Source organism: Microbacterium sp. Bi98, from assembly GCF_918698045.1.
GTDB lineage: Bacteria > Actinomycetota > Actinomycetes > Actinomycetales > Microbacteriaceae > Microbacterium.
This window is the reverse complement of sequence record NZ_CAKKLK010000016.1, coordinates 1-56,803: the sequence shown is the minus strand read 5'-3', so window position 1 is coordinate 56,803 and position 56,803 is coordinate 1. Positions and strand designations below refer to the sequence as shown.

52 protein-coding genes (1 of these 52 cut by a window edge) are annotated in these 56,803 nt (G+C 67.7%); 25 read left to right on the top strand and 27 right to left on the bottom strand.

Going from position 1 to position 56,803, the window contains the following annotated elements:
- The 11 genes from LQZ85_RS16915 to LQZ85_RS16865 all read right to left on the bottom strand — a co-directional run.
- Positions 1–1,844, bottom strand: the 5' portion of a protein-coding gene (locus LQZ85_RS16915; RefSeq protein WP_157538062.1) for an AAA family ATPase. It extends 301 nt beyond the left edge of the window; only the first 1,844 of its 2,145 coding nucleotides appear in the window; it begins with the start codon at positions 1,842–1,844; its stop codon lies off the left edge, out of view.
- Between the two features lie 59 nt (positions 1,845–1,903).
- On the bottom strand, positions 1,904–3,034 hold the full coding sequence (locus LQZ85_RS16910) for a DUF697 domain-containing protein (protein WP_056276135.1): 1,131 nt from the start codon (positions 3,032–3,034) through the stop codon (positions 1,904–1,906).
- Between the two features lie 86 nt (positions 3,035–3,120).
- On the bottom strand, positions 3,121–5,115 hold the full coding sequence (locus tag LQZ85_RS16905; protein WP_082586472.1) for an SIR2 family protein: 1,995 nt from the start codon (positions 5,113–5,115) through the stop codon (positions 3,121–3,123).
- A gap of 94 nt (positions 5,116–5,209) precedes the next feature.
- A complete protein-coding gene (locus LQZ85_RS16900; protein WP_056276141.1) occupies positions 5,210–6,115 on the bottom strand; it encodes a DUF4231 domain-containing protein in 906 nt (301 codons plus the stop codon).
- A gap of 299 nt (positions 6,116–6,414) precedes the next feature.
- Positions 6,415–7,326 carry a metallophosphoesterase gene (locus tag LQZ85_RS16895; protein ID WP_230101237.1) on the bottom strand — a complete coding sequence of 304 codons (912 nt, stop codon included), beginning with the start codon at positions 7,324–7,326 and terminating at the stop codon, positions 6,415–6,417.
- A gap of 40 nt (positions 7,327–7,366) precedes the next feature.
- On the bottom strand, positions 7,367–8,404 hold the full coding sequence (locus LQZ85_RS16890; protein WP_056276147.1) for a LacI family DNA-binding transcriptional regulator: 1,038 nt from the start codon (positions 8,402–8,404) through the stop codon (positions 7,367–7,369).
- Entirely contained in the window at positions 8,401–10,194 is a 1,794-nt protein-coding gene (locus tag LQZ85_RS16885; RefSeq protein ID WP_321163930.1) for an iron ABC transporter permease, read from the bottom strand. Before LQZ85_RS16885 ends, LQZ85_RS16890 begins: the two co-directional genes overlap by 4 nt.
- A 79-nt stretch (positions 10,195–10,273) precedes the next feature.
- Positions 10,274–11,290 (bottom strand): ABC transporter ATP-binding protein, encoded by a 1,017-nt coding sequence (locus tag LQZ85_RS16880; protein WP_056276150.1) that lies wholly within the window; start codon positions 11,288–11,290, stop codon positions 10,274–10,276.
- A gap of 46 nt (positions 11,291–11,336) precedes the next feature.
- Positions 11,337–12,413: an extracellular solute-binding protein gene (locus LQZ85_RS16875; protein WP_056276152.1), complete on the bottom strand. Its 1,077-nt coding sequence runs from the start codon at positions 12,411–12,413 to the stop codon at positions 11,337–11,339.
- A 275-nt stretch (positions 12,414–12,688) separates the two neighbouring features.
- Positions 12,689–14,395 (bottom strand): ABC transporter ATP-binding protein, encoded by a 1,707-nt coding sequence (locus LQZ85_RS16870; RefSeq protein ID WP_157538064.1) that lies wholly within the window; start codon positions 14,393–14,395, stop codon positions 12,689–12,691.
- A 124-nt stretch (positions 14,396–14,519) separates the two neighbouring features.
- Positions 14,520–15,428: a LysR family transcriptional regulator gene (locus LQZ85_RS16865; protein WP_053098431.1), complete on the bottom strand. Its 909-nt coding sequence runs from the start codon at positions 15,426–15,428 to the stop codon at positions 14,520–14,522.
- 132 nt (positions 15,429–15,560) lie between these two features.
- Here LQZ85_RS16865 and LQZ85_RS16860 point away from each other — a divergent pair, with 132 nt between their 5' ends.
- Together LQZ85_RS16860 and LQZ85_RS16855 are read left to right on the top strand one after the other, a co-directional pair.
- Positions 15,561–16,874, top strand: coding sequence for a glucarate dehydratase family protein (locus tag LQZ85_RS16860; protein WP_230101236.1), 1,314 nt, complete (start codon positions 15,561–15,563; stop codon positions 16,872–16,874).
- Positions 16,871–17,851, top strand: a complete 981-nt coding sequence (locus tag LQZ85_RS16855) for a 2-hydroxyacid dehydrogenase (protein WP_230101235.1) — start codon at positions 16,871–16,873, stop codon at positions 17,849–17,851. The genes LQZ85_RS16860 and LQZ85_RS16855 overlap by 4 nt, the downstream gene beginning before the upstream one ends.
- Positions 17,852–17,887: 36 nt before the next feature.
- Here LQZ85_RS16855 and LQZ85_RS16850 read toward each other — a convergent pair whose 3' ends face one another.
- From LQZ85_RS16850 to LQZ85_RS16835, 4 genes are read right to left on the bottom strand one after another with little or no spacing between them, the layout of a single operon-like run.
- Positions 17,888–18,613: a sulfite exporter TauE/SafE family protein gene (locus LQZ85_RS16850; RefSeq protein ID WP_056276155.1), complete on the bottom strand. Its 726-nt coding sequence runs from the start codon at positions 18,611–18,613 to the stop codon at positions 17,888–17,890.
- A 7-nt stretch (positions 18,614–18,620) separates the two neighbouring features.
- Positions 18,621–19,586 (bottom strand): ABC transporter permease, encoded by a 966-nt coding sequence (locus LQZ85_RS16845; RefSeq protein WP_053098433.1) that lies wholly within the window; start codon positions 19,584–19,586, stop codon positions 18,621–18,623.
- Entirely contained in the window at positions 19,579–20,568 is a 990-nt protein-coding gene (locus tag LQZ85_RS16840) for an ABC transporter permease (RefSeq protein WP_053098434.1), read from the bottom strand. The genes LQZ85_RS16845 and LQZ85_RS16840 overlap by 8 nt, the downstream gene beginning before the upstream one ends.
- A 29-nt stretch (positions 20,569–20,597) precedes the next feature.
- A complete protein-coding gene (locus LQZ85_RS16835) occupies positions 20,598–22,166 on the bottom strand; it encodes an ABC transporter substrate-binding protein (protein ID WP_053098435.1) in 1,569 nt (522 codons plus the stop codon).
- A gap of 259 nt (positions 22,167–22,425) precedes the next feature.
- Here LQZ85_RS16835 and LQZ85_RS16830 point away from each other — a divergent pair, with 259 nt between their 5' ends.
- From LQZ85_RS16830 to LQZ85_RS16815, 4 genes are all read left to right on the top strand, one after another.
- Positions 22,426–23,403 carry a 2-hydroxyacid dehydrogenase gene (locus tag LQZ85_RS16830; protein ID WP_056276158.1) on the top strand — a complete coding sequence of 326 codons (978 nt, stop codon included), beginning with the start codon at positions 22,426–22,428 and terminating at the stop codon, positions 23,401–23,403.
- A gap of 116 nt (positions 23,404–23,519) precedes the next feature.
- Positions 23,520–24,455 (top strand): 5-dehydro-4-deoxyglucarate dehydratase, encoded by a 936-nt coding sequence (locus LQZ85_RS16825; RefSeq protein WP_053098437.1) that lies wholly within the window; start codon positions 23,520–23,522, stop codon positions 24,453–24,455.
- A 37-nt stretch (positions 24,456–24,492) separates the two neighbouring features.
- Positions 24,493–26,079 carry an aldehyde dehydrogenase (NADP(+)) gene (locus LQZ85_RS16820; protein ID WP_056276161.1) on the top strand — a complete coding sequence of 529 codons (1,587 nt, stop codon included), beginning with the start codon at positions 24,493–24,495 and terminating at the stop codon, positions 26,077–26,079.
- Positions 26,076–27,398: an enolase C-terminal domain-like protein gene (locus LQZ85_RS16815; protein ID WP_056277646.1), complete on the top strand. Its 1,323-nt coding sequence runs from the start codon at positions 26,076–26,078 to the stop codon at positions 27,396–27,398. Before LQZ85_RS16820 ends, LQZ85_RS16815 begins: the two co-directional genes overlap by 4 nt.
- Before the next feature lie 19 nt (positions 27,399–27,417).
- Here the strand turns inward: LQZ85_RS16815 and LQZ85_RS16810 are convergent, their stop codons facing one another.
- Positions 27,418–28,926, bottom strand: coding sequence for a SulP family inorganic anion transporter (locus tag LQZ85_RS16810; RefSeq protein ID WP_056276164.1), 1,509 nt, complete (start codon positions 28,924–28,926; stop codon positions 27,418–27,420).
- Between the two features lie 324 nt (positions 28,927–29,250).
- Between LQZ85_RS16810 and LQZ85_RS16805 the strand changes: the two genes are divergently transcribed.
- The 3 genes from LQZ85_RS16805 to panB are packed head-to-tail and all read left to right on the top strand — an operon-like array spanning position 29,251 to position 31,705.
- Positions 29,251–29,976 carry a Rossmann-like and DUF2520 domain-containing protein gene (locus LQZ85_RS16805; protein ID WP_056276167.1) on the top strand — a complete coding sequence of 242 codons (726 nt, stop codon included), beginning with the start codon at positions 29,251–29,253 and terminating at the stop codon, positions 29,974–29,976.
- A complete protein-coding gene (panC, locus tag LQZ85_RS16800; RefSeq protein ID WP_056276171.1) occupies positions 29,973–30,839 on the top strand; it encodes a pantoate--beta-alanine ligase in 867 nt (288 codons plus the stop codon). The genes LQZ85_RS16805 and panC overlap by 4 nt, the downstream gene beginning before the upstream one ends.
- Entirely contained in the window at positions 30,836–31,705 is an 870-nt protein-coding gene (gene panB / locus LQZ85_RS16795) for a 3-methyl-2-oxobutanoate hydroxymethyltransferase (RefSeq protein WP_230101234.1), read from the top strand. The genes panC and panB overlap by 4 nt, the downstream gene beginning before the upstream one ends.
- Before the next feature lie 313 nt (positions 31,706–32,018).
- On the opposite strand, the gene LQZ85_RS16790 is transcribed toward panB, so the two are convergent.
- The 3 genes from LQZ85_RS16790 to LQZ85_RS16780 form a co-directional block, all read right to left on the bottom strand.
- Complete coding sequence (locus LQZ85_RS16790; protein WP_042540715.1) at positions 32,019–32,222, bottom strand: helix-turn-helix transcriptional regulator; 204 nt, start codon at positions 32,220–32,222, stop codon at positions 32,019–32,021.
- Positions 32,222–32,710: a DUF2975 domain-containing protein gene (locus LQZ85_RS16785; protein ID WP_053098445.1), complete on the bottom strand. Its 489-nt coding sequence runs from the start codon at positions 32,708–32,710 to the stop codon at positions 32,222–32,224. The genes LQZ85_RS16790 and LQZ85_RS16785 overlap by 1 nt, the downstream gene beginning before the upstream one ends.
- An 834-nt stretch (positions 32,711–33,544) precedes the next feature.
- On the bottom strand, positions 33,545–34,759 hold the full coding sequence (locus LQZ85_RS16780) for an MFS transporter (protein WP_230101233.1): 1,215 nt from the start codon (positions 34,757–34,759) through the stop codon (positions 33,545–33,547).
- Positions 34,760–34,844: 85 nt separating this feature from the next.
- On the opposite strand from LQZ85_RS16780, the gene LQZ85_RS16775 reads away from it, so the two are divergent.
- Positions 34,845–35,150: a helix-turn-helix transcriptional regulator gene (locus LQZ85_RS16775; protein ID WP_053098447.1), complete on the top strand. Its 306-nt coding sequence runs from the start codon at positions 34,845–34,847 to the stop codon at positions 35,148–35,150.
- A gap of 31 nt (positions 35,151–35,181) precedes the next feature.
- On the opposite strand, the gene LQZ85_RS16770 is transcribed toward LQZ85_RS16775, so the two are convergent.
- Together LQZ85_RS16770 and LQZ85_RS16765 are read right to left on the bottom strand one after the other, a co-directional pair.
- Positions 35,182–35,940, bottom strand: a complete 759-nt coding sequence (locus LQZ85_RS16770) for an SDR family oxidoreductase (protein WP_230101232.1) — start codon at positions 35,938–35,940, stop codon at positions 35,182–35,184.
- Position 35,941: 1 nt separating this feature from the next.
- Positions 35,942–36,220: a helix-turn-helix transcriptional regulator gene (locus tag LQZ85_RS16765; protein ID WP_056277652.1), complete on the bottom strand. Its 279-nt coding sequence runs from the start codon at positions 36,218–36,220 to the stop codon at positions 35,942–35,944.
- A gap of 78 nt (positions 36,221–36,298) precedes the next feature.
- Between LQZ85_RS16765 and map the strand changes: the two genes are divergently transcribed.
- Positions 36,299–37,069 (top strand): type I methionyl aminopeptidase, encoded by a 771-nt coding sequence (gene map / locus LQZ85_RS16760; protein ID WP_230101231.1) that lies wholly within the window; start codon positions 36,299–36,301, stop codon positions 37,067–37,069.
- Positions 37,070–37,075: 6 nt separating this feature from the next.
- Here the strand turns inward: map and LQZ85_RS16755 are convergent, their stop codons facing one another.
- The 3 genes from LQZ85_RS16755 to LQZ85_RS16745 all read right to left on the bottom strand — a co-directional run bounded on the left by LQZ85_RS16755 (position 37,076) and on the right by LQZ85_RS16745 (position 40,307).
- Positions 37,076–38,605, bottom strand: a complete 1,530-nt coding sequence (locus tag LQZ85_RS16755) for a glycosyltransferase family A protein (protein WP_053098449.1) — start codon at positions 38,603–38,605, stop codon at positions 37,076–37,078.
- A gap of 140 nt (positions 38,606–38,745) precedes the next feature.
- Complete coding sequence (locus LQZ85_RS16750) at positions 38,746–39,933, bottom strand: DUF6596 domain-containing protein (protein WP_230101230.1); 1,188 nt, start codon at positions 39,931–39,933, stop codon at positions 38,746–38,748.
- Complete coding sequence (locus LQZ85_RS16745; protein WP_053098451.1) at positions 39,930–40,307, bottom strand: YciI family protein; 378 nt, start codon at positions 40,305–40,307, stop codon at positions 39,930–39,932. The genes LQZ85_RS16750 and LQZ85_RS16745 overlap by 4 nt, the downstream gene beginning before the upstream one ends.
- Positions 40,308–40,472: 165 nt before the next feature.
- On the opposite strand from LQZ85_RS16745, the gene LQZ85_RS16740 reads away from it, so the two are divergent.
- The 3 genes from LQZ85_RS16740 (at position 40,473) to LQZ85_RS16730 (ending at position 45,004) form a co-directional block, all read left to right on the top strand.
- Positions 40,473–41,060, top strand: coding sequence for a PadR family transcriptional regulator (locus LQZ85_RS16740; RefSeq protein ID WP_053098452.1), 588 nt, complete (start codon positions 40,473–40,475; stop codon positions 41,058–41,060).
- Between the two features lie 24 nt (positions 41,061–41,084).
- Entirely contained in the window at positions 41,085–42,773 is a 1,689-nt protein-coding gene (locus LQZ85_RS16735) for an AarF/ABC1/UbiB kinase family protein (protein WP_053098453.1), read from the top strand.
- A 155-nt stretch (positions 42,774–42,928) separates the two neighbouring features.
- A complete protein-coding gene (locus LQZ85_RS16730) occupies positions 42,929–45,004 on the top strand; it encodes a BCCT family transporter (protein ID WP_230101229.1) in 2,076 nt (691 codons plus the stop codon).
- Between the two features lie 330 nt (positions 45,005–45,334).
- Here the strand turns inward: LQZ85_RS16730 and LQZ85_RS16725 are convergent, their stop codons facing one another.
- The gene (locus LQZ85_RS16725) at positions 45,335–47,014 is read right to left on the bottom strand and encodes an SDR family oxidoreductase (protein ID WP_082586476.1); all 1,680 of its coding nucleotides are present in this window, start codon (positions 47,012–47,014) and stop codon (positions 45,335–45,337) included.
- 91 nt (positions 47,015–47,105) lie between these two features.
- Here LQZ85_RS16725 and LQZ85_RS16720 point away from each other — a divergent pair, with 91 nt between their 5' ends.
- The 3 genes from LQZ85_RS16720 (at position 47,106) to LQZ85_RS16710 (ending at position 49,260) form a co-directional block, all read left to right on the top strand.
- Positions 47,106–47,354, top strand: a complete 249-nt coding sequence (locus LQZ85_RS16720) for a hypothetical protein (protein WP_056276194.1) — start codon at positions 47,106–47,108, stop codon at positions 47,352–47,354.
- Between the two features lie 56 nt (positions 47,355–47,410).
- Positions 47,411–47,584 carry a CsbD family protein gene (locus tag LQZ85_RS16715; RefSeq protein WP_072590528.1) on the top strand — a complete coding sequence of 58 codons (174 nt, stop codon included), beginning with the start codon at positions 47,411–47,413 and terminating at the stop codon, positions 47,582–47,584.
- 98 nt (positions 47,585–47,682) lie between these two features.
- Positions 47,683–49,260: an MFS transporter gene (locus LQZ85_RS16710; protein ID WP_082586477.1), complete on the top strand. Its 1,578-nt coding sequence runs from the start codon at positions 47,683–47,685 to the stop codon at positions 49,258–49,260.
- Between the two features lie 15 nt (positions 49,261–49,275).
- Here LQZ85_RS16710 and LQZ85_RS16705 read toward each other — a convergent pair whose 3' ends face one another.
- Complete coding sequence (locus LQZ85_RS16705; protein WP_053098456.1) at positions 49,276–49,833, bottom strand: MarR family transcriptional regulator; 558 nt, start codon at positions 49,831–49,833, stop codon at positions 49,276–49,278.
- Positions 49,833–50,084, bottom strand: coding sequence for a hypothetical protein (locus tag LQZ85_RS16700; RefSeq protein ID WP_053098457.1), 252 nt, complete (start codon positions 50,082–50,084; stop codon positions 49,833–49,835). Before LQZ85_RS16700 ends, LQZ85_RS16705 begins: the two co-directional genes overlap by 1 nt.
- Positions 50,085–50,207: 123 nt before the next feature.
- On the opposite strand from LQZ85_RS16700, the gene LQZ85_RS16695 reads away from it, so the two are divergent.
- The 8 genes from LQZ85_RS16695 (at position 50,208) to LQZ85_RS16660 (ending at position 56,673) form a co-directional block, all read left to right on the top strand.
- Complete coding sequence (locus LQZ85_RS16695; protein WP_056276197.1) at positions 50,208–50,657, top strand: MarR family transcriptional regulator; 450 nt, start codon at positions 50,208–50,210, stop codon at positions 50,655–50,657.
- Between the two features lie 72 nt (positions 50,658–50,729).
- A complete protein-coding gene (locus LQZ85_RS16690) occupies positions 50,730–51,059 on the top strand; it encodes a hypothetical protein (RefSeq protein ID WP_056276200.1) in 330 nt (109 codons plus the stop codon).
- A gap of 3 nt (positions 51,060–51,062) precedes the next feature.
- A complete protein-coding gene (locus LQZ85_RS16685; protein ID WP_056276204.1) occupies positions 51,063–51,353 on the top strand; it encodes a hypothetical protein in 291 nt (96 codons plus the stop codon).
- A gap of 85 nt (positions 51,354–51,438) precedes the next feature.
- The gene (locus LQZ85_RS16680; RefSeq protein ID WP_056276206.1) at positions 51,439–52,662 is read left to right on the top strand and encodes an MFS transporter; all 1,224 of its coding nucleotides are present in this window, start codon (positions 51,439–51,441) and stop codon (positions 52,660–52,662) included.
- Between the two features lie 153 nt (positions 52,663–52,815).
- On the top strand, positions 52,816–54,123 hold the full coding sequence (locus tag LQZ85_RS16675; RefSeq protein WP_056276209.1) for an extracellular solute-binding protein: 1,308 nt from the start codon (positions 52,816–52,818) through the stop codon (positions 54,121–54,123).
- 72 nt (positions 54,124–54,195) lie between these two features.
- Positions 54,196–55,068: a sugar ABC transporter permease gene (locus LQZ85_RS16670; protein WP_056276212.1), complete on the top strand. Its 873-nt coding sequence runs from the start codon at positions 54,196–54,198 to the stop codon at positions 55,066–55,068.
- Positions 55,065–55,958, top strand: coding sequence for a carbohydrate ABC transporter permease (locus LQZ85_RS16665; RefSeq protein WP_056276215.1), 894 nt, complete (start codon positions 55,065–55,067; stop codon positions 55,956–55,958). The genes LQZ85_RS16670 and LQZ85_RS16665 overlap by 4 nt, the downstream gene beginning before the upstream one ends.
- A gap of 1 nt (position 55,959) precedes the next feature.
- Positions 55,960–56,673 carry an alpha/beta hydrolase gene (locus LQZ85_RS16660; RefSeq protein ID WP_056276218.1) on the top strand — a complete coding sequence of 238 codons (714 nt, stop codon included), beginning with the start codon at positions 55,960–55,962 and terminating at the stop codon, positions 56,671–56,673.
- Positions 56,674–56,803 lie beyond the last annotated feature (130 nt).

Here is a 56,803-nt window from a genome sequence, read left to right as displayed (position 1 = left end):
ACCGGAGCGACATCGGGGTGCAGCTCGAAGAACGAGAAGCGGCGGCGCATGGCCGAGTCGAGAAGCGCGATCGAGCGGTCCGCGGTGTTCATCGTGCCGATAATGAGCACGTTCGTCGGGAGGGTGAACGACTTGCCCCCGTCATCACCCGAGCCTGCATACAGCACGTCGATGGCGTCATCGCGGTATTCGAGCAGGTAGTACAGCTCACCGAAGACCTTACTGATGTTCGCGCGATTGATCTCGTCGATCATCAGCACATGTGGCACGTCGGGGTTCTTGCGGGCTTCGTCGGCGATTTCGCGAAGCGGACCCCTAGTGAGCGAGAACGACAGCTGGCCCGCGGCATCCGTCACAGGCCGATATCCGGCGAAGAAGTCCTCGTAGGTATATGACGGATGGAACTGGATGCGCTTCACGACGCTGCCCGGTTTACCGAGGCGGTCGGCGAGGGCCCGGGCGACATACGTCTTGCCGGTTCCGGGCGGGCCATAAAGGATTACCTGTCCGCGGCGGTGGAGAGCGTTCGTCACCTTGCCGAGCCATGCTTCGTGCAGGTGTGTGGCGTCGGCAAGTTCCGCGAGGCTTATCTCTGAGGGCAAGAACCCGCGCGGATGGGGGATGTCCGGGGAGGGGTCCGGCTGTGGAAAGGGCCCGGGCTCTGGTTCAGGCTCCAGGTCGTCGCTCTTCTTCCACCTACCTTCAAGACCACCGTAAAGGTTGATCGGTTTGCCCTCCTTCACTTGTAGAGCAATCACGATCTTCTGGAGGTCAGCATCCGGGTCATCGGAGAAGTCGCCACCAATCTCCCCGATGAACGCGTCGCGGATCCGCGCACGATGATCGAGCGAGATCACCGGCCCGAAGAACCCGGGATGCACAAGGTAGAGCAGCGAGTATCGCTGGGTAGGGAATCCGTCGTCCTTGCCGAGGACGAGCTCGCGCCATCGTTGGGGGTCGTCGAGAGCAAGCTGCTGCTCCTCATCACTAAGTTTGCTCCAATCGAGGAGAACATCCAGCACGACGGTAATTGCACGGTTGACATGACCCTGCATCCCGCGACCGGGGTTAAAGGCGCCGCCGGTAAATGCGGCGTCGAAGACTCGTGGAATCTCCACAGGGTGGCGCATGGTCATGAGAACCGACTCCACCCGTTCTCGCTTCTTTGCGTGACCCATGACCTTGGCGATTGGGAGCAGCTGAAACGCCAGCACCTCGGCCATGAGGAGTTTCACATCGTCCGTCGCGGAAGCGAACTGGTGCTCGAGGTTCGCGTTGAAGCCTTTACCTTCGACCTTTTCCACTGCCGCCCACAACTCGTGTAGTTCGCGAATGTTCGCTGGGGTCCAGACCTCGCGAGACGGTGCGAAAGCTGAAAGCCCTTTGCGGAGTCCTTCCTCGACAACCACCTCGGCCGCGGCAAGCAATGTTCGCTGGCTCGAATCCTCGCTCACCCAACGCTCCGGGAGTGCGCGCTCGATCTCGTTGCGCTCGTTGTCGCGCTTGATCGCTTTGAGCCTTTGGGCTTCGGTGAAGAGCTCGTTGCCCGCATACTCATCGAGTGCCGCGAGTCCGCTCGCAGTGATAGCCCACTCCCCAGCGAGAGACGGGTTCTTTCGTAACCAGCCCGCCGGGACGAACTCGGAGCTGGCGAAGCGCCAGTTTGTTTCGCCTCTAGGCTTGTTCGCCGTGTTGATCTCCGACTCATACGGGGTGAGGGGAACCCGGGCCAGCGATTCCGCCCAGATGTCGCCGACGGGAACATACGAACCATCGGGTGCTCGCTCACCGAGGACCTCGAGCGCGATCCGCACTCGCTCGGCAGTCTTGAGTTCTTTCTCCATGGTGCTCCTCGGATCAACGTGTTGCGAGTCTAGGAGAGTGGAATCCGTCGGGAGGATGCTCAGGCCCGCCCACCGCCCACCTTCTTGAACCACACGGCGACCTGCGACTGGAATAGTTCACGGATCAGATCGTTGTCGAGCGCGCCATCCACTCCACGCAGGCGACCCTGCGTGAGCTCTCCGCACACGACAGCCCATGCGTAACCGATTGCAAGGGTGAATGAGCTGGCGACTGCTCCCGAGATCACACCGCCGACAAGCGTTCCCGCTCCCGGAATGAGCTTGAGCAGTCCCGCGACAGCGCTTCGCCCAGCAGCGGAGACGGCCACGGTCGCCGCGGTCGCCGCGATCGTGGCGGTCTCGACTCTGACGCCATAGATTGCCGCTACTCTCGCCATCATCCCGAGCTGTATTGGAATGAGCACTCCCGCGTCCGCTACAGGGATGGGGATGGCACCAACCGTCAGTGCAGCCGTGGCAGCCGCGCGGACAGCTGTTTGAGCCTGCTTGCGCTTTCTTGACAGATCGATCTTCTGGGCCGCAGCGAACGCAGCTTCAACACCGTCGGGAGCTGCGCGAAACGTCGCATCGACGAGCTCGTTGAGCCCATGCTGGACTTGCCCAGTGAAGTCATCTGCGGCCGACATCACGAGGATCGGGCGACCGCCCACGATTGGCAGCTCGAGTGCGGCGATGTGATCCGCGAGAGCCAGTGCATCGGAGTGATGCTCGCCAGCTCGCGACTGCACCTGCGTCAGCACGGCGACGACCGGCAAGCCAAGAGTGTGCAGCCGCCGGATGAACTCCGCCTCGGTGTCCTCGAACCGGCGGTCGGTCGATCGGACGCAGTACCAGGCGACATGGATCTGCTCAGGGAGCGGCCGCTGACGCATGCGCTTGAGGTAGTCGCTCAGCTCCTTGATCAGCTCATCGGTGTCCTTGCCGATCTCGAGCCCGCGGGTGTCGAGCAGGCCTAGGAAGCCGGAGCGGTGGATATAGAGATGCTCGTCCATGGTCACGGGGTCGCCGACTCCCGTGGGGGCGACTTCCTCGCCGAAGATCGCATTGATCAGGGTGGACTTCCCGACGCCGGTTTTGCCGAAGATCGCGAGGTTGAAACGGCCTATCTCTTTCGCCTGCTCCTTCCATTCACTGCGAAAGTCATCTTCAGAGAAGGTTTCACCCGTCATCGCACACTCTCTCTCTGAGGCCGGGGCCCCTGACTCGCGAGGAGCGCTCCCCTCGCGAGGATCAGCGTATCGGCAGTGGCGAATTCCTACTGATGATTGAATCGCGGGCGCATCTGGGAGAGTAGATCTTCTTTCATGCGTGAGGCATCGGCGCGCCGTTCCGTGACCTTCCATCCGACTTCGCACTGTTTCAACCATGCGACCACTTCATCAGCCTGTTTGTGAGTGATCGCGCTCGGGCGTTGGCGAGTTTTCTCGCGAGTGAGCCCAAGTATCTCGACCGCGACCCATGAACGAAGCGTGCTTCGACTGAAGTCCGGTCTCGATGAGATGTGGTCGTTGATCCGATCCCGTATGTGGCCGGAGATGCCAATATAGATGCACTCGCCTTCTCGGAACCATGCAATCAGACCGGGAGTATCCGGTAACTGCAGGCGTGAAATCTCGGCAGCAGAGACGGTGATGTCGAGGTCGGCAGGTGTAAGCGCGTTCTCGTTAGGGGGGCTTCCGAGCTCCCGCAACTGGGTCTCGATGATCGGCCATGCGCTGCTCTTCTTCGCGAGAGCCGGAACTGAGGCTGCGAACTTGGTTAGGGAATCGCGTAGCGCGCGATCCTCGGACTGCAGGATGTCGGTATAGCCGCTCGCGAGCAGGTACGAATGGGTCGACGCCGCATGAGCGAGTATGGCATCGAGGAAGATATCGTGGAGTCGCTCGCTCGGCAGCACGATGAACTCGAGCTCGTTCTCCCACAGCCGCCTTGTAGTCGGACTGTCATCGAGAGTCAGTACTGTTCCAAACGGCCCATCACGATCAGGCAGGGCCCGTCGAACATCATGGATGATCTCGTGGAAATGCGGATCCCGGACTCCGAAACCAGCGAACAGCAGGCGTCGCGTCATCAATGTCGCTTTGACGAGCGAACTCAGCGCAGCGCGATCGGCGTTGAAGTTCAAGTAGTCGTCGCGTGTAAGAACGATGGAAGACGGTTCGGTCACCGTGCCATGCAGTTTGAGTAGCCACCTCTCCGGCTCAGTCGCACCGCCTGGAATGACTCGTCTGGGGCGGTCGCCATCGTGCGCCGCGAGCTCGAAAAGACAGTCGTAGTTGAGCGTGACCGCTTGTTCTGCTTCAAGCGCGGCGAGGAGCGGAGGGGCAAGGCCATAACGAGAGACAGCTACCGCCTCAACAACGCTCTCGGCGAAGGCTTGGTCCGCGTCTGGAAAGTGCCGTTCAAACTCGCGGTGAAGATAAGCGGCCTGGTCGAGCACGTCGTGATGCTCAGCCAGAGTCTCGGCGGTGGAGATATCCACCTCGGCCTTCTCTGCAAGCTTCTGGATGAGCTGGTCCCATGTGGGAGCGCCTGCTGAGACGCTGACGCCCGATCCCATGAACGGGACTAGGCGACTATCGCGAGCTTCATGACCGAGCCTTGCCGCAGCGGTCAGCTGATCTCGCGAAAGTGCAGCCCAGGACTTATCACTCGAACGTCGAATCGACTGTGCGAGATCGTAATCACGGGCGTCTCTCAGCACAATCGCGACGTCGACTCCGTATGTTGAGGCCGCCGCGATGCTCTCCTCGTACAGCACTTTAAATACCTCTCCGCGGAACGCTCCAGCACCACCACCTCCGACGCCGAACAGCGGGACTGCGAGAAGAGGAATCGAGTCCTTTCGTTGGAGGCCTTTGTGCTGTCCTGCCGCCTGAGAAGCGACCTCGAAGAATTCTTGGATTCTGGGCGCAATGTCAGAGGCGCGCTTTACTCCGGAGTACGGTACAGCAGTGAGGATCAGCTGCGGCTCGAACCGAGACGTCGAGAGCAGTCGCACGGGTAGCGTGAATCGCCGCTCTTCCTGATAGGCGGCGCGCAGCTCGGGGTCGAGCCGACGCTCTACGTCGACACCGGCAGCTGTCCACCCGCCTCCGGGACGAAGGTCCTTGTCCGCCGCCCACATGTACACGTCGCACGCGAAGTTCCGCATGTCTCCCCTGATCACGAAGACGTGCCCGGGCGGTTCAGGAATCGCTGTCATGCCTTGATCATCGCAGGTGGGTGACTCATCCGCGCCGCCGGACATCCCGGTCTTTCTAGCCAAGTGCTCTCGGTTCAAGAACGGCCGTGGGCTCTCTCAACGAGGGGACTAACCCCGGCTGGGCGAACTAGAGTGCGTATCACCTGCCGCCTTGAATGCCTTTCCAATCCCGCACGTCCTGGGCGAGGACCCTTTTGAGTTGCGTGCTCAGATTCGTCGCGAGGCGTCTGCGAGCACGCCGTGACTTCGCTTCCCTCGAAGCGCGCTCATACTCGATGCGAATGGTCTGTAGCTCGTGCAGGACTTGAGACCGCTGAATCCACAGGTCTTTATGGTGAAAATGCTCGTTCCAAGCCAGGAGGACTGCGATGGTTGCTGAAGCGGCGGTGGTGCAGATCGCGATCAGATCTTGCAAAAGATTGTTCGAGGCCGAAGCGCTGATCGCACCGAAGACGGCGATCATCCCGGTGAGGACGGTAGTCCAGATAATGACCTTGGCTGCCCGCCGCTTGACCACCTTGCGGGTTCGATTGAACTCTCCCTCCCACCACTCCAGGTAGTAGAACATGGCGTCTAACGACTTGAGCATCGGATCAGGACGGGATGGCGGTCGCAGGCCATCCGAATTGTCCTTTGGTGAGGACTTTGAACCTCGAATCCCAGCGGCGACCGCCAATAACATCCCGACCGCAAGCAACGTCGCGGTTATCACCGCCCCATTGGATTGAATGAAGGGTTGGGTCTGCGTCCGTTTCACCATCTCTGTCGATTGCACGAAGACGGTAGCGGCACCCGCTGCGATGAGGAACGCGATCGCGTTCACTATTCTGGCAGCCGAGTCAACGGAGGCGAAGAATCCAATGAGGGAGGCCGCGATGACACATGCCAACACGGCAATCGCTGCGGCCCCTACGGAGTTATCGGGCACACGAATAATCAGTGGGGGACCCAGAAGCGCAATCGCGATAACCGCGATGGATGCCAGCCATCCGCGACGGTTCGCAGAGAACCCTGCGAAGAGCGCGGATCGGTCCTTAGTGCTCATCTCGATCTCCTTCGAATCGGGTGCAGAGCGAAAGCACCGCGGCCCACGCGATCGTACTACTTGAGCTCGCCGATCAGTCGCTTTCGTATCGGTCGGCTGCTCACGCTTATCCCGACGACCCGCGCCACGTGTCCTTCGACTAACGCCGTCGATGCAAACCACGCACTGGGTTCGCGAGCCGCGAACGCGGCCGACGAATGCGCGCGTCCAGCGTCGGTCGGACTCGGCGTGAGCCCAGCGCTGAGCAGAATAGCGGGACGTTTCGCCTCGCTTCGCCCTAGACGACCGCGGGTGGTGCCCTACACCCGCTCCCGCCAGCTAATCCCCCGCCCAGCAATCCGCCTCCCAGCCTCTTCCGCCGCGACCGGCTCCCCGACGTCTGCCCCGACCTCGAGCCCCACGACCGAGTGCACGATCGTCCCCTCATACACGTGCACGAGGTTGTACCCCTGCGCCGCATCCTGCCCCCGGGTCGCCCCGACCGGCTGAGCCAGATCCTGCCCGTAGGCACTCGACGACGCGGCCGCCACCGGAATCCCGGCGAAGGTACCGAACGACGGGTGATGCACGTGCCCCGACAGGATCCCCCGCACATCCGACCCCGCCAGCACTGCAGCCAACGCCGCCTGCTCGCGCAGCTCGACAGTCACCGCGAGGTCGAGCACCGTCGGCAGCGGCGGGTGATGGATCAGCAGCAGCGAACCCTCCGGCGCCGGTGTGGCCAACTCCGCCGCAAGCCACGACAGTTGCGCCCGATCGACCCGCCCCCAGTGTTCCCCGGGAACGGTCGAATCCAGCACGATCACCCGCATCCCGCCGAACCACCGCACCTCGACCACAGCATCCGAACCGGCACCTGCGGTACCGGAAACCGGCGTTTCAAGAGCAAGCCCCAACTCCGCCCGCATCGCCCCACGCTCGTCGTGGTTGCCCATGGCCCACACGACCTCACAACCCAGCGCCTCCACCGCCGGCGCCACCAGCTCCCTCAACCGCCGATACGACGACGCGTCTCCCCGATCCGCGAGATCCCCCGTGAACAGCAACGCGTCAGGGCGAAGCCCCGAAGACACCAGCCGCGACAACACAGAAGACAGGTTTGCATCGGCATCCGCCCCACTGCCATACAGCGGCGCGCGTTCACCGGGAAGGTGCGTATCGGAGATGTGCACGAAGGTGTGCGATGGGCGAGAGTGCTCGGTGAGGATCATTTCTCTTCCAGTGAGACGACGAACAAGTACAGGACAGAAGTCAGACGGGAGCGGCGGTAGACCCGGGCACGAGAGTTCCGACGAACGGCTGCCGCACGGTCTCCGCAGAATCCGACTCAGCATCCGATCCCGAAAGCAACCGCTGCATCGTCTCCACAGCCGCGGCCGCGACGGCCTCGACCGGAATCCGCAGTGTCGTCAGACCCAAGAGGTCAGCCCCGGGCAGGATGCCATCGCACCCCGTCACGCTCACGTCGCCGGGCACAGCCAACCCCGCAGTACGCAGAGCGCGCATGACCGCGAGCTGCCGATAGTCCGACGCGCACATCGCAGCTGTGGCCCCATCGCGCACGGCATCCAGCGCCTCATCCACTCCATCGGTCGGCGCCGCTCCCGCAGACACCCGAGTCACCGATGCCCCGCCTGCGACCAACGTCGACTCCATCGCCGATGCCCGCAGATGCTCAGCGAACGAGACATCCTCCGCGCCAGAGAGCACCACAACCCGACGGTGCCCCAGCGACAAGACATGCGAGGCCAGCATCCGCCCGTGCTCCGGATCGTCATAGTGCGCGGTATGAATCCCCTCGGCCGTCTCGACCCGCCCCGCGCGCACGATCGGCACCTGGTCGGCGAACGGCTCGAGCTGCGCGGCCGTGATGCCACCGGTCGCGACGATGAGTCCGGCGACGCGCATCCCGAGCAGCCGGTGCAGCGCATTGACCTGCTCGGCACCCTGCACGTCGGCGCCGATCGTCACGGTCACGAGGTCGAGGCCACGCCTGTGCGCTTCATCCTGCAGCCGCGAGAACAGCAGACCGTAGGCCGGGTTGCTCGCGTCGCGCAGCATCAGTCCGACGGTTCCGGTGCGCCCGGCGGCGAGCTCGGCGGCCATCGTGTTGCGCACGTATCCGAGGCGCTCGGCCTCGGCGAGGATCCGCTCCTGGGTCTCGGGCGCGAAGCGCCCCTCGCCCTTCAGCGCCCTCGTCGCGGTCGCCCGCGACACTCCGGCGGCCGCGGCCACATCGCTGACCGTGACGCGCAGCCCCGGAGCATCCGAAGGCGATGCACCACTCACGCGCGGGCCTTCTTGGCCTTGCGGGGCGCTCCGGCGCGCGAACCTCGTCCATACACGAGATACATGGTGACACCCATGATGATCATCAGCAGCACTGTGTAGACGAACGTGATCGGCATCGCATCGAGATTGTTTTCGCCGCGCGTGCTCTCCTGAATCGCCACACCCAGCGGCTTGAACAGCGGGTGGTAGAGGAAGATCGCCGCGTCATAGTCGTCGAGCAGGCTGTTGAAGTTCAGCGCCGTGATCGCCGCGGCCGTCGGCAGCACCAGCGGCACCAGCACCTTGCGGAACGTCGTCAGCGACTTCGCACCGAGAATGCGCGAGGCGTCTTCGAGCGAATCGGGAACGGACGCGAACCCGGCCTTGAGCAGGCGCAGCGTGAACGGGATCTTCACGCAGATGTACGCGATGAGCAGCAGGATCGGCGTGCCGGTGAGCACGAATCCACCCACGATCGCCCGCGGCTCGTCGAACGCGGTCACCAGGGCGAGCGCGATCAGCACGATCGGCAGGATCCACGGGATGTGCAGCACGTACTCGATCGCGGTGGTCAGCAGGTTGCGGTGCTTCTGCAGCATCCGCGCCACGAACAGCAGACCGCCGACCACGACCAGCGAGGCCACGGCGCTGTAGACGACGCTGACGATGAACGGACGGATCGCCTCGGCGCTCGAGAACACGGTGACGTAGTTGTCGAGCGTGAAGCTGTCGAGGGTGATCGACCCGGCGAGGATGCTGCGCGCATCGACGAACGAGAAGATCACGATGAGCACGACCGGGATCAGGTAGATCACCCACAGCAGGTAGGCGATGACGTGCACGACGACGTTCGCGAACGGGTTGCGGATCTTCTGCTTCTGGATCGGCGTCGCCACCTTCGCGACCGAGAAGTACACGCCCGACTTCTCGAAACGGTTCATGACCGCGAGCAGGATGATCGTCGCGATGCCGAGCACGATCGCCAGCAGCGCGGCGATGTCGCGCGTGATGGGGCTGCGCGAGAGGTCGATGATCAGCGGCGCGACGGTCTGGAAGTCGGGCCCGCCGAGCACGAGCGGAGCTGTCAGCGCCCCGAGCCCGATCAGGAACGTCAGCACGGTGACCGCGAACAGCATCGGCTTCATGACGGGCAGCACGATGCGGCGCAGGATCGTCCAGGTCGACGCTCCCATGAGCTTCGCCGCCTCGATCGACGCGTAGTCGACCTTGCCGAGGGAGGAGGAGAGGAACAGCATGTGGTTCGTCGTGGTCGCGAACGTCATCACGAAGACGACGGCGAAGTAGCCCGAGAACCAGTCGCGGTCCATGTCGGGCCACCAGTTGACCATCATGTTCGTGAAGAACCCGAACCGGCCGTAGATGAAGTTGTAACCGGCGGCCAGCACGATGCCGCCGTAGATCAGGGTCGTGGCATAGCCGAGCCACAGGATCTTCGCTCCGCGCACCTGGAAGTACTTCGTCACCAGCACGATGAACACACCGACCACGTTGACCGTGATCGACAGCGTGACCGCCAGCAGGAAGCTGTTGCCGAGGGTCTTCAGTGCACGCTCGCTGCCGAACAGCTTCTCGACGGCACGGATGCTGAACTGCCCGTCGGGGAAGAACGTGACCCCGAGCAGAGCGGCGTTGGGAAGTACGAGGAACGCCGCGGCGAACCAGATCACGATGATGCCCGTGATCCAGGCGAGGGGCGAGCGCAGCATCGCCTTCACGCTGCCGGGGCGCCCTCTCTTGTTGAGCCGCGGTCCCGCCGTCTGACCCTCGACGACAGCTTCGGTCGTCAAGGAGCCGGCTTCTCCGGTCACGGCCGCTGAGGGCGGGACCGCGGGGTGTGAGGGGTTCTGGGGGTTCTGATCCGACATGTCACGCCGCCGGATACTGCAGGATCCAGCGCGGGTCCACGTCGACCCGCACCGCGTCGCCGGGGTTCCACTGGCGCGCGCTCGCCGCGGCGGGAACGCTGACGCGCAGCGCAGCATCCTCCGCCGTCACCGTGTAGACGCTGTGGCTGCCGTGGTACGTGCGGTCGACGATCGTGCCAGCGAGCGACGCGGATGCCGTCGAGCTGTCGCCCGCCTCGGCGAGATGCAGCTTCTCGGGTCGCACGTAGCTCTCGGCCGTGGCGTCGAGTCCGCCGCCGAGGCTCGTGATCTGCGCCGGGCTGAGACGGTTGTTCTCGCCGATGAAGCGGCACACGAACGGCGTCGCGCTGCGGTCGTAGATCTCTTCCGGCGTGCCCACCTGCTGCAGCGTTCCGGCGTCGAGCACGGCGATGCGGTCGCTGAGCGTGAGCGCTTCTTCTTGGTCGTGCGTGACGTAGACCGTGGTCACGCCGACCTCGTGCTGCAGGTCTTTCAGCTGTTCACGCAGCTGCACGCGCAGCTTGGCGTCGAGGTTCGACAGCGGCTCGTCGAGCAGCAGGATGCTGGGGGTCAGCGCGAGAGCGCGGGCGATGGCCACACGCTGCTGCTGCCCGCCCGAGAGCTCCGAGACGTTCTTCTCGAGCTGCGAAGGCGCGAGGCCCGTGCGGTCGGCGATCTCGTCGACGCGGCGGCTCTGCTCGGCCTTCGACGTCTTCTGGATCGACAGCCCGAACGCGATGTTCTCGCGCACGTTCATGCTGGGGAAGAGAGCGTAGTTCTGGAACACCATCCCCACGCCGCGCTTCTCACTGGGCACGCGAGTGACGTCACGGCCGTTGATGTGGATGCGACCGCCCGTCGGCTCGACGAACCCGGCGAGTGTGCGGAGGGCGGTGGTCTTGCCGCATCCGGACGGACCCAGGAGGGTGAAGAACTCACCCTCCTGGATCTCCAGATCGAGGTGCGAGACCGCGCGGTGATCGCCGAACGCGACCTCGACATCTTCGAAACGGATCATGGTGTCTTTCCGGCTAGTGCGAGAGGAGGGGTGGTGTCGTGCGAGATCAGCCGATGTACTCGAGCGTGACCTTCTCGACCCAGGCACCGAGGTTCTCGCTCACGAAGCCGAAGTCGATGTCCTGACGGTCGAGGGTGCCCATGAGCTCGACGACCTCGGGGTTGGCCTGCTCGACCGCACCCTCGTTGACGGGCATCGAGTTGAACTCGGCCGCGAACTCGCCCTGCACCTCGGCGCTGCCGAACCAGTCGATGAACTCCTGGGCCTTCTCCTCATTGCCGGTGCCGTTGATCTGCGCGATCTGCTCGGTGACATACGGCACGCCGTAGTCGGGCACGATCATGCCGGTCTTCGTGCCGTACTCCTCGTCGCGCGCCGCGATGCCGCTCGAGGGCAGCACGCCGTAGTCGATCTCGCCACGCGTGATGCGGGCGTAGAGGTCGGTGCCTTCGACCGCGGGCGATCCGTTGGCGTAGTACGACTTCACCAGGTCCCAGCCCTCGTCGCTGACGCCGAGGTCGCCGTCTTCGTCGAGGTGACGCGACAGGATGCTGGCGAGCACGAGCTGCGGGGTGGCCTGGCCGAGCGCCGGGTTGACCTCGTAGCGGCCCGCGTACTCCTCGTCGGTCCAGAGGTCCTCCTCATCGGAGGGGGCGTCGGTGATGGTGTTCTCGTCGTAGACCGTGACGATGGCCTGCTCGACGAGCGGCCAGAACGCTCCGTCAGCGGGGTCGCCGGCATCGGCCGGGACCTCGCCGCTCCAGTCGGGCTCGTAGGCGGCGATCGCCTCTTCGGCCTTGAGCTGCTCGAAGAACATGTTGTTCAGACCGAACACGACGTCGCCGACGGGGTTGTTCTTCTCGGCGATGATGCGGTTGGTGAGGTCGGCGCCGCCGAGGCCCACGATCTCGATGTCGATGCCGGCATCCGCGGCCTTTTCGGTGATCCACTCGCCACGGCCGTCGCTGTTCGAGTTCGTGTAGACGATGAGGGTCGCATCCGACCCGCCGTCGCTCGAACCACCGTCGGACTCGGTGCTGCCGCCTGCGCAGCCGGTCAGGGTCACGGCCGCCACCGCAGCGATTCCCAGGAGAGACCAGCGCTTCTTTCGGATGTCGACCATGGTCGCCTTTCTCGTCATCGAGGTATGTCTGATCCGACTTTACCGCGATTTTGTGGTTTACGTACAACGATCTGTCTGATTCTTAGCCGCGTTCGCGCGACCGCACTCAAGATAGGCGTCCGAGGTGAACGCACGGGGAGTGGGAAGTGAACTGTCGACGCTTCGCCTCGCCTGACGCCTGACGCCTGTGCGGTGGGTGGTCAGTTTCGCACCTGAAGTGGCCGTAAGAGATGCGAAAGTGACCACTCGCGCGCGGTCGAACCGAGGGCGACGCGTCAGGCGGAGAACGCCGGAACGGCCTCGATCAGCATCCGCGTGTACTCCTCTTGCGGAGCCGTGAAGATCTGCGCGGCATCGCCGCACTCCACGAGCTTGCCGTGCTTGAGCACGGCGACGCGGTCGGCGGTCTCGGCGACGACACCGAGGTCGTGCGTGATGAAGAGGTAGCTCAGTTCGCGCTCGCGCTGCAGTTCGTCGAGCAGTGCCAGGATCTGCGCCTGCACCGACACGTCGAGCGCCGAGACGGCCTCGTCGAGCACGAGGAACTCCGGGTCGAGCGCGAGAGCGCGGGCGATGGCCACGCGCTGCCGCTGGCCGCCGGACAGCTCGTCGGGGAACCGACCCAGCATCCCGTCGGGAAGAGCGACCTGCTCAGACAGCTCGACGGCGCGCTTCGACCGCGACGACCGGTCGCCCTCGCCGAACGACAGCAGCGGCTCGGTGATGAGCTGCTCGATCGTCATGCGCGGATTCAGGGAGTCGAACGGGCTCTGGTAGACCATCTGGAACCGCCGCCGCAGCTGACGCAGCTTCTCGCCCTTGAGGTGGGTGATGTCCTCGCCGGCGAACGAGATGGATCCCGAGGTCGGCTCCTCCAGCCGCAGCACGAGCCGCGCGAGCGTGCTCTTGCCCGACCCCGACTCGCCCACGACAGCGAGCGTCTCGCCGCGGCGCACCTCGAGAGAGACGGCGTCGACGGCGGTCAGCGTGCGGCGCTCGCCCTCGCCCTTGGGCAGCGGGAAGACCTTGGTGAGCTCGGAGACCCGGACGATCGGCTCGCCGCCGAACTCGATGCGGGCCTGGGTGGATGCCGTCCGCCGCTCATGTGCACTCAGCCGCGGTGCGGCGGCGATGAGCTTGCGGGTGTACTCGTGCGTCGGCGCGGTCATCACCTGCGCGGCAGGACCGGAGTCCACGATCTCGCCCTGCTTCATGACGACGACCCGGTCGGCCCGCTCGGCCGCCATGCCCAGGTCGTGGGTGATCAGCAGGATCGCGGTGCCCAGCTCCTGCGTGAGGTTCGCGAGGTGGTCGAGGATCTGCTTCTGCACGGTGACGTCGAGGGCGCTCGTCGGCTCGTCGGCGATGATCAGGCTCGGCTGCGCGGCCAGCGCTCCCGCGATCAGCGCGCGCTGCTTCATGCCGCCCGAGAACTGGTGCGGATACTGCTTCGCCCGCTCGGCCGGATACGTCAGTCCTGCCATCTCGAGCAGCTCGACGGCACGATCATGCGCGTCGTGCTTGGTCGCGAGTCCGTGCACGAGCAGCGGCTCCGCCACCTGCACGCCCACGCGTCGCACCGGGTTGAGAGAGAGTGCGGGGTCCTGGGGGACCAGCCCGATCAGACGGCCCCGGATGCTGCGCCAGCGGCGCTCGCTCAGCGGGATCAGGTCTTCGCCGTCGAACTCGATGCGCCCGCCGGTGACCTCGGCGTTCGGCGCGAGGAGGTTCATGATCGACTGCGCGACCGTGCTCTTGCCGGATCCGGACTCGCCGACGATCGCGACCACTTCACCGCGGCCCACGCTGAGGTTCACCCCGCGGACCGCATCGACCTCGCGGTCGCCGATGCGATAGGCGACGCGCAGATCCTCGACGCGCAGGATGTCGTCACGCGCGGCGGGTCGACCGCCGGGTGTCGGTTTCACGGCCTCACCGAGTCGGGCGGACTCATCGGCGGTCGCGGCGATGTCCTTCGGCATGCGTCCTCCTCGTCGATCACGGGTCGTGTCATCAGCACTGATCATCTTCTCGTTCACGCTAGGCGTGGGGATTCATCCCGATCAAGCACTACATCGGCATTGGGCAATGCGCCCACTGCATAGATCAGTCGTCGTGATCCACGTCGTCGATCAGATTCAGCAGACGCTCGACGAGGGGATTGTGCGATTCGGAGTTCCACGCGATGTCGAGCTCGACGCTGTTCACCCGCGACGACGGATCGGCCTCGCTGATCGGCAGCAACGTCACGGTGTCGGGAGAGATCCGCTCGGCCGACTGCGGCACGAGCGTGAACCCGATGCCGGCGCTGACCATCGCCAGCAGGGCGGGCACCTGCCCGGCGTACTGCACGATGTGCGGGTGCACCCCGCTCGCCACGAACATCGACAGCAGCAGGTCGTGGAAGTAGCGCGCGCCGCTCGGGGAGTACATGAGCAGCGACTCGTCCTTGAGGTCGATCAGCTTCACGGGCTCGGCGCGCTGCGCCAGTGCCGAGTCGCTGGGGAGCGCCACTGCCAGCCGCTCGCGGTAGACCGCACGGCTGCTGATCTGCGGTCGGGCGAGCAGTGGCCGCATCAGGCCGATGTCGACCGTGCCCTTCTCGAGCTCTTCCACCTGGTCGAGCGAGACGAGTTCGCGCAGCAGCAGGGTGACGCCGGGCAGCTCGGCCGACGCGCGCCGCAGCAGATCGGGCACCACGGCCTGCCCGGCCATCGCGGTGTAGGCGATCGTGACGGTTCCGGCGGCGCCCTCACCGACCGAGCGCACGTCCGAGACCGCCTTCGCCGCGAGGTCGATCAGGCGCCGCGCGTTGGGCAGCAGCGCGCGCCCGGCCTGAGTCAGCGCGACGCGACGGCTGGTGCGATCGAAGAGCCTCGTCGACAGCTCGCGCTCGAGCTGCTGGATCTGCCGACTGAGCGGCGGCTGCGTCATCTTGAGCCGGGTCGCGGCCGCACCGAAGTGCAGTTCCTCCGCGACGGCGATGAAACATTCGAGCTGTACCAGCGAGATCATCGATCCACTCCCGACATCAATCAGTGCGAGTTTTGGTTTGTCCGCGCATCTGTCCCCACCATAGTGTCGGAGAAACTCGATGACGCGGAATCCGTCGAAGCGGAGTCCCGGAGTCTCACCAACGGAGGCGTGATGTCCGAAGAGCTCCTGCTGTCTGTCCCGGCGCCCACGCGGTTGTCCGAGAACGCGGTGCGGTCCGTCCGCATCACGCCGGTCGCATTCCACGACCCGCCGCTGCTCAACACCGTCGGCGTGCACGAGCCGCTCGCGCTGCGCGCCATCGTGCAGGTGACCACCGAATCGGGCGTCGTCGGACTCGGCGAGACCTACGGCGACAGCGCGCACCTGCAGCGATTGCGGGTCGCCGCCGACGCCGTGCTCGGCTGCGACGTGTTCGCCACGAACGACCTGCGCGCGCGGGTCGAGCGCAGTGTGGCCGGCGACGGGGTGCAGGGCGGACACGGCATGTCGGGCATGGTCACCGGCACGAGCACCGGCGACCGCGTGCTCTCACCGTTCGACGTGGCCGCGATCGACATCCGCGGCAAGCTGCTCGGCATGCCCGCCAGCGAGCTGCTGGGCGGACGCGTGCGGGATGCCGTTCCGTTCAGCGGCTACCTCTTCTACAAGTGGGCAGGGCACCCGGGTGAGGTGTCCGACGAATGGGGCGAGGCGCTGACGCCGGACGGCATCGTCAGACAGGCGCGTCGCATCGTCGACTCCTACGGATTCACAGCGCTCAAGCTCAAGGCCGGTGTCTTCGCGCCCGACGACGAGATCGCCGCGATCCTCGCGCTGCGCGAGGAGTTCCCCGACCACCCCCTGCGCATCGATCCGAACGGCGCCTGGACCGTCGAGACCTCGCTGCGGGTCGCCGATGCGCTGAAGGACGTGCTCGAATACCTCGAAGACCCCACCCCGGGTCTCGAGGGCATGGCCGAGGTGCGCCGCCACGCCGACCTGCCGCTCGCCACCAACATGTGCGTCGTCGCGTTCTCGCACATCGCGGATGCCGTGCGCCTCGGTGCGATCGACATCGTGCTCTCCGACCACCACTTCTGGGGAGGTCTCGAACGATCCCGGCTGCTCGCCGGCTTCGCCGAGACTCTCGGGTGGGGACTCTCGATGCACTCGAACTCGCACCTCGGGATCAGCCTCGCGGCGATGACCCACCTCGCTGCGGCCACCCCGGGCGTCGGCTATGCGTGCGACACGCACTGGCCGTGGAAGCGCGAGGACGAAGACGTCATCGCGCCGGGCGCACTGACATTCCGCGACGGATCGCTGGCGGTGCCGACCGCACCGGGCCTCGGCGTCGAGCTCGACCCGGAGGCGCTGGCGCGGCTGCACAGGCAGTACCTCGACGGAGGCATCCGGGAGCGCGACGACACCGGCTACATGCAGCGCGTCGATCCCGGATACGTGCTCGAGAGCCCCCGCTGGTGAACGCGCCGCTGCGCATCGCGGTCACCGATCCGATCATGTCGGCGTTCGCCGACGATCTGCGCCGCACCGCGCGCCCGCACGAGTGGGTGTTCGCCGACCTTGACGTGCCCGGTTCGACGCGAGCGGCGATCGAGGGCGCCGACGTGGTGATCTGCTCGCGGCTCACGGTCGCCGAGATGGCCGGCGCCGATCACGTGCGACTCGTGCATGCGACGGGTGCGGGCGTCGACCGGGTGGAAGCCGGTGCCGTGCCCGACGATGTGCCGCTGTGCAACACCGGTCACCACGGCGCCGCGATCGCCGAGCACGTGATCATGACCGCACTCATGCTGCGCCGTCGCGCGATCGACGCCGATGCCGAGATGCGTCGGGGGGAGTGGCGGACGATCGCGACGGCAGGCGCCCCGTACCATCGCTCGCTCGCCGGCAGCACCCTCGGACTGGTCGGCTACGGCGAGATCGGCCGCTCCGTCGCCCACCTCGCGAAGGTCTTCGGCATGCGCGTGGTCGCGATGCGCCGGCATCCGGACGCGGGCGGCCCCGGAACCGAGCTGCTCGATCAGGTGTACGGCGAGGATCAGCTGCATCCGCTGCTGCGGGAGAGCGATGTCGTCGTCGTCACCGCGCCGCTCACCGAGAGCACGCGAGGAATGATCGATGCGGACGCGCTCGCGCAGCTGAACCCCGACGCCCTGGTCATCAACGTCGCCCGCGGGGCGCTCATCGACGAGGACGCACTGTTCTCGGCCCTCAGCGAGGGACGCATCGGGGGAGCGGCGATCGACGTGTGGTGGGATGCTCCGCAGGGTGCCGAGGCGCCGCCGGTCGTGCAGAGATTCGCCGCGCTCGACCGTGTCGTGCTGACCCCGCACCACTCGGGTCATGCCCGCGAGGTCTTCACGGCGCGGGCCGCCGACATCGCCCACAACATCGACCTGCTCGACGCGGGCCTCCCGCTCGAGCGTCAGGTGCGCTGAGGCGGCTCGCCGTGGGCGGGTCGCTTCGGCATCCGCTCAGCCGAGCTCGAACAGGCGGGTGACGATCAGCGTCACCGCGCCGAGGGCGGATGCTCCGAGAGCGATCGCGCGCGTGCGCCGGCGGTTGAGGAACCTGTTCACGAACCGCGACAGCACCACCCCGGCCACGGCGAACGGCGCCATCCAGGCCGCCGTGGCGAGCGCGTGCGTCGGCACGGCGCCCCACAGGAACAGGGCGATGAGCGACAGCGATGATCCGACGAGGAAGAACGCCGACATCGTGCCGCGCAGCCGCGGCCCGTCGGAGCCCTGCCAGATGATCGCCATCGGCGCCCCTCCGACCGACGTGGTCGTGCCCATGACGCCAGACAGCGCCCCGGCCACCGCCTGCGTCGTCCTCGTCACTCTCGGGCGCCAGCCCCGCAGCGAGACGACGACACCCAGCAGAACGACGACCGCGACCGCCCAGGAGAGCACGGTCGTCGACATCACGGTGACGAGACCCGCGCCGACGACGGTCCCGGGCACACGCCCCGCCAACGCCCAGCCGGCCCCGCGCAGATCGAGCGCCGCGCGATCCATCACCGCCACGATCAGCGTCACGACCATGGCCAGCATGATCACGAGCACCGGCAGCAGCGTCGTGTCGATCAGGGCGATGAAGGGTGCGGCCAGCATCCCCATTCCGAAGCCGATCGAGCCCTGCAGGCAGCCGGCGACGAGGATGATGGCCCCCAGCAGCACGAACTCGAGCGGCGTCACCGCGGACTCAGCGACGCGGGGCGATCGAGCCGATCACGCGACGGCGCTTCTTGCTCTGCAGACGCCAGCGCTGACCGGGATCGGTCGCGAGACGCAGCCACGCGGCCAGGACGTTCGCGCACACCGTGGTGATGACGATCGCGAGACCGGGGAGCACCGACTGCCACCACGCCTCGGCGAGGTACTGGCGTCCCTGCGAGACCATGAGGCCCCAGCTGACATCGGGCGGCTGGATGCCGATGCCGAGGAAGCTCAGCGACGACTCGGCCAGCATCACGTAGCAGAACTCCAGTGTCGCCAGCGTGACCAGCGTGGGCAGGACGTTCGGGACGATGTGCCGGAAGACGATGGCCTTGTTCGTGGCTCCGAAGTTCGTCGCGGCATCGACGAACATCCTCGAGCGCAGCTCGGCGGCATCCGCTCGCGCCGTGCGCAGGTACAGAGGGATGCGGGTGATCGCGAGCACGAGCACGATGTTGGCCGCACTCGGGTTGAACACGTACAGGATCACGACGGCGAGCAGCAGCGAGGGGAAGCTCATGATGACGTCGGCGATGCGCATCGACACCGACTCGCGCCATCCGCGGTGGAATCCGGCCCACATGCCCCAGATCGAGCCGACGACCGCCGAGACGACCACGGCGGCCGCCGCGACACCGAGCGTGGTTCCCGCCGCGGTGATGATGCGGGCGAGCAGGCTGCGACCCAGCGAGTCGCTGCCGAGGACGTACTCCCAGCCGAGCTGGAAGCTGAACGGCGGCATGTTGCGCGCGCCGAGGTCCTGTCGCTGCGCCATCTCGCCGAACAGCGGCGGACCGATGATCGCGGTGAGCACGATGAACGACAGCACGATGGCGGCGGCGGTGGCGACCTTGTCCTTCAGCAGCAGCTGCCAGAGGTTGGCGCGACCCGACGAGCGGGCTCCGCGCGCCTTCTGCGTGAGGACGGTGACGGTCGATGCGTTGTCAGACATTCGTCAGCACCTCTGCCTTTGTGTCGGAGAGTGCCCCGGGACCGCGGCGACGGGCCTTGGCTCCCGAGGTCGGCCGCACGCGGGGATCCAGCAGCGCGTAACCGAGGTCGATGATGATGTTGAGGGCGAAGATCGCCAGAGCGGTGATGAGCACCGCGGCCTGCAGCACCGCGAAATCGCGCTGCAGGATCGAGTCGATCATGAGCTTGCCGATGCCCGGCCAGCCGAAGATCGACTCCACCACGACCGCGCCGTTGATGAGGCCGACGGTCAGGTCGCCGGCGACGGTCAGGGCGGGCGCCGCGGCGTTGCGCAGCGCGTGCTTCGAGACGATGTGCATCTGGCCGGCGCCGCGACTGCGGGCGACCTGGATGTACGGCTGCCCGAGCACGGTCACCATCGACCCGCGGATCACCTGCGCGAGCACCCCGACCGGTCGCAGCATGAGCGTCGCGACCGGCAGGATCCAGACGAGAGCGCCGGAGGTTCCGGATGTCGGCAGCCAGCCGAGGGTGATCGCGAAGATCCAGATGCCGAGGATCGCCACCCAGAAGTCGGGCACGCTGGCCGCCGTCATCGAGAAGAAGCTCACGATGCGGTCGGCGATGCCGTTCGGCTTCAGCGACGCCCAGCTGCCGAGCACGATGGCGATGACGATCGCGAGGATCATCGTCACCGCGGCGAGCTGCAGGGTGGCGGGGAAGGCGCGCAGCGCCATCTCGGCGGCGGGTTCCCCGGTGCGCAGCGACTGACCGAAGTCCAGCTGCAGGACACCGAGGAAGTAGTCGCCCATCTGCTTCCACAGCGGCTGGTCGAAGCCGTTGCGCGCGGCGAAGTCCTCGCGCATCTGGTCGGTGGCGTTCAGCGGAAGGTACAGCTGCGACGGATCGCCGGTGAGACGGGCGAGCACGAAGACACCCAGTACGACGGCGATCAGCGGCAGCGCGCTCTGCAGGATCCGTTTTCTCAGGTAGGTCCACATGGTCGCCCGCCTCTCACTCTCGCTCGCGGTCAGCCCGCGAGCGAGACCTCCTTGATGCGCAGCTCGTCGCCGGTCGACGAGTTGGGCTCGTACGTCACCCGGTCGGCGAGACCGAGCATGACCGTCTGGTGCGCGATCGGGGCGAGGGCCACGACGTTCTCGCGCTCGTAGGCGAACACGTCCTCGTAGGCCGCCTGACGCTCATCGCCGGTCAGGGTGCGGGCCGTGTTGATGAGCTCGTCCAGACCCGGGTCGCCGAACTCGGCCTGCGCACCGCCCGTGAGCATGTACTGCTCGACCGTGAACTGCGCGTCACCCGCCTGGTTGCCGTGCTGGATGAGCATCGAGATGGGGCCCTCGTTCGTGACGAACGGGCTCAGTTGGTACTGCAGGTGCTGCGTGGTGTCGACCATGCGGAGCTCGACGTTGAGGCCGGCGGCGGCGAGCTGCTCGCGCAGGACCTCGCCGAGCTCGCTGACCTTCGGGAACTGCGCGGTGCGCACCGGCATGAGGATCTTCGTGTCCGTCGGGACACCGTCAGCCGCAGCCTCCTCGACGAGGGCCTTCGCCTTCTCGGGGTCGTACTCCCAGGGCTCGAGGTCGGAGTTGAAGCCGACGATGCCCTCGGGGATCAGCTGCGCGGCGACCACGTCGCCGTCGGGGTAGAGGGAGGAGACGATGCCCTCGCGGTCGATCGCGTAGTTGATCGCCTGGCGGATGCGGATGTCGTCGAGCGGCGCCGTCTGCCCGGAGAAGCGCAGTGCGATCGTCTCGTTGTTCGGGTAGCTCACGCCGAAGTCGCCGATGCCGTCCTCGGCGCTGAGGCCGAGGGCGATGTCCGCCTCGCCGCTGGTGATCATCGCGGCACGGACGGTGCCCTCCGACCGCCACTGGTACTCGACCTCGGCGAACTGCGGAGCGTCGCCCCAGTAGTCGTCGTTGCGGTCGAGGGTGAGCTTCGTGCCGGCCTGCCAGTCGCCGATCGCGTAGGGGCCGGTGCCGATGGGCTCGCGCACGAACTCGGTGTTCGAGGTCTCGGGGGAGACGATCTCGATGAACGAGAGCTTCAGCGGGAGGATCGGGTCGGGGCTCGGGGTGGTCACGGTGAGGGTGGTGGCATCGGTGGCGGCGACCTCGAGGTCGTCGTCACCGAAGATGTAGCCCTCGACGTTGCAGCCGAGGTCGCCGTTCACGGCGCGGTCGATCGAGTAGGCGGCCGCTTCGGCGTCGAAGGGGGTGCCGTCCTGGAACGTGACGTCGTCGCGGACGGTGAACGTCCACTCGGTGTCGCCGGTCTGCTCCCACTCGGTGGCGAGCAGCGGCTCGAGCTCTCCGGTCGACGGGTTGCGCTCGACGAGCGGCTCGGTCACCGTGCTGCGCACGACCACACCCGTCGAGGTGAGGTTCGCGTCGCATGCCTCGAGCGTGGGCGGCTCCTGCGTGAGCACGACGCGGAGGGTGTCTTCGGTGCCACCCTCGCCGCCGCCTTGCGACTCCGAGTTCGCGACCGAGCAGGATGCGAGCAGTGCGATCGACGCGATTCCAGCGGTGACGGCGGACGCGCGGGCCGCTCTGCGTCGGGGGGAAGAAAGCTTCATCGGTTCCTCCAGGTAGGGGACGGCCGAGGCCCAGAGTGGTCGTCGGCTCGTTCAGAATGTCGCAGACCGCTTCCCGAGCGTCAACCGATGCGCGGCACGCATCGGCGGGCGGAACCGGGGCTCGGCGCTCGGCAGCGGTGGAGCGACATGCGGCGATCCGCGGGATTCCGCCGTTCTCGCCCGATGAATACAGCGGACGCATCAATCCATGCAACTTCGCTTATGGAACTGCATCGTTGACGGGTCGTAGTCTCGCGCCATGACGAACATCATCGATGCCCCCTCGCCCGTCGCTCCCGGCTCCGTCGCCCAGGCGGGGCCACTGCTCGACTCTCTCGAGCGGACGCTTCAGGACGAGTACTCCGTGGTGCGTCTTCCCGACGACCTCACGACCCTCGATCCCGCGGATGCCGCGAAGGTGCGCGCCGTCGTCACGAGCGGTCGCAACGGTGTCCCGTCCGCTCTGATGGCTGCGCTCCCGAACCTCGAGATCGTGACCAATTTCGGGGTGGGCTACGACACGACCGATGTGGCTCAGGCAGTCGCACGTGGCATCCAGGTCACCCACACGCCCGATGTGCTCACCGACTGCGTCGCCGATACGGCCCTCGGGCTCATGCTCGACGTGTTTCGACGGTTCGGGGCATCCGAGAGGTTCCTGCGCGAGGGCCGCTGGGAGTCCGGCGGCTTCCCGCTGACGCGTCGGTTCTCGGGCAGCACGGTCGGCGTGCTCGGCCTCGGCCGCATCGGGCAGGCGATCGCCCGGCGCGCGGCAACCTTCGACACGACGATCCTCTACACGACCCGCCGCCCGGTCGACGGAGTGCCGTGGGAGCACGTGGCATCCGCCGTCGAACTCGCACGCCGATCGGATGTGCTCGTCATCGCGGTTCCCGGAGGAGCCGCGACCGAGGGGCTCGTGGATGCCGAGGTCATCCGGGCGCTGGGACCGGACGGGTTCCTGGTCAACATCGCCCGCGGCTCGGTCGTCGACGAGGACGCGCTGATCGCCGCTCTCGAGGCCGGTGAGATCGCGGGGGCGGGTCTCGACGTGTTCGCGCAGGAGCCGCACGTGCCCGAGCGGTTGATCCGCGACGATGTCACGCTGCTGCCCCACGTCGGCAGCGGAACGCACGAGACCCGGCGCGACATGCGAGACCTCACGCTGGCGAACCTGCGGGCGTACCTCGCAGGCGAGCCGCTCCCGACGCCGGTGCCGGAGATGTCTGCGCTTTGATGCAGGCGGCGCATTGATCTATCCACCATTTGGTTTGTAGGCGCATCGTTTCCCGCATAGCGTGACGATTGTTCAGATCCGAGCCGGACACCGGCGCGACACCCCAGGAGTGCACCGTGGCACGATTCACGCCCACCGAGCTGGCCGACCACCTTCGCGAAGGTCTCCTCTCGTTCCCCGCGACGGCATTCACGCCGGAGCTCGAGTTCGATGAGAAGCGCTACCGCGAGCACGTCGAGTGGCAGGCCGGATTCGGCGTCGCCGGTCTGTTCGCCGCCGGCGGCACCGGCGAGGGCTTCAGTCTCGATGCCGCAGAGTCGGCCGCGGTCGTCCGCGCGGCCGTGCAGGCATCCCGACCCGAGGTGCCGGTGCTCGCGTCGGCCGGAGGCTGGACCCGCAACGCGATCGCGAACGCTCGCGCAGCCGAGGAGGCCGGTGCCGAGGGCATCCTCGTGCTGCCCCCGTATCTCACCGAGTGCGACCAGCCGGGTCTCGTCGAGCATGTCTCGGCGATCGCCGCAGCGACCCGTCTCGCGATCATCGTCTACAACCGGGGCAACGCGATCTACTCGGCCGAGACGATGGCGATCCTCGCCGACCGACACGAGAACGTCATCGGCTTCAAGGATGCGACGGCCGACATCGAGCACCTCGCCTCGGTCTACGTCCGCAACGGCGAGCGGCTGTTCTACCTGGGCGGGCTGCCGACGGCGGAGACGTATGCGCTGCCGCTGCTGCAGATGGGCATGAGCACCTATTCGTCCGCGATGTTCAACTTCGTTCCCGAGTTCGCCCTCGAGTTCTACCGTGACGTGCGTGCCCAGGACCGAGTCGCGGTGACCGAGAAGCTGGGACGCTTCGTGCTGCCGTACATCGCGATCCGCGATCGGGGCCGCGGCTTCGGCGTCTCGATCGTCAAGGCTGGGCTGCGTCTCACCGGACACGGCGTCGGACCCGTCCGCCCGCCGCTGCACGACCTGTCGGAGCAGGATGACGCCGACCTCCTGCAGCTTCTCGATCGCGCCGGGCTGCTCGAGTCCGTCCCCGTCTGATCCTCACCATCCCCACCCTCGACTCAAGGAGAGTGACATGACCGTTCCCGTCCTCACCGGGCATTCCTCGATCGCCGGACGCTCCGTCGCCGGCACCGGCTCGGCACTGCACGCCATCGCGCCCGACACCGACGAACAGCTCGATCCGCCCTACTCGCAGATCGACGTCGACCAGCTCCGCGAGGCGACGGCGGCCGCCGCAGAGGCATTCGTCACGTTCTCGCGCCTCGAGCCCGAGGCCCACGCAGCCTTCCTCGAGACGGTCGCGGAGGAGATCGAGGCGATCGGCGACACGCTGATCGAACGGGCGATGCAGGAGACCGGGTTGCCGCAGGCGCGTCTTCTCGGGGAGCGCGCGCGCACCACCGGGCAGCTGCGGCTGTTCGCCGAGGTCGTCCGAGCCGGCGAGCACCGAGGCGTGCGCATCGATCCGGCGCAGCCCGACCGCACGCCGGTGCCCCGCGTCGACATCCGTCAGCGCAAGATCCCTCTCGGGCCGGTGGCGGTGTTCGGGGCGTCGAATTTCCCGTTCGCATTCTCCACCGCCGGCGGCGACACCGCATCCGCCCTCGCAGCCGGCTGCCCGGTCGTGTTCAAGGCGCACAGCTCGCACCCCGGCACGAGCGAGCTCGTGGCGGCGGCGATCGCGCGTGCCATCGACGCCCATGGACTCCACCCGGGAGTCTTCTCGCACATCTTCGGCCCGGGCCGCAGCGTCGGACAGGCGCTCGTCTCCGACCCCGAGATCCAGGCCGTCGGGTTCACTGGCTCCCGCGAAGGCGGTCTCGCCCTCGTGCGCGCCTCGCAGGCGCGGCCGGTGCCGATCCCCGTCTACGCCGAGATGAGCTCGGTGAACCCCGTGTTCATCCTGCCCGGCGCTCTGCGCGGCGATGTCGGAGCACTCGCCGCGGGGTACGTGCAGAGCGCGACCGGATCCAGCGGGCAGCTGTGCACGCAGCCCGGAATCGTCTTCGTCCCGCGGGGCGAGCAGGGCGACGCCTTCCTGCAGGCTGTATCCGAGGCGCTGCGCGCGGCCACAGGGCAGACCATGCTCTCGCCGAGCATCGCCGCCGCGTGGCTCGAGGGCGTCGAGACGAGGGACGCCAACGCCGAGATCCTCGCGCGGGGATCCGACGGAGAGGGTCCGCATGCCCCCGCGCCGGTGATCCACGCCGCCGACCTCGGATCGTTCGAGGAGAACCACGTGCTGCACGAGGAGATCTTCGGTGCGGCATCGCTGGTGGTGCGGTACGGCGATGTCGCCGAGCTGGTGCAGGCGGCGTCGCGTCTCGAGGGTCAGCTGACGGCCACGCTGCAGCTCAGCGCGGACGACAATGAGCTCGCGGCGGCGCTGCTGCCGGTGCTCGAGCGCAAGGTCGGACGCATCCTCGCGAACGGCTGGCCGACCGGGGTCGAGGTCGGGCACGCCATGGTTCACGGCGGACCGTTCCCGGCGACGAGCGACTCGCGCACCACGAGCGTCGGGACTCTCGCGATCGAGCGCTTCCTGCGGCCCGTCGCCTATCAGAACATCCCCGACGAGCTGCTGCCCGAGGCGCTGCGCGACGCCAACCCGTGGCACGTCCCGCGCTTCATCGACGGGCGGCGCGAGGCGTCCGCATGAGCGCCGTTCCCACCGTCGACAGAGTCGAGGTCGTTCCGGTCGCCGGCCACGACTCGATGCTGTTGAACCTCTCGGGCGCGCACGGGCCGTTCTTCACCCGCAACATCGTCATCGTGACGGATTCGGACGGACGCGAGGGTCTCGGCGAGGTCCCCGGCGGAGAGCCGATCCGCCGCACCATCACCGAGGCCGGCGAGATGCTCTCGGGTCAGCCGGTCGGCCGATACCGTTCGCTGCTGCGGTCGATCGCTACGCGCTTCGCCGATCGCGACGCCGGTGGCCGCGGGCTGCAGACATTCGACCTGCGCACCACCGTGCACGCCGTCACCGGCATCGAGTCGGCGCTTCTCGACCTCCATGCGCAGCACCTCGGCGTGCCGGTCGCCGAACTGCTCGGCGACGGTCAGCAGCGCGACAGCGTGCCGATGCTGGGCTATCTGTTCTTCGTCGGCGATGCCGACAGGACCGACCTCCCCTATCTGCGCGAGAGCGGCGACAGCTGGGAGAGCGTGCGACGCGAAGAGGCGATGACGGCCGAGGGCGTCGTGCGCCTGGCCGAAGCCGCCCAGCAGCGGTACGGATTCTCGGACTTCAAGCTCAAGGGCGGCGTCCTCGACGGAGGGACCGAGGCCGACGTCGTGATCGCCCTCGCCCAGCGCTTTCCCGAGGCGCGCATCACGCTCGACCCGAACGGCGGGTGGCTGCTGGAGGATGCGGTGCGCATCGGTCGACGACTGCGCGACGTGCTCGCCTACGCCGAGGACCCCTGCGGTGCCGAGGGCCGGTTCTCGGGTCGAGAGGTGATGGCCGAGTTCCGGCGGCGCACCGGACTGCGGACCGCGACGAACATGATCGCGACCGACTGGCGAGAGATGGCGCACGCGATCCGATCGGATGCCGTCGACATCCCGCTCGCTGACCCGCACTTCTGGACGATGGCAGGGTCGGTGCGCGTCGCGCAGCTGTGCAACGACTTCGACCTCACATGGGGCTCGCACTCGAACAACCACTTCGACATCTCGCTGGCGATGTTCACGCAGGTCGGTGCGGCCGCGCCCGGCGAGATCACGGCACTCGACACGCACTGGATCTGGCAGGACGGTCAGCAGCTGACGGTCGATGCGCCGCAGATCCGCGACGGCGCGGTGCGCGTGCCCGACCGGCCGGGACTCGGTGTGACGATCGACCGCGTGCGGCTCGCCGAGGCCCACGAGCTGTATGTCGAGCACGGGCTCGGCGCCCGCGACGACGCGATCGGCATGCAGTACCTCGTGCCCGACTGGCAGTTCGACAGCAAGCGGCCCGCCCTCGTGCGCTGAGGCGCGTCCGGGTGGATCGCTACTCGAACCCGCCGGTCAACCGTCCCCGCATCCGCTGACTGCTCTCGTTCATCCCGACGATCTCGACGCTCTTGCCGAGCGCTGCGTACTTCGTCTCGATCGCATCCAGAGCGGCGACGGTCGACGCATCCCAGATGTGCGATCCCGAGAGGTCGATCACGACATGCTCGGGGTCGTCGGGGTACTCGAAGAGGGTGGTCAGGTCATTGCTCGAGGCGAAGAACAGCTCGCCGTTCACGACGTAGCGCGCGACGTCGCCCGAGACCGCGCGTTCGACCGAGCGCTCGACCGACACGAAGTGCGCCACGCGGCGCACGAACAGCACGGATGCGACCAGCACCCCGCCGACGACGCCGACCGCGAGGTTGTGGGTGAGGAGCACGAGCACGACGGTCGCCACCATCACGAAGGTCTCGCTCTTCGGCATCCGCTTGAGGGTCGACGGCTTCACGCTGTGCCAGTCGAAGGCACCGATCGCGACCATGATCATCACGGCGACGAGGGCGGCCATGGGGATCGTGCCGACGAAGTCGCCGAACACGACGACCAGCAGGAACAGGAAGATGCCGGCGCAGAACGTCGAGATGCGGGTGCGCGCCCCGGACGCCTTGACGCCGATCATGGTCTGGCCGATCACCGCGCATCCGCCCATGCCTCCGAAGATTCCGGAGAGCATGTTCGCCACGCCCTGCGCCCACGACTCGCGCGTCTTGTTCGAGTGGGTGTCGGTGATCTCGTCGACGAGCTTGGCGGTGAGCAGAGACTCCATGAGCCCGACCAGCGCGACCCCGAGGGCGAACGGAGCGATGATCGTGAACGTCTCCCAGGTGAGCGGCACGTTCGGGATGAACAGCTCGGGAAGACTCTTCGGCAGCTCGCCCTGATCGCCGACCGTCGGCACGGTGATCGCGAACGCCAGCACGACACCGGTCACGATGATCACCGACACGAGCGGCGCCGGCACGACCCTGGTGATCCTCGGCATCACGATCATCACGACGATCCCCAGTGCGACCAGCGGATACACCAGCCACGGCACGTCGATCAGCTGCGGGAACTGCGAGCTGAACACGAAGATCGCGAGCGCGTTCACGAACCCGACCATGACGCTGCGTGGGATGAATCGCATCAGCTTCGCGACGCCCAGCACCCCGAGGAGCACCTGGAAGATGCCCGCGAGGATCACGGTCGCGATGAAGTAGTCCATCCCGTAGGTCGGAGCGACCGGTGCGATCACGAGCGCGACGGCTCCGGTCGCCGCGGTCACCATCGCGGGGCGCCCGCCGAGGAACGCGATCGACACCGCCATGATGAACGACGAGAACAGCCCCACCTTCGGGTCGACGCCCGCGATCACCGAGAACGCGATCGCCTCGGGGATCAGCGCGAGACCCACCACCAGACCCGCGAGCACCTCGCGCGTCAGCATCCGCGGACTCTTCAGCGCCTGGAGGACAGTGGGATTCGCCCGATAGCGGGCGCGATCGTCGACCGCGAGTGCAGACATGGGGATGCTCCAGAGAAGGTGCCCGGGGATGGGGCAGACGTTCCAGCGTAAGACCTCGGTCTCGATGCGGAGGATTTCTGCAGTGCGGAGGGCGGATGCCGGGAATGGGCCCTCCGTATCGAGGATCCCCTCCGGATCGGTGGGGTCGCGGGAGGGTGGCGAGATCGCGAGGTCATTGCGAGCAGGGTTCTGCCTGTTCTGCGCAGCAGAGTGATAAGGGCTGGGCGCGTTCGGATTGTCAGTATGCTCCGAGATTTTGCGCGTACCCGGTCTCGGGCGGATACTCATCCCATCCGTGCCGCCCTTCTCGGCCGGGGAATCGACATGCACAGCACCCCTGCTCTCGCCCCTGACACGACCATCGCCATCGTCGGCGCCGGCCGTCTCGGCGGCGTTCTCGCCCGGGCCCTGCGCGCAGCGGGCTTCGGCGTCCGCGGACCGCTTCGTCGCGACGACCGGATGCCGGATGCCGATCTCGCGCTGCTCTGCGTTCCCGATTCGGCGATCGCGGCGGTGGCCTTCGCCGCGCGACCGCATGCTCGACTCGTCGCGCACGTCTCAGGTGCGACGCCGCTCGCCGACGTCGACTTCAGCATCCACCCGCTGCAGACCTTCACCGGCACCGAGACGCCCGAGGTCTTCCGCGGAATCGGCGTCGCAGTCGACGGCCGCACACCCGAGGCGCTCGCGGTGGCCGAGCAGCTCGCCGCAGCGCTCGGTGCGACACCCTTCCGCGTCGACGACGCCCACCGCGCGGCGTATCACGCGGCCGCATCCTTCGCCTCGAACTTCGTGCTCACGGTGCTCGACGCCGCCGAGCGCCTCGCGGCTCCCTCCGGGCTGGATCGCGCCCACCTCGCACCGCTCGTGCAGCAGACGGTCGACAACTGGGTGGCATCCGGCGCGGCATCCGCCCTCACCGGTCCGATCGCTCGCGGCGACGAGGCGACCGTCGCGCGGCAGCGCGCAGCATCCGCCGACGTCGCCGACCTCTTCGACGCACTCGCCGCCGCCACCCGAGCGGTCGCCGACAGAAAGCCCCGGTCATGAGAATCCTCCGTACGATCGCCGAGGTGCGCACCGCGGTTCGAGACGCCCGCGGTGACGGCGGGACTGTCGGGCTCGTCCCGACCCTGGGCGCCTTCCACGAGGGGCACCTCTCGCTCCTGCGCGCGGCGAGGGCGCAGAACGACCTCGTCGTCGTCTCGCTCTTCGTCAATCCGACCCAGTTCGCCGCGAACGAAGACCTCAGCACCTACCCGCGCGACGAAGCGCGTGACGCCGCGCTCGCTGAAGCGGAGGGCGTCGACATCCTCTTCGCCCCCGAGCCGGCCGAGATCTACCCCGACGGCTTCGCCACGAACATCCACGTGGCGGGCATCGCCGAGGTGCTCGACGGCGCGAGCCGCGGCCCCCACCACTTCGACGGCGTCGCGACCGTCGTCACGAAGCTGTTCGGCATCGTGCAGCCCGACGTCGCGTACTTCGGGCAGAAGGACGCGCAGCAGGTGCTCGTCGTCCGGCGGGTCGTGCGTGACCTGAACCTCGATGTGCGCGTCGAGGCGTGCCCCATCGTCCGCGAACCCGACGGACTCGCCATGAGCTCGCGCAACGTGTACCTCGACGCGGATGCACGCGCCCGGGCGACCGCGCTGAACCGTGCGCTCGACGCGGCGGATGCCGCGCACCGTTCGGGCGACGGGGACGGTATCGGCGATGGCGACGGCATCCTGTCCGCTGCCCGGGATGTTCTCGCCGAGGCGGGAATCGACGTCGAGTACCTGGAACTCCGGGATGCCGAGACGCTTCAGCCCGTCACCCGCATCGACCGCGACGCCCTGCTGCTCGTCGCCGCCCGTGTCGGCGCCGCCCGATTGATCGACAACCACCTGCTGAGAGGGTTCACGCCATGAGCGCCCACGCCGCCCCGACGAAGCGACTGACTCTGCGCGATCTCGACGCCAAGAAGCATGCCGGCGAGCCGATCGTCATGGTCACCGCGTACGACTTCCCGAGTGCGCAGATCGTCGAGGAGGCCGGCGTCGACCTGGTGCTCGTCGGCGATTCGGCCGCGATGACCGTGCTCGGCTACGACAGCACCGTGCCCGTCACGATCGACGAGATGCTGATGCTGACGAAAGCCGTGCGGCGCGGACTCACGAAGCCACTGCTCGTCGGCGACCTGCCCTTCGGTTCATACGAGGCGTCGGATGAGCTCGCCCTCGCGACCGCGCAGCGCTTCATCAAGGAGGCCGGCGTCGACCTGGTCAAAATCGAGCGCGGCGGCACCACGGTCGACCGCGCCCGAGCGCTCGTGAATGCCGGCATCCCCGTCGTCGGCCATGTCGGACGCACGCCGCAGACTGCGACCTCGCTCGGCGGATACCGGGCCCAGGGACGCACCGCCGAGGCGGCGCTCGCAGTGATCGATGACGCCCTCGCACTGCAGGATGCCGGAGTCTCGCTGCTCGTGATCGAAGCAGTGCCGTCCGAGGTCACCGCCGCTCTCGCGCCCCTGCTGCGCATTCCGCTGATCGGCATCGGAGCCGGAGCGGATGCCGACGGCCAGGTGCTCGTCTTCCACGACCTGCTCGGCATCTACGCCGGCGGGGCCGCCAAGTTCGTCAAGCGCTACGCCGATGTGCGCGGTGTGTCCATCGCGGGGGTCGCGGCCTATGCCGACGAGGTGCGAGGCGGGCAGTACCCGGCGCTCGAGCACGGCTACGGGATGCCCGAGGGCGAGGCCGCGCGACTGCGCGACCTGCTCGCGCGGCGGTAGGTGTTGGCCTCCGGGGGCTCGGCATCCGGCATCCGGCACTGCTGTCCTTCTCTTGCTGGCCATCGTCGATGCGGAGGAGATCTGCGATGCGGAGGGCCGTATCGACGAGGTCATCCTCCCGTGTGCTGTTCTCCTCCGCACCGTAGGAGTGCGATGGCTGCCGTGTCGAGGTCTCGAAGCGCGCGCATCACGCATTGTGAAGGAGAAATGCGCTTCCGAAGGAGAGAATCCCGGGATCAGGCCTTCCGAGGCGCAGAACTCCTCCGTTGCGTGGGTGCGTGGGTGTGTGGGTGCCGCGACGAAAGAGGTCCCCTCACGCCTCCCAGCGCAGGATGTCGCCAGGCTGGCATTCCAGCACTTCGCACAGTGCGTCGAGGGTCGAGAACCGCACGGCTTTCGCCCGCCCGTTCTTCAGCACGGCCAGGTTCGTCGGCGTGATCCCGATGCGCTCGGCCAGCTCGCCGACACCCATCTTGCGTCGCGCCATCATCACGTCGATGTCGACGACGACGGGCATCAGATGACCTCGTTGTCGAGCTCGGACCGCAGCGCCTGCGCCTCGACATCGCGGTCGATCGCCTGCCGCAGCAGCGCCTTCATCACCACGACCAGCAGGGCGACGCCGGCGAGCACCACGCCGGCTCCGCCGATGAGCGCGACGAGACCCGGAGCTGCCGAGCCCGGAGCGAGTATCGCCGCGAGGATCCACAGAAGAGCCGCGGCCACGAGGATCGCGCCGATGATCACGTCGATGTAGCGGAACGACGAGGTCGAGAAGATCGATCCGCGACGCACCTTCGTGAGCAGCAACCACACGCAGATGCCGAAGACCTGCAGAGTGCCGACCCCGAGGACGACGATCGACACGAAGGCGATCCGTCCCCACAGCTCTTCGTCGGCGAGGTCGAGCCACAGCAGCGGCACGATGAGCGCCTGCACGGCCACGGACCCGACCAGCGCCAGCGCGATCACGACCCGCAGCACGATGATCGTCGACTTGGCCATGACTCCACCTCTCATCGAACAACAGCAGAAATCTATCGTTAATCGTTCGATTGAGCAAGGTGGATGTGCGGGGCGCGTTCGATGCGGAGGAGATCTGCGGAAGGGAGGATCAACTTCGCGAGTTCGTCCTCCGGTGCGCAGATCTCCTCCGCTACGCAGATCTCCGCCGGTGCGCAGATCTCCTCCGGATGCGGGGCCGCGCGCTCGGAAGGGGATCGCGCATAACGAAGGAGATATCGGCCACATCCCTCCTTCGAGGCGAGAGATTTCCCTCGCAGTGGGAGTGGATGCCGGGGCCGCGCGCTCGGAAGGAGATCGCGGCTACCGAAGGAGGTGTCGGCGACATCCCTCCTTCGAGGCGAGAGATTTCCCTCGCAGTGGGGGTGGGTGCCGGGGCCGCGCGCTCGGAAGGAGATCGCGCATAACGAAGGAGGTGTCGGCGGCATCCGTCCTTCGGGGCGAGAGATCTCCTTCGTACTGGGGGTGGATGCGGGAGGGCAGCGCGCGCTCGGAAGGAGATCGCGGCTACCGAAGGAGGTGTCGCCGTCATACCTCCTTCGAGGCAAGAGATTTCGCTCGCGGTGGGGGTGGATGCCGGAGGCGGCGCGCGCTCGGAAGGAGATCTCGGCTACCGAAGGAGGTGTCGGCGGTATCTCTCCTTCGGAGTGAGAGGTCTCCTTCGCAGTCGGTGGGATGCTGGCGGCAGCGCGCGCTCGGAAGGAGATCGCGTCTACCGAAGGAGGTGTCGGCGGTATCTCTCCTTCGGAGTGAGAGATCTCCTCCGCAGCGAGAGACCCCCTTCGGCGCGAGAGGCCTCCACCCCACAGAGAGCAGCTACTCCGCCCGACGCACCCGCAACACCAGTGCGATGAGCGCGAGCGCGATGACCGCGACGCCGTACCCGACGCACACGGCGCCGAGTCCGAAGACTCCGACCAGCATCCCTGCGATGACTGCGGGCACGCCGAAGGCGAGGTAGGCGAGCAGGTAGATCACGGCGAACGTGTCGGCGCGGTCGGTCGGGGGGATGCGGGGTGCGAGTGAGGCGACGACTCCCGAGAAGGCGGTGCCGAATCCCATGCCGGTCACGGCGGTCGCGGCGAGGTAGAACGGAAGCGACCCGGTCGCGAGCGCCCAGAGCGACAGCGCGGTGCCGACGGCGAGGGCCGCGGTGCCGAAGATCACCGAGGTGCGTGGGTGCCGGTTGCGGAAGAGGAATGCGGTGACCGCGCCGACGCCGGCCAGCATCGCGACCGCGAGTCCCTGCCAGACGTGCGCCTCACCGCCGAGCTGGGTGCGCACGATGTTCGCGCCGAGTGAGAGGAAGAGCCCACCCGTCGCCCAGCCGGCGATGATCGCGGGGGCTCCGCGCCAGAAGTCCGAGCGGATGCCGGCCGGCACCGACAGCCGGAAGCTCAGCGACGCGAGTGCTCCCGGCCGCAGCGGAGCGGTCTCGGGTGCCAGGAAGAAGAGCCCCGCGAGCACGATGTACACGGAGGTCAGGGGTGCGAACACGTCGAGCAGCGGCTGTCCGGTCACGTCCAGCGCGATGCCCGAGACGAGTGCGCCGAGGGCGAGGCCGATTCCGGGGCTGAGTGCGTTCCACAGTGCGGCGACCCTCGAACGGCCACCGGGGGCGAGGTCGAGCGCAGCGGCCGAGAGGGCTGCGATGAGCACGCCACTCGCCGCACCCTGCAGGATGCGGGCGAGCATGAGCGTGGCGACCGTATCGGCATGCCAGAACAGCACCATGCTCGCGGCGAGCACCAGGAGACCGCCGATCGCGACCGGTCGCCGCCCGACATGGTCGGAGAGCGAGCCTGCGGTGAGCAGGGCGAGCAGCAGGGCGACCGCGTAGACGGCGAAGACGGCGCTGATGACGATCGCGTCGAATCCGATCTCTGCGGCGAGCACGGGGTAGAACGGCGATGGCGCACTCGCGCCCATCATCATCGCGATCTGCGTCACGACGGCCAGCGCGAAGCCGAAACGCGGGCGACGGATCCGAGATGCGGTCGCGGTCGTGTCGATCGGTGACGTGGTGGTCATGAGTGCTCCCGCGGTATCGGTTCGAGATTCATCGAACTATCGGAGCGTACTCGCGATCCCGCGATTGTTCAACTATTCTCGAACCATGCCAGGCGAACTCCCGCACCCCGAGCGATCCGAGATCCAGCTCACCGACGTGCTCTTCGCCCTCAGCGACCCCGAGCGTCTGGCGATCGCGCGACAGCTCGCCGACGGCCCGCTCGACATGGCCGAATGCCACGCGACCGACCCGAACCTGCCGAAGTCCACCAAGTCGCATTTCATGAAGGTGCTGCGCGAAGCGGGCGTGATCCGCAACGAGCCCAACGGTCGGCGACGGATGCTGACGCTGCGACGCGCAGAGCTCGACGAGCTGTTCCCCGGCCTGCTGGAGTCCGTGCTGCGTTCGTGACCCGCAACCGCCGAGGCGAACGCCCACCGCCTCAGCGGAAGTACGACGCGCCGTTCAGGTCGAGCACCGTGCCCGATGCCCACACCGCGGTGGGCGAGGTGAGATAGGCGACGGCATCCGCCACCTCTTCGGGCGTGCCCACCCGGCCGAACGGACTCTGACCGCGGATGCTGTCGCCCTGCTCTCCTTCGAGCTTCGCCGTCTGCCGGTCTGTCGCCACCATTCCCGGAGCGACCGAGGTCACAGAGATGCCGTGGGGTGCGAGCACCAGCGCCATCGACTGCCCGAACGCGTGCAGTCCTGCCTTCGTCGCGGCGTACGCGGGGTGGTCGGCCTCTCCGCGGAACGCGCCGCGTGACCCGATGTTGACGATCGATCCGCCGCTGCCCCGCTCGATCATGTGCTGAGCGACGAGCATCGTGACGTTCGAGGCGCCGAGCAGGTTCACCGAGGCCATGGCAGACCAGGCGCGCTGCCACTCGGCATACGTCGTCGAGTCGACGCGATGCTCGTTCGCCGCGCTCGGGGCCACGGCTGCATTGTTCACCAGGATGTCGAGTGAACCCAGGGCTGTGATGCCCTCCTCGACCACGCGCTGCGCCTCCGCCGGATCCCCGAGGTCGCCGCCCACGATCGCATGGTCCGAGCCTTCGAGCGAGGCGAGGGTCTCTTCCGCGGACGCGCGATCACGGCCGTAGTGCACGACGACCCGGTCGCCCCGTCGGGCGAAGGCCTGCGCCACTGCGCGGCCGATGCCGCGCGAGCTGCCCGTGATCAGCGCATGCGCCATCTCAGGACGCGACCTGCGTACGACCGACCGCATGCACCGCCGGCTCGATCTCGGACCACACCGAGTCCAGCGAGAGGTGGAGCACGCCCGCGATCGCGGCGATGGTCGAGAAGGCGGGGGTCGCCACGCGACCCGACTCGATCTTGCGCAGGGTCTCGGGCGAGACCCCCGCCTCGAGGGCGACGCTCAGCATCGATCGCTCACCGCGCGCTCGCCGCAGCAGCGCGCCGAGGCGCTCGCCCCGCTCGACCTCGGCGGGAGTCAGGGGCATCCGAACCATCATGTGCCCATTGTAATACCGGGATAGTATTACCGGGATAGTTATTGGAACGACTGACGGCGAGCTGTGGAGAACCCCATGATCGAGATCCTGAACCGCGACGAACTGGCTCGTGCACGAGACGCGGGCGCCCTCATCGGCGGCATCCTCCAGTCCCTCAAGGAGCGAGCGGCGGTCGGGGTGAACCTGCTCGACCTCGATCGCTGGACGAAGCAGATGATCGAGGATGCCGGTGCGCAGTCCTGCTACGTCGATTACGCCCCCTCCTTCGGCCGCGGGCCCTTCGGCCACTACGTCTGCACTGCCGTGAACGACGCGGTGCTGCACGGGATGCCGCACGATTACGCCCTCCTCGACGGCGACCTTCTCACTCTCGACCTCGCCGTCACGCTCCGGGGGATCTCAGCGGATGCCGCCGTCAGCTTCGTGGTCGGCGACGGTGCGGCATCCGCCGACCTAGACATGATCGACGCGACCGAGCGTGCGCTGACCGCCGCGATCGCCGCAGCCCGACCCGGCGCGCGCATCGGCGACCTCTCCCACGCGATCGGCACGGTGCTCGGCGACGCGGGCTACCCGATCAATCTCGAGTTCGGCGGCCATGGCATCGGTTCGACGATGCACCAGGATCCGCACGTCGAGAACGACGGACGCCCCGGCCGCGGCTACAGACTGCGCCCCGGCCTGCTGCTCGCACTGGAACCGTGGGTGATGGCCGACACCGACCGGCTGGTCACCGACGACGACGGCTGGACGCTGCGCAGTGCGACCGGATGCCGCACAGCCCACACCGAACACACCATCGCCATCACCGAGACCGGGGCCGAGGTGCTCACGCTGCCGCGCTGACCCTCGTCACTTCGTGCGCGAGCCGCTCCGCACCCGACGCACAGCGCGGCCGGCCAGGTCCTTGAGCCGGCCGCCGGGGTACTGCCTGCGCAGCTCGACGGCGCCGCCGCGTCCTGCGACCGGCGTGCACGTGCGCCCGGCGAGCAGGGGTGAGCGTCCCGCGGCGGCGAGCGTCGCGGCATCCGCTCGGAGGGGGACGTCGAAGGTCCACCCCGCCCGTCGCACGGTCACGAAGAGCTTCGCCCCGCGCGACTCGTCGTCGGGCCGGAACACCTTCAGCGGGTCGATCGCGATGCGGAGGGAGTCGAGGCTGCGTGGGTGGAGGTTCGCCACGCGACGCTCGATCGCCGCGGCCTTGTCGCGCCACACCAACTCGACGTGATCGTTGGACATCTCCCGCTTGGCTTCGAGAAGACCGGTCGGAAGGCCGTCCATCGCGATCGGCAGTGACGTCATGACGCCCGTGCCCGGCTCGAACTCGAGTGCGTCCTGCCCGTCGCGGGTGATCGAGACATCGACGGTGAGATACAGTCCGCCGCCCCGCGACCACCGTGCCGACGTCACCACCGCCCGGCAGGTGAGCTCGGCCTCGAACCGCGCGAACGTCAGCAGGTCGGCGCGTCGATCGGCTCGCAGCAGTGCGGCCCGGATGCGGTTCGGAAAGGCCAGCCCCCCGTCGACGCCGGGTCCGAAGCGCCGTCGCGCGAGCGGGATGACGACGTCGAGCAGGCGCTGGCGATACTCCTCGGGGTACCCGGCGTACTTCTTGCCCGACACCCGCTTGAGGATCTTGCCGCGGAACCAGTGCCGCAGCAGCCGGTCGCGCAGTCGCCCCGGTTCGGTGTACCGCTCGACGAGATCGAGCACGGCCTCGAGATGCGGGAAGTACGTCTCGGGTTCGATCCGCGACGAACTGGCACTGCCCGCGTGCTTGACCCACGCGTAGCAGGGGCGGCTGGCGAGGATCGAGATCGTCGACGCCTCGAAGTACGCCCTCATCACGAACAGATGGTCTTCGAGGCGCACCTTGCCGTCAGGGAATCGGATGCGCTTCTCGCGCAGGAACGAGGTGCGGAACATCTTGTGCGGCGTCAGCATCTCGAGCAGCGGATCCTCGCCGAGGCGCGCACGGGGGATGTCGCGGCGGAAGATGCGACTCGGAAGCCGCCGGCCGATGCCGACCTCCCTGCCGACCACGACATCGGATGCATGCTCGTCGGCGTAGTCGCAGAGCGCCTCGAGGGCGCCGTCGTAGAGCCAGTCGTCCTGATCGACGAACTGGATGTACGTGCCGCGCGCATCGTCGATCCCGTGGTTGCGCGGCGTTCCCGGCCACCCCGAATGCGGCAGATACGCGACGCGCACGTAGGGACGATCACGCGCGATCTCGACCAGTCGAGCCGCCGTCTCCTCACCGGAGCCGTCGTCGCAGAGCAGCACCTCGAACCGGCCGTGATCGAGCGTCTGCCGATCGAGAGACGCGATGAGCTCGTCGAATGCCGCTCCCGGACGGAACACGGGAACGACGACGCTCACTCTGATCGAAGTGGACGGTGGGGAAACGGCAGGGGAAGACGACATCGACGGCAGTCAAACATCGTCGGCTATGGAGCGCACGGGGCTTGCTTTCAGCGCCGTGTGCGTGCAGTGCGTGCGCCGTGTGCGTGCTGTGCGTGTCAGTGGGATCGTGCGTGGGCCGCCGCGCGGCCGCGGAGGAAGCCGATGACGCCGTCGTCGTCGGCGAGCGCGATCGCCCGCGCGTAGGCCTCACCGGCATCCTGTCCGGCCTCGGCGAGCAGGCCCGCCCGAGCCGCCCAGTACGGCTGGAATCCCTCTGCATGGGCCGGAAGTGCGGCGAGGCCCGCCTCGGCTCCGTCGATGCGCGCGGTGACGACGGCGGCCGCGACCCGGGCACCGAGGGTCGGAGCGACCGCGAGAAGCGCGGCGTACAGCATCCGCAGCGAGTCCCAATCGGTCGCCCCCGTGCGCAGCCGATCGCAGTGCACCGCCTGGATCGCCGCCTCGAGCTGGAATCGTCCCGGCGCACCGGTCGGCCGCGCTCGCCGCAGGTACGCCTCGCCCTCGGCGATCAGCGCCGCATCCCAGGTCTGAGGATCCTGCTCGTCGAGGGGGATGAACTCGCGAGAGCGCCGCGCGAGAGTCAGCGTCGTGAGGGCGGCCAGCCCCCACGCCTCGGGCTCGTCCTCGAGAAGCCCCGCCAGAGTGACGGCCAGGTACTGCGCCTCGCCCGCCATCGACTCGGCATCGCCGCGCCAGGTGAGCGCGGCGCATCCGTAGACCGCCTCCAGCACAGCGGGCAATCGTTCGGGCATCGAGCGGCGGTCCGGAATCGCGAACGGGATGCGGGCATCTCTGATGCGTCGCTTCGCCCGCACCAGGCGCTGTGCCATCGCCGTCGCCGGAACGGCGAACGCGCGCGCGACCTCGGCCGCCTCGAATCCGAGCACGGTCTGGAGCATGAGCGGCGCGCGCACGGCCGGGTCGATCGCCGGATGCGCGCACACGAACAGCAGTTCGAGTCGCTTGTCGCCGATCGCGAGCGGATCATGGTCGGCGAGCGGATCGACGCGAGCGCTCTCCTCGGCGAGGGGAGCGGATGCCGTCGCCGCGGCCGACTTCCACATATCGCGCAGCCTGTTCCTCGCCACGGTCATCAACCACCCTTCCGGGTTGTCGGGCACTCCGGCATCCGGCCAGCGCCGCAGCGCCTCTTCGAACGCTCCCGACAGGGAGTCCTCGGCGAGCGCGAGGTCGCCGGACCGCGCCGCGAGCAGCGCGACCAGCCGGCCGTAGGAGGTCCGCGCCGCACTCTCTGCAGCGGCCCGGACCCCCTCGGGGATCATCGGTTCGGAGTCCAGACGCCGTCGACCGTGAACACGGCACCCGGGCGGATCTCGACCGCACCCCAGAACGCCGGCGGGGCCTGGCGGGCGAATCCGATCGCGGCATCCAGGTCGGGCACGTCGATGACGACCGTGCCGCCGAGCTGCTCCTTCGTGTCGGCGAACGGGCCGTCCTGCACCTGCAGCGCGTCATCGCGCACGCGAACGGTGGTGCTGACGGCCGACGGCTGCAGAACCTCAGCCGAGACGAGCACCCCTGCCGACTGCAGGGTGGCGGCGTAGCTCGCGAATGCGGCCTGGCCCTCTGCGAGCGCCTCGGCGCCCAGAGTCTCGGCATCGAGCTCTTCGTAGTGCAACAGCAGTGTGTAGCGCATGTCTCTTCCTCACTGTTCGACGGTCAGCGTACAGAGAGATGACGATCGAGCAGCAGGCCGATCGACACATCCGCCGAAGTTCACCTCTCGGGCCGAGACTCTCACCCCACATTCAGCCTTAACGATATATCGTTGACTATCGCTCACCACTTCCGGGAGGTCATCATGAACAACGCATTCCCCTCGAACCCGTTCGGCGGATCCGGCTTCGGCTCGGGCCAGGGCGGACCCGCATCCGCGATCTTCGATGCCATGGAGCAGCTCCGCAAGTCCTTCGAGCAGCGCCCCAGCGGCGGCTCGCGCATGGCGAAGGGCGACGTCCGCACCGCGGTGCTGTCGCTGCTCACCGAGAAGCCGATGCACGGCTACCAGATCATCAACGAGATCGCCGATCGCAGCGGCGGATCGTGGAAGCCGAGCGCAGGCTCGGTCTACCCCACCCTGCAGCTGCTGGCCGACGAGGGCCTGATCGAGGCTCAGGAGCAGAACGGTCGCAAGACCTACTCGCTCACCGAGGCCGGCCGCGCCGTCGCCGCCGAGCACACCGAGACCCCCGCCCCGTGGGAGTCGCAGTCGAAGAGCGAGGGCTCGCACGACAACCCCCGCTACAGCGCACTGCCGAAGGCGGGCGTCGACCTCGCGGCGGCAGCCGCGGCCGTCGGTCGCAGCGGCAGCACCGAGCAGGTGCAGCAGGCGGTCGAGATCCTCGACGAGGCCCGCCGTAGGCTGTACTCGATCCTCGCTCAGGACTGATCGCACACGACACAGGGACGACACATGACGGATGCTGCGGCGCAGGGCGCCCATCGTGCCCGGTACCGCCGCATCCTGTCGTTCGCGGCGCGCGAGTTCCTCAAGGTCTGGTGGTTCGAGCTCGTGCTGCCGCGCTTCGGCATGAGCTCGATCGCCGAGCGCACCCGGGCGCCGCGCATGCAGCGCTTCGCGAAGCGGTTCCACGTGCTCGCGGTCGAACTCGGCGGCCTCATGATCAAGGTCGGGCAGTTCATGTCGTCGCGCCTCGACGTGCTGCCGCCCGAGATCACGAAGGAGCTCGAGGGACTGCAGGACGAGGTCCCGGCCGTGCCGTTCGCCGACATCCGTGCGGCCGCCGAGGCCGAACTCGGCCGTCCGCTCGCTGAGGCCTACGCCTGGTTCGATGAGACGCCGGTGGCTGCCGCATCCCTCGGCCAAGCGCACCGGGCCCGCCTCTCCGCGCAGGATGCCGTCGACACCGGTCTCGGCGACGTCGTCGTCAAGGTGCAGCGCCCCGGCATCGACGAGATCGTCGCGGTCGACCTCGCGGCTCTGCGCCGCGTCGCCCGCTGGGCGATGCGCGTGCGACTGGTCGCCGATCGGGTCGACGCTCCCGGCCTCGTCGAGGAGTTCGCGCAGACCAGCCTCGAGGAGATCGACTACCTGCACGAGGCCGCCAGCGCCGAGCGCTTTCGTGAGAACTTCGCCGGCGACCCGCGCGTCAGCGCCCCCGAGATCGTCTGGGAGCGGTCGACCCGGCGCGTGCTCACGCTCTCGGACGTCACCGCGATCAAGATCAACGACACGGATGCTCTGCGGGCAGCCGGCATCGATCCGGCCGAGGTCGCCGACGTGTTCGCCGAGGTCATGTTCGACCAGGTGTTCACGCACAGCTTCGTGCACGCCGACCCGCACCCGGGCAACATCTTCGTGACACCCGAGGCCGACTCGACGACCGGGCGCAACTTCCGCCTCACCTTCATCGACTTCGGGATGATGGCCGAGGTGCCCGACAACCTCCGCGACGGTCTGCGCACCCTGCTGATCGCGGTCGCCGGCCGCGACAGCCGAGGCCTGGTCACCGCGGCCCAGGAGATCGGCGTGCTGCTGCCCTCCGCCGACACCGCCGAGCTCGAACGGGCGCTCCGCGCGCTGTTCGCCCGCTTCGGCGGCATGGGCTTCGCAGAGCTCAGCAAGGTCGACCCTCGGGAGTTCACCGACTTCGCCGACGAGTTCGGCGACATGGTGCGCTCGCTTCCGCTCCAGCTGCCCGAGAACATGCTGCTGCTCATCCGTGCGGTGTCGCTGACCTCGGGCATGTGCTCGAGCCTCGACCCGTCGTTCAACGTGTGGGACGCCGCCGAGCCCTACGCCGGCCGCCTGCTGCGCGACGAGTCGGGCAACCTCATGCAGGACATGGCGCAGCAGGCCATGGAGACCGCCGCCGTCACCTACCGCCTGCCGAAGCGGATCGACGCGATCATCACCCGCGTCGACGACGGCAACGTCACCTTCGACACCTCGGCCCTCGAGCGCCGCCTCGACCGGCTCGAGGGCATCGCCCGCCGCATCGGATCGGGCGTGCTGTTCGCCGCGATGCTCGTCGGAGGCGCGCTGCTCGTCACGCCGCTGCCGCCGCTCGGCATCACCCTCATCTGCGTCTCGGCGCTGCCGCTGCTGCACTCGGTGTTCGGCGGCCGTCGCTCGCGCTGATGCGCCCGGAGTGCTCGCGCTGATGCGCCCGGGTGCTCGCGCTGACGCGCCCGGAGAACCCGGAGCATCCGGCATCCGCCCGGCGTGTAGGGCCCCGGAGCGCCGCGGATCGACCCGTTCATCTGGCCTTTCCGTCCAGGTCGCAGAATGCCGGCATGGGAGAATGGGTTCTCATGGACACTCCGGACGAGAAGACGCCCACGAGGAACGACCCTCCGAAGACCTCCACCGCCGCGATCAGGCAGGCCGCGAAGGCCACCGAGGCCGCGCAGAAGATCGTGCGCGACATCGCCGCGGTTCCGCCGCGCGGCGTGCACCCGGCGCTCGTGCCCGGCGTCTCGGTCGAAGAGACCGGACGCACCTACCGCACCGATCCGCTCGTCTTCGGCATCGCCGTCGCGCTGACCCTCGCGTTCATCGCGTGGGGCGTGTTCGCGGGTGACAACCTCTCGGGCACGACCTCGACCGTGCTCGGGTGGGTCGTCGAGTACTTCGGCTTCTTCTTCACCACGATCGCGACCGTCATCCTCGTCTTCATGCTCTTCGTCGGCTTCAGCCGCTACGGACGCATTCCCCTGGGCCGCGACGACGAAGAGCCCGAGTTCTCGATGTTCTCGTGGATCTCGATGCTCTTCGCCGCCGGAATGGGCATCGGTCTCGTCTTCTGGGGCGCCGCCGAGCCGCTCACCTTCTTCGAGAACCCGCCGCCCGGAACGGTCGAGGCGAACACCCTCGAGGCCATGCACACGGCGCAGGCGCAGGTGCTCTACCACTGGGGCCCGCAGGCGTGGGCCTTCTACGCGCTGGTCGGCGGCGCGATCGCGTACGGCGCGTTCCGTCGTGGCCGCACCCCCCTGATCTCGTCGATCTTCGCGCCGCTGCTCGGCGAGGGCCGCACCACCGGACCCCTCGGTCGCACGATCGACATCTTCTCGATCATCGTCACCCTCTTCGGCACCGCCGCGTCGCTCGGCCTGGGAGCCCTGCAGATCGGCCACGGCGTCGAGATCGTCAGCGGCATCGGCGAACTCGGCAACGGCGTGCTCATCGCGGCCATCGCCGTGCTCACCGCCTGCTTCATCGCCTCGGCGGTCTCGGGCGTCTCGAAGGGCATCCGCGCGCTGTCGAACATCAACGCGGTCGTCGCGCTGCTGCTCGCATTCTTCGTCTTCTTCGTCGGACCGACGCTGCTGATCCTCAACGTCATCCCCTCGGTCGCCGTGCAGTTCCTCGGTGACCTGCCCGAGATGGTCGCGCGGTCGGCCTCGCAGGGTGACGAGGCGCAGATGTTCCTGTCGAGCTGGACGATCTTCTACTGGGCATGGTGGATCTCCTGGTCGCCGTTCGTGGGCATGTTCATCGCCAAGATCTCGCGGGGCCGCACGCTGCGCCAGTTCGTCTCCGTCGTCATCCTGGTTCCGGCCGCCATCTCGCTCATCTGGTTCGCGATCTTCGGAACCACGGCGATCCAGCAGCAGATGAACGGCGCAGGACTCACCGTCGACCCGCCCGAAGAGGTGCTCTTCGGCGTTCTCGAGAACCTGCCGTTCCCGCTGATCACCAGCATCGTGCTCATCCTGCTGATCTCGATCTTCTTCATCACCGGCGCCGATTCGGCCTCGCTCGTCATGGGCACGCTCTCGCAGCAGGGCCGCCCCGAGCCGTCGCGCTGGGTCGCCGTCGTCTGGGGAGTCCTGGTCGGAGTGATCGCGGCGGTGCTGCTCGTCACCGGCGAAGAGGGCAGCGGCCTGAAGTCGCTGCAGAACGTCACGATCATCGCGGCGCTGCCGTTCGCCGTGATCATGGCCTTCATGATGGTCGCGTTCATGAAGGATCTGCGACGCGACCCCATGATCCTGCGCGAGCGCTATGCCCGCATGGCCGTTCGCCACAGCGTCATGGCCGGACTCGAGGAGTACGGCGACGACTTCGCGCTCGTGCCTGTCGAGTACGACCACTCCGAAGACGACCTCGCCTGGATCGATGAGGCCGACGTCGACGACAGCCTCGCCGAGGTCTACGCGACCGCGACCGAGGCGATCGACATCATCCCGGATGCCGGTGGTGGCGCTGCGGATGCCGGCGCCGATGCCGGCGATGCGAGTCCGGCCGGAGATGCGAGTGCGACCGGCGACGCGAGTGCGGCCGGCGATGCGAGTGCGGGTGCGGCTGCGGACGCCGGGTCGGATGACGGGGGCGACCCTGCGGGCCTCGCCGAGCGTCCTTCCTGACGTCAGTCGCATTGTTGACCCCGCCCGCGCCGCCCCCGGCCCGGTGCGGGGTCAATAACGCATCCGAATCGGCCGTTTCCGCTGCGAAAGTGGCCCCGCACGTGAGTCCCGATGCCGAAGTGGCCCCGCATACACCTCGCGCGTGGGTCCGGATGCCGAAGTGGCCCCACCATGTGGGTGGGGCGTGAGGTTGCCCCTACCCGCGGGTTCCATCGCGGTGCGGGGTCAGTAACGCATCCGAATCGACCGTTTCCGCTGCGAAAGTGGCCCCGCACGTGAGTCCCGGTGTCGAAGTGGGCCCGCATACACCTCGCGCGTGGGCCCAGAGGCTCAGGCGACGGGGGCCGCCTCGCCCGCACCCGCCTCGCCCGGGGCCGCCTCGCTCGCACCCGCCTCGCCCGCACCCGCCTCGCCGACACCCGCCTCGCCGACACCGGGCGCGACCGTCTCGACGGGGACGGATGCCGCGGCGGTGATCTTCGCCGCCATGCCCGCGAAGATGAAGCCGTGGAACGGCAGCACTGCCAGCCAGTACAGCCGTCCCGCGAGCCCGCGGGGGAAGAACACCGCCCGCTGCTCGTAGCGGGATCCGTCGCCGTCGGGCAGTGCGCGCAGCTCGAGCCAGGCCTCGCCCGGCACCTTCATCTCGGCGCGCAACCGCAGCAGTCCGCCGCTCGCGGGCGACGAGTCGGTCTTGCGGCCGGGCTCCTCGACGGCTTCGACGCGCCAGAAGTCGATCGCATCACCGACCCGCGCCTCGGCCTTGCTGCGGCGTCCGCGGCGGAGCCCGACTCCGCCGACGAGCCGGTCCATCCAGCCGCGCACCGCCCAGAGGAACTTCGACGAATACCAGCCGTTCGACCCGCCGATGCCGATGATCACCCGCCACAGTCCGTCGACCGGGGCCGACGTCTTCAGCTTGCGGGTGTCGGTGAAGACGGTGCGTCCCGCCCAGTCCGGGTCGCTGGGCAGCGGGTCGCTCGGGGCGCCCGAGACCTCGGCATCCTGCCAGCTCGTCTCGATGGTGTCGGCGTCGAGACGGCCCAGCGCCATCGACACGGCGGTGCGGTACGGGGTCAGCCCGCCGTCCGGGCGGGGGATCAGGTCATCGATCGCGCGGTCCTTCACGATGCACTCGTTCTGCAGCGACGCGACGAGCGGGCGCGCGATCGATCGCGGAACCGGGGTCACCAGGTTCACCCAGTGCGATGCGAGTCCCGGAGTGAGCACCGGCAGGGCGGCGATCGCGCGCTGGCGCAAACCCGCCTCGAGCGCATAGCCGTTCATCATCTGGCCGTAGCGCAGCACGTCGGGCCCGCCGATGTCGGCGGCGCGGTTGACGCTGTCATCGACGCGCGCGGCGCCCAGCAGGTAGTGCAGCACGTCGCGCACCGCGATCGGCTGGATGCGGTTGCGCACCCATTTCGGCGCCGGCATGTACGGCAGCACATCGGTCAGGTGCCGGATCATCTCGAACGATGCGGAACCGGAGCCGATCACGACGCCCGCCTGCAGCACGAGCGTCGGAACGCCCGACTCGAGGAAGATCTCGCCCACCCGCACCCGGGAGCGCAGATGAGGCGAGAGCTTCACATCGTCGGGATGCAGTCCGCCGAGATACACGATGCGGCGCACGCCGGCCTTCGCCGCGGCATCCGCCACCGTGGTGGCCGCTCGTTCGTCGCTCTCCTCGAACCCCTTGCCCGCCGTCATCGAGTGGATCAGGTAGTAGACCACGTCGACATCGCGCATGGCCTCGGCCACGGCGTCCGCGTCGTCAGCCGAGCCCTCGACGATCTCGCAGTCGGCACCCCATGGGAAGGATGCCGCGCGCGCGGCGTCCCGGGCCAGTGCGCGCACCCGGTATCCGGCGTTCAGCAGACGAGGCGTCAGCCGCCCGCCGATGTATCCCGTGGCGCCGAGCACCAACGCGCGAGGCGCCGATCCGTCTTCGCGGGGGAGGGCGCGCAGGGCCTCTTCGTGCCCGGTGGGCTGGGTGAGCTCGGTCATGTGTCGAGCGTAGGCGTGATGACCGGAAATTTCACTAGGCTGGCGATTGACTAGTTCATCTAGTAATCTTTTGGCGGAGGAAGGTGATCACATGTCGACAGCCACGCAGTACCCCACCCGTCGTGAGCTCCGGTCTCGGCGAATCCTGCCGAACGGTCCTGTCGACGTCGCCCCGCTGTCGGCACGTGCTGCTGTCGGCCGCTCCACCGGGCTCCGCAGCGGCCCGCTCCCCGCATCGCGCACGCCGTTCTGGAAGTCCGCCGGAGTCGTCGGCCTCATCGCGGTCATCGCCGCCGGCACTCTGCCGCTGGCGGCATCCGCCCTCGACATCCCCCTGTGACCCCACGGCGCGGGCGCTCGACCACAGACCACCGCTGATAAGAGAGAGGAGCCCCCATGGGACTCGATGACAAGATCAAGAACACCGCCCAGGACCTCGCCGGCAAGGCGAAGGAGGCCGTCGGCAAGGTGACCGACAACGAGAAGCTCGAGGCGGAGGGCCGCGCCGACCAGGCGAAGGCCGACGTCAAGAAGGCCGGAGAGAACGTGAAGGACGCGTTCAACAACTGACACCGGTGAGCAACGGCGGGGAGGTGGCGCGAGCCACCTCCCCGCCTTCTGTGCGGCCCGACCTGCGATGGTCGTGCGGCGAGAGAGAGTGAGACAGCATGTCCGACCGCCTGAACAATGACACGCCGAACCTGTGGCAGCGCCTGCTGCGACGGCTGCGTCCCGCCGCGGCAGAGCCTCGTCGGCTCACGGTCGAGGACGTCACCGTCGTCGACCGCCCGATGCTCCGCCGCGCGGTCGCCGGCACCGTGGTCGGCAATCTCATGGAGTGGTACGACATCGGCGTCTACGGTTATCTCGCGGTGATCATCGGGCGGGCGTTCCTGCCGGACGCATCCGCCGGGGCGCAGTCGCTCTTCTCGCTCGGCGTCTTCGCGGTGACCTTCGTCGCCCGTCCGCTCGGCGGCATCGTGCTCGGCCAGCTCGGCGATCGACTCGGCCGTCAGCGCGTGCTGGCCTTCACGCTGATCATGATGGCCGCGGCCACATTCCTCATCGGCGTGCTCCCCGACTTCTCGGTCATCGGCGTCTGGGCGCCGATCCTCCTGATCGTGCTCAAGCTCGCGCAGGGCTTCTCGACCGGCGGCGAGTACGCGGGCGCCACGACCTTCATCACCGAGTACGCGCCCGACCGGCGGCGCGGCTTCTATGCCTCCCTGCTCGACCTCGGCTCGTACATGGGCTTCGCGATCGGCGCCGCCTTCGTCTCGATCCTGCAGCTGACGCTGTCGGCCGAGGTCATGCAGGGCTTCGCCTGGCGCATCCCGTTCCTCGTCGCGCTTCCGCTCGGACTGATCGCGATCTACTTCCGGCTGAAGATCGAGGACACCCCGGCATTCCAGGAGGCACAGGACTCGGCGAAGCGCGCGGCCGACGACGCGCAGGCGTCGGCGGATGCGCCCAAGGGCGTGCTCGCACTGATCCGCGCATACTGGCGCGAGCTGCTGACGGCCTTCGTGCTCGTCGCCGCCGCCAACACCGTGGGCTATGCCCTCACCTCCTACATGCCCACGTACCTCACCGGAACCCTGGGCTACGACGAGGTGCACGGCACTCTGCTGACCCTTCCCGTGCTCGTGGCGATGGCGCTCTGCATCCCGCTGACCGGAAAGCTCTCCGACCGCATCGGACGCCGCAAGGTGCTGTTCATCGGGTCGATCTCGGCGATCGTGCTGGCCGTGCCGTCGTTCCTGTTCATGATGCACGGGGAGATCTGGTCGACGCTTCTCGGCCTGGTGCTGCTCGCCTTCCCCGTGACCTTCTATGTGGCCAACCTCGCCTCGTCTCTGCCCGCGCTCTTCCCGACGTCGTCGCGCTACGGCGGCATGGGCATCTCGTACAACCTCGCCGTCGCCCTGTTCGCGGGCACGGCTCCGGTCGTGATGGAGGCGCTCGTGCAGATGACCGGATCGTCGCTGGCCCCGGCGTTCTACGTGATCGGCACCTCGATCGCCGGCTTCATCGCCGTGGTGGTGCTCAAGGAGTCGGCGCGCAGGCCGCTGCCGGGTGCGATGCCGAGCGTGCAGACGATCGAGGAGGCCGTGGAACTGGTCGAGACGCAGGAGGAGAACCCCGACCTCGACCTCGACGAGCTGTTCCCCGAACGCCTCGAGAACGCCGCGGACGACGACGGAGAACCCGGCGCTCGGGTCGAGGATCAGGTCGAGAAGGCCTGACCCGCGGCGGAGGGATCACTCGCCGGAGGGCTCGGATTCCTCGTGCGAGCGGATGACGTCGCGCAGTTCCTGATCGAGATCCGACGCCTCTTCGATGGCCGAGGTCATGCCGGCGAGGAATCGCGTCACGATGCCACGCTCGCGGTCGCTCATCTCGTCGACGAGCGACAGCATCCGCCGGTGCATCGCGCCGAGGGTCTCGCGCACCTCGTCGTCGCTGCTGACGGTGGGCACGACGACCCCGGCGCGGCGATCGGTCGGGTGCGGCTCGCGCTTCGCGTGCCCGCCCTTCTCGAGGCGGTCGATGAGGGTCGTCGTCGACGCCGTGGAGATGTCGAGCATGCGGGCGATGTCGATCGGGCGCACGATGCGGCCGGCCCGCTGCTCGCGCAGCAGGAATCGCAGCGCGACCAGGTCGGTCTCGTTCATGCCCATCGACGCCCTGGTGCGGGCTCGCATGGCGGTCTCGGCCGAGCGGTAGCGGCGGAGCATGTTGAGCACGTCGACCGTGCTCGCGCTGTCGGAGTCGGGGTACCAGTACCCTGATCGGCCGAATTCTTCAGAGCGCTCCATCACGCCACCTCGCCGTCATCGCTCAGGGATCCCTCGTTCTCTCCATGCTCGCGCGCGAGCATCTCGATCGCGCCGGCTTCGACCTCGGCAGGGACGATCCGCAGCAGTCCGCCCGTGATGGCGTCGTGCTCGGCGGCCACGATCTGGTCGAGCCGCCAGGCGGGAACCGACGGGAACCGCGCTCGCAGGCGATCGAGCATGTCGGCGTACATGATGTACCCCGCATCCCCGAGTGTGAATCGCTCGACCATGACGTCCCTTTCCTGCCCGTGTTCTATCTTCGCACCCGATCAGAGTCCCTGGTGGCATTGGAATTCGCTAGGCCACCTCGTTACCTGTCTTTCGAGTAGCATGGAGGGGTCAGGGGGTGACACATGGCCAGCAGGACCGACATCAGAACGACGTCGACCGATCTCGTCGCTCGGGTCGACGAACTCCGTCGCGCCGAGGCGCAGCTGGGCCGTCGTCTCGCCGCGCTGCGCGCGCCCAATGACACCGATCGTGAGGCCATGAGGTACATCACGGAGGCGCCGGCGGATGCTCCCGCGACCCCGGGAGGACTCGCTGCGCACCTGAACGTGAGCACGGCCGCGATCACGAGCCTGCTGCGCCGTTTGCAGGAGCGCGGCCAGATCGTCGTCGCCCCGCATCCGGCCGACGCGCGATCGAAGGTTCTGCGACCCTCTCTGCGCGATCTCCACTCGCCCGGCGACGAGCTCACGCAGCGCATCGCCGCCCTCGCCGACGAGTTCACGCCCGAGCAGACCGATGCGATCTCACGGTTCCTGCACCGCTTGACGGAAGAGATCGGCGACCTTCCCTGACGTCCGACTGGGATTTAGCTAGGTAACCTAGTAATCTATTTCTCAAGCCAGTCTGAGCGTGAGGGAGAGAACATGGGTTACCTGACCTACGGAAGCACCGCCGCACCGATCGAGATCGACGACGAGCTGCTGACCCACCTGCGGCTGGTGATCGTGACCAAGCTGCGGCGCAACGAGTCCTTCCCCCTGACCCTCTCGATCGGCGACGGCGCCGTCGAGACGCTCTGGGTGCACGCCTCCATCCCCCTCCGGTTCGCCATGGACGAGGAGCCGAGCATCGACCGCTCGCTGGTGGTCTCGATGATGAACGCGGCGAACTCGGCCGGCGGGCTCGACCTCACCCGAGGTGACTTCGCTCCGGCGCTCACGGGGTCGCGTGTGCTGCACGCGATGACTGCGTGAGCCATGTCCGCACGCATCAGGAATGCCGCCAAGGCGGCGACGAGCGCGCGGGTGCGAGGCGCCTCGCGCACGCGAGGGCTGTGGGTCGAGGTCGATCCCGGCTTCCACGTCGGCAATGACCGGCGCCAGTTCCTCGGATCGATCACGGGGACGCCGCGTGAGGGCTTTCGGGCTTTCGGAGCGCAGTCCGACTTCATCGGCCAGTTCGACGACCTGGATGCCGCCAAGGCATCGGTCGCTGCGGCATCCGTGATCGCCGAAGAGATCGCACAGGGCGAACCGCAGCTCCACTGAGGTCGATCGCGATCGCCGCACGGGTGGCATACGCGATGCGGAAGGCGATTTTCGACGGCGTCCCTCGACGTGTACGGTCATTGCTATGACTTCGATCGAATCGATTCGACGGCCGGCTGTCGACCAGGCGTCGCGCCGAGCGCGCATCGCGGTCTCGGCGCTGTTCCTCACGAACGGCGCACTGTTCGCCAACATCCTGCCCCGCTACCCCGAGATCAAGGCTGCTCTGGGGCTCGACAACGCCGGGTACGGCCTCGCGATCGCGGCCTTCCCTGCCGGCGCGATCGCCGCGGGCCTTCTCGCCGCCGTGCTGATCCGTCGATTCGGCTCGGCGCGGATCGCCGTGTTCGGCACGATCGCCACGGGACTCGGCCTGCTCGCGGCCGCACTGGCGCCCTCCGGCATCCTCTTCGCCGTCGCCCTTCTGCTCGGCGGAGCATCCGACGCGATCACGGACGTCGCCCAGAACGCGCACGGTCTGCGCGTGCAGCGGCGATACGGCCGCTCGATCATCAACTCGTTCCACGCCATCTGGTCGATCGGCGCGGTTCTCGGCGGAGGCATGGCCGCGGCCGCGATCGCCTTGCAGCTGCCCCTCGGCGTGCATCTCGGCATCTCGACCGCGGTGTTCGCGGCCGTCGCCTTCACCGCGCTCTGGTTCTGCCTGCCCGGACGCGATGAGGAGGCGGATGCCGAGGCGACGGCCGAGCCGGTCGAGCTGGGCGGCACCGTGCGCCGCGGGGTCAGCCCTCGCACCGTGATGATCATCATCGCGCTCACGCTCATCGCGATGGCCGGTGCGGTGGCCGAAGACGCCGGCAACTCGTGGGCGACTCTCTATCTGAGTGAATCGCTCGGCGCCGCGGCCGCCATCGCGCCGCTCGGATTCATCGCGCTCGTCGGCGCACAGTTCATCGGTCGGATGCTGGGCGACGGCATGACCGACCGGTTCGGGCAGCGCGCGGTGGCCCGCGTCGGAGGACTGATCGCCGCAGCGGGCATGACACTCGCGCTCATCTTCCCGAGCGTGCCGGGAACCATCGCCGGATTCGCCGCCGTCGGCTTCGGCATCGCGACGCTCATCCCGGCCGCCATGCATGCGGCGGACGAACTGCCCGGCCTGCGACCGGGAGTGGGGCTCACGGTCGTGTCGTGGCTGCTGCGGCTCGGCTTCCTGCTGTCACCGCCGATCGTCGGGTTCATCGCCGACACCGAGAGCCTGCGGGCCGGGTTGATCGTGGCCCCGGCTGCGGCTCTGGTCGCGGTGCTTCTCGCCGGCGTGCTCGAGAAGCGCAGGGTTCGGGAGTAGCAGTTCGGGTCGGCCACGGAGGGCCGTGAGAGTGATGCGGAAGGGTGTTCGTCCTCCCGTATCGCGGGATTTCGCAGTATACGTATTCAATCCTGAAAGTTTCCGGGAACATAGGCTTCCCTAAGTCGATTGCATACGTATACCATCAGCGTCATGGGACACATCAAGCATCGAGCACTGCCGGTACTCGCCCTCGCAGCAGTGGGCATGATCGCCCTCTCCAGCTGCGGCGCCGGGACCCGAACCGACAATGAGAACGCGACAACGGTGTCGTGCGACTACACGGCTCCCGAGGGCAAGACCACGGTCAACGTCCTCGCCTACAATTCCTCCGCCATCGACCCCTTCACCGACACCATGGTCAAGAGCTGTTCGACCGATGACGTGACGCTGAAGCACGATCCGATCGACTTCGGCGGGCAGGTGACCAAGACCACGGCCACCCTGGCCGGCGACACGGGCACCTACGACATCATCGAGACCTACGGATTCGTCATCCCCGGCTTCGGCGAAGAGGAGAAGCTCGTTCCGCTGAACGACCTCTGGGACAAGTATGGCGAGGACTACGGGCTCGGCGAGATCAGCGAGTCGATGGTCGAGGGCATGTCCTACGACGGCGACATCTTCGCCATCCCGATGCAGGCGCAGATGTTCGTCATGGCCTACCGCACCGACATCTTCGAAGACCTCGGCCTCGACGTGCCGACCACCTTCGACGAGATGATCGCCGCGGCCGAGGCGATCAAGGCCGAGGGCCTCATGGACTACCCGATCGCGCTGCCCTGGCTCGCCACGGCCGACGTGACGACCGGCTTCGAAGGGGCGATGAACTCCCTCGGCGCCGACTTCGTCACCGCAGACGGCGAGGTCACCCTCGACGGACCCGAGGCGAAGCAGGCCGTCGAGGCGATGCTCGCACTCAAGCCCTACATGGACCCGCAGGTCACGACCTTCGACCAGCCCAAGGTGCAGCAGCAGATGTTCAACGGCACGGCGGCCATGTCGATCATGTTCTCCGGTCGCATGTTCGACCTGACCCTGCCCGCGAACTCCAAGCTGTCCGACTCCTTCGGATTCGCCGGTGCGCCCAAGGTCTCCGACGACGCCGAGTACTCCTACAACCGCCTCTCGATCGACGGCTGGTCGATCCCCTTCAACACCAAGCTCGACCACGACATGCTCTTCCAGATGATGGCGTCCGCCGTCAGCGAGGACGCGTCCACGGCATCCGTCCCCGCCGCCTACCCGGCCCGCGAGGGCATGGTGACGGAGGAGAACTCCCCGTACGGTGCCGCCGCCAACGACTCGATCGCGAGCGCCATGCCGCCGATCGTGTCGCCGGTCATCGCCGACATCACCAACGAGATCCGGCCGATCCTGGTCTCGATCCTCAACGGCCAGGTGTCCGTCGACGACGGGCTCGCCCAGATGCAGGCCGCCGGCGAGAAGATCGCCGGCTGACCCCGATCCGACCGTCCATGACTGTGGCCTGAGCGCGAGTTCAGGCCACAGTCCGTCCAAGGGAGGACGCACATGAAGGCACGCGAATTCTGGCTGCTCTTCGCTCCGAGCCTGCTGGTGATGGGTGCACTGCTCGTGCTGCCGCTGGTGCGCACGGTGCAGTGGAGCTTCGAGCAGGTCCGCTACGGCACACCAGGCACCTTCATCGGGTTGGAGAACTTCACCGACGCGCTGACGGATCCCCGTTTCCACAAGGCGGTGATGTTCACGGTCGCCGTCACGATCGTCACCACGGCGATCCTGCTCGTCTTCGGGTACATCATCGCCACCGGCATCAACCGCATCACCACGTCGCGTCCGCTCGTGCTCGGCATCATGCTCGTCTCGTACGTGCTGCCGAACCTCGTCGGCGCCGTCGCCTTCTCGTGGCTCTTCGACGACAACTTCGGCGGCGTGGTGAACCGCCTGATCGGCTTCTTCGGCGGGTCGCAGGTGCTCTGGTTCACCGACCAGGTGCCCAACGCGATCCTCGTGATCGCCAACACCGTCTGGCACATGCTCCCGTTCGCGATGCTGATCATCCTGGCCGGACTCCAGGGCGTGCCGAACGAGCTGAAGGAGGCGGCGAAGATCGATGGCGCCAACGGCTTCCAGACGCACCTCAACGTGATCATCCCGACCATCCGCGGAGTGCTCGGGTTCGTGACACTGATCACGATCATGGATGTGCTGCGCATGTTCGACAACCTGATCCCGCTGTCGCCGCAGGCGCAGAACATCGGCAACGAATCGATCATGCTCTACGTCTACTCCGTGGCATTCGCCGATGGCGCCGAGAACCTCGGTCTCGGCAGCGCGATCAACGTGCTCACCATCCTCCTGATCCTCATCATGCTGATCCCGTTCATCCGGGGCATCTTCAAGGAAGCGAAGGCCGAACGATGAGTCTCACCTCCGCAGAACTCTCGACGAGGGCCATCGTCACGAAGGGCGTGCCGAAGCGCCGTCGCCGCGGCCCCAACCGCCCGCCGGTGATCACGGGGCTGCTGCTCGGCATCCTCTGCATCGTGATGCTGAGCCCCTTCATCTGGATGACGCTGTCGGTGACCAAGCCCACCGACGTCGCCTTCGCCAACCCGCCGGTGCTCTGGGACTACCAGCCGACCCTGCAGGCGTTCGTCGATCTGTGGCAGACCACGTACTTCGCCGACTACCTCGTGAACACCGTGGTCGTGGCGGTCGTGTCCACCGTGATCGCGCTGGCGATCGGCATCCCGGCGGCCTATGCGCTGTCACGGTTCCCCAGCTACGTCTCGGCGCTGCTGCTCGTGCTCGCACTGATCTTCCGTGCGCTGCCCCGCTTCGCGGTGGTGCTGCCGATGTACGACATCAGCCGCGCGCTCGGCATCTACGACACCACGTTCGCGCTCGCGATCGCCCTCGTCGCGATCAACCAGCCGTTCACGATCTGGCTGCTGCGCAACTTCTTCGCCGAGATTCCGAAGGAGCTCGACGAGGCGGCCATGATCGACGGCTGCACCAGGATCGGGATGCTGCGCAGGGTCATGATCCCGCTGATGGGGCCGGGGATCCTGACCGCCGGCATCTTCGTGTTCCTGTTCGCCTTCCAGGAGTACCTCACCGCGCTCGTGCTCACCGACACCTCGTCGAAGACGGTGCCCGTGTTCATCGCCACGCAGCTCGGGCAGACCCTGCCGATGCTGCAGCAGGCGGGAGCGGCGTCGATGCTGTTGACGATCCCGGTGTTCGTGATCGCCTTCATCGCGCAGAAGTATCTCGTCGCGGGTCTCAGCGACGGTGCCGTGAAGGGCTGAGGTGGCTGCCGCGGTGCCGCCGCTCGTGCTCCTCGCGGGCATGAACTGCACAGCCGACCTGTGGACGGATGCGCGGTTCGAGGGGGCGGTCCGGCCGGTGCTGGCTCGTCCCTCGATCGGCGAGCAGGTGGCGGCACTGCTCCGGGATCTGCCCGAGACCTTCGTGCTCGTCGGCCACTCGCTCGGGGGCATCGTCGGCATGGCTCTCGCCCTCGCCGCGCCTCAGAGGGTGGCCGGCCTCTGCCTCGTGTCGACCAATGCCAAGGCGCCGACCGACGCGCAGCGTTCCGGATGGGGCGGGTGGCTCACGGCACTCGACGAGGGCGTCGAGCCGCGCGCGCTGCAGGACGGCATCCTCATTCCTCTGCTCGGGGAGGCGCTCGTGCGAGAGCGGCCCGAACTCGTGGAGCGGACTCTGCGCATGGGGGAGGAGACCGGTGCCGACCGGCTACGCGCTCAGCTGCGGATGCAGCTCACACGCACCGACCTGCTCTCGCGGATCACCGGATTGACGATGCCGACCCTCGTCGTCTCGGGGCTCGACGACGCCATCTGTCCGCCGCACTTCCACACCGAGATCGTGTCGGCGATGCCTGACGCCCGTCTCGTCACCCTGGATGCCGGCCACCTGCTGCCACTCGAGCGGCCGCGTGAGTTCGGGCGTCTCGTCCGGTCGTGGATGTCGCAGCAGCGACTGGCCGGCATCGTCGTCTGACCTCGGGTTCGCTGCGCCTCGGCTTGTGGTGCTGCGGCAGTTGGGAGGAGATCCGCGATTCGGAGGGTGGAGGCGGGGGAGGTGACCTCCGTATCGCAGATCTCCTCCGGATCGACGGTGGGTGGCGGGG

Excerpts from the sequence above, each read along its gene's own strand:
- LQZ85_RS16910 (WP_056276135.1), bottom strand. The coding sequence starts at position 3,034 with ATGACGGGTGAAACCTTCTCTGAAGATGACTTTCGCAGTGAATGGAAG.
- LQZ85_RS16905 (WP_082586472.1), bottom strand. The coding sequence starts at position 5,115 with ATGTCCGGCGGCGCGGATGAGTCACCCACCTGCGATGATCAAGGCATG.
- LQZ85_RS16900 (WP_056276141.1), bottom strand. The coding sequence starts at position 6,115 with ATGAGCACTAAGGACCGATCCGCGCTCTTCGCAGGGTTCTCTGCGAAC.
- LQZ85_RS16895 (WP_230101237.1), bottom strand. The coding sequence starts at position 7,326 with ATGATCCTCACCGAGCACTCTCGCCCATCGCACACCTTCGTGCACATC.
- LQZ85_RS16880 (WP_056276150.1), bottom strand. The coding sequence starts at position 11,290 with ATGATCCGTTTCGAAGATGTCGAGGTCGCGTTCGGCGATCACCGCGCG.
- LQZ85_RS16875 (WP_056276152.1), bottom strand. The coding sequence starts at position 12,413 with ATGGTCGACATCCGAAAGAAGCGCTGGTCTCTCCTGGGAATCGCTGCG.
- LQZ85_RS16870 (WP_157538064.1), bottom strand. The coding sequence starts at position 14,395 with ATGCCGAAGGACATCGCCGCGACCGCCGATGAGTCCGCCCGACTCGGT.
- LQZ85_RS16865 (WP_053098431.1), bottom strand. The coding sequence starts at position 15,428 with ATGATCTCGCTGGTACAGCTCGAATGTTTCATCGCCGTCGCGGAGGAA.
- LQZ85_RS16860 (WP_230101236.1), top strand. The coding sequence starts at position 15,561 with ATGTCCGAAGAGCTCCTGCTGTCTGTCCCGGCGCCCACGCGGTTGTCC.
- LQZ85_RS16845 (WP_053098433.1), bottom strand. The coding sequence starts at position 19,586 with ATGTCTGACAACGCATCGACCGTCACCGTCCTCACGCAGAAGGCGCGC.
- LQZ85_RS16840 (WP_053098434.1), bottom strand. The coding sequence starts at position 20,568 with ATGTGGACCTACCTGAGAAAACGGATCCTGCAGAGCGCGCTGCCGCTG.
- LQZ85_RS16835 (WP_053098435.1), bottom strand. The coding sequence starts at position 22,166 with ATGAAGCTTTCTTCCCCCCGACGCAGAGCGGCCCGCGCGTCCGCCGTC.
- LQZ85_RS16830 (WP_056276158.1), top strand. The coding sequence starts at position 22,426 with ATGACGAACATCATCGATGCCCCCTCGCCCGTCGCTCCCGGCTCCGTC.
- LQZ85_RS16820 (WP_056276161.1), top strand. The coding sequence starts at position 24,493 with ATGACCGTTCCCGTCCTCACCGGGCATTCCTCGATCGCCGGACGCTCC.
- LQZ85_RS16815 (WP_056277646.1), top strand. The coding sequence starts at position 26,076 with ATGAGCGCCGTTCCCACCGTCGACAGAGTCGAGGTCGTTCCGGTCGCC.
- LQZ85_RS16810 (WP_056276164.1), bottom strand. The coding sequence starts at position 28,926 with ATGTCTGCACTCGCGGTCGACGATCGCGCCCGCTATCGGGCGAATCCC.
- LQZ85_RS16805 (WP_056276167.1), top strand. The coding sequence starts at position 29,251 with ATGCACAGCACCCCTGCTCTCGCCCCTGACACGACCATCGCCATCGTC.
- panC (WP_056276171.1), top strand. The coding sequence starts at position 29,973 with ATGAGAATCCTCCGTACGATCGCCGAGGTGCGCACCGCGGTTCGAGAC.
- panB (WP_230101234.1), top strand. The coding sequence starts at position 30,836 with ATGAGCGCCCACGCCGCCCCGACGAAGCGACTGACTCTGCGCGATCTC.
- LQZ85_RS16790 (WP_042540715.1), bottom strand. The coding sequence starts at position 32,222 with ATGCCCGTCGTCGTCGACATCGACGTGATGATGGCGCGACGCAAGATG.
- LQZ85_RS16785 (WP_053098445.1), bottom strand. The coding sequence starts at position 32,710 with ATGGCCAAGTCGACGATCATCGTGCTGCGGGTCGTGATCGCGCTGGCG.
- LQZ85_RS16780 (WP_230101233.1), bottom strand. The coding sequence starts at position 34,759 with ATGACCACCACGTCACCGATCGACACGACCGCGACCGCATCTCGGATC.
- LQZ85_RS16775 (WP_053098447.1), top strand. The coding sequence starts at position 34,845 with ATGCCAGGCGAACTCCCGCACCCCGAGCGATCCGAGATCCAGCTCACC.
- LQZ85_RS16770 (WP_230101232.1), bottom strand. The coding sequence starts at position 35,940 with ATGGCGCATGCGCTGATCACGGGCAGCTCGCGCGGCATCGGCCGCGCA.
- LQZ85_RS16765 (WP_056277652.1), bottom strand. The coding sequence starts at position 36,220 with ATGGTTCGGATGCCCCTGACTCCCGCCGAGGTCGAGCGGGGCGAGCGC.
- map (WP_230101231.1), top strand. The coding sequence starts at position 36,299 with ATGATCGAGATCCTGAACCGCGACGAACTGGCTCGTGCACGAGACGCG.
- LQZ85_RS16750 (WP_230101230.1), bottom strand. The coding sequence starts at position 39,933 with ATGATCCCCGAGGGGGTCCGGGCCGCTGCAGAGAGTGCGGCGCGGACC.
- LQZ85_RS16745 (WP_053098451.1), bottom strand. The coding sequence starts at position 40,307 with ATGCGCTACACACTGCTGTTGCACTACGAAGAGCTCGATGCCGAGACT.
- LQZ85_RS16740 (WP_053098452.1), top strand. The coding sequence starts at position 40,473 with ATGAACAACGCATTCCCCTCGAACCCGTTCGGCGGATCCGGCTTCGGC.
- LQZ85_RS16735 (WP_053098453.1), top strand. The coding sequence starts at position 41,085 with ATGACGGATGCTGCGGCGCAGGGCGCCCATCGTGCCCGGTACCGCCGC.
- LQZ85_RS16730 (WP_230101229.1), top strand. The coding sequence starts at position 42,929 with ATGGGAGAATGGGTTCTCATGGACACTCCGGACGAGAAGACGCCCACG.
- LQZ85_RS16725 (WP_082586476.1), bottom strand. The coding sequence starts at position 47,014 with ATGACCGAGCTCACCCAGCCCACCGGGCACGAAGAGGCCCTGCGCGCC.
- LQZ85_RS16720 (WP_056276194.1), top strand. The coding sequence starts at position 47,106 with ATGTCGACAGCCACGCAGTACCCCACCCGTCGTGAGCTCCGGTCTCGG.
- LQZ85_RS16715 (WP_072590528.1), top strand. The coding sequence starts at position 47,411 with ATGGGACTCGATGACAAGATCAAGAACACCGCCCAGGACCTCGCCGGC.
- LQZ85_RS16710 (WP_082586477.1), top strand. The coding sequence starts at position 47,683 with ATGTCCGACCGCCTGAACAATGACACGCCGAACCTGTGGCAGCGCCTG.
- LQZ85_RS16705 (WP_053098456.1), bottom strand. The coding sequence starts at position 49,833 with ATGGAGCGCTCTGAAGAATTCGGCCGATCAGGGTACTGGTACCCCGAC.
- LQZ85_RS16700 (WP_053098457.1), bottom strand. The coding sequence starts at position 50,084 with ATGGTCGAGCGATTCACACTCGGGGATGCGGGGTACATCATGTACGCC.
- LQZ85_RS16695 (WP_056276197.1), top strand. The coding sequence starts at position 50,208 with ATGGCCAGCAGGACCGACATCAGAACGACGTCGACCGATCTCGTCGCT.
- LQZ85_RS16690 (WP_056276200.1), top strand. The coding sequence starts at position 50,730 with ATGGGTTACCTGACCTACGGAAGCACCGCCGCACCGATCGAGATCGAC.
- LQZ85_RS16685 (WP_056276204.1), top strand. The coding sequence starts at position 51,063 with ATGTCCGCACGCATCAGGAATGCCGCCAAGGCGGCGACGAGCGCGCGG.
- LQZ85_RS16680 (WP_056276206.1), top strand. The coding sequence starts at position 51,439 with ATGACTTCGATCGAATCGATTCGACGGCCGGCTGTCGACCAGGCGTCG.
- LQZ85_RS16675 (WP_056276209.1), top strand. The coding sequence starts at position 52,816 with ATGGGACACATCAAGCATCGAGCACTGCCGGTACTCGCCCTCGCAGCA.
- LQZ85_RS16670 (WP_056276212.1), top strand. The coding sequence starts at position 54,196 with ATGAAGGCACGCGAATTCTGGCTGCTCTTCGCTCCGAGCCTGCTGGTG.
- LQZ85_RS16665 (WP_056276215.1), top strand. The coding sequence starts at position 55,065 with ATGAGTCTCACCTCCGCAGAACTCTCGACGAGGGCCATCGTCACGAAG.